Genomic DNA, 57671 nt, shown 5'->3' with positions numbered 1-57671 from the left:
TTTTTCCGACAAGGACGCGCTGCTTTCCGCCGTCGCCGCGGTCGGATTTGAGCGCTTGCGGGCCGATCTGGAGGCGGCGGACCGGGGGGCCTCTCCTCCCCCTTGCGGGGAGGAGGTAGGAGGTGGGGGTGGTGCCGGAGGAGGCTCGGTGGTGCCTTCTGCCCGACCCCCACCCCTAACCCCTCCCCGCAAGGGGGAGGGGACAGGCGCTCCGTCCGGTGTCCGAGCGGGAGATGGACAAGCCGCGCTGGTCGCCCAGGGCGTGGCCTATGTCGCCTTCGCAGCGGCCAATCCGGGGCTGTTCCGGCTGATGTTCCGCAGTTGCTCGGCCGCGCTGCCCGAGGCGCTGGCCAAAACCTCGGCCGACGCCTTCGGCGTGCTCGCCGCCCGCGTCGCGACGCTGGCGCCTGCGGAGCACGCCGCGGACGAGGCGCTGCGGTGCTGGGCACTGGTTCACGGCATGGCGGTGCTGTCGCTCGACGGGTTGTTCCGCGACGAGCTGCGCGGGGACCGTCAGGCCGTCGTCGCGCTGGCCGGACGGCTGCTCGCCCTCGACGCGCGTCGGCGGTGACGCCGATCAGTCCGCCTCGCGCTTGATGCCGAGATCGGCCAAAGCCTCGCGCCCGGAGAAAATCCGCGCCGGGTCGCCCCACTCGGCCCGCTCGGCGGCGGCCTCGTTGAGGCGGCGCTTGTAGACGTGGCGGGGCACCTCCTCGACGCCGAACTGGCTGAGATGATCGGTGAGGAACTGCGTGTCGGCGAGGCGAAAGCCGCCGCGGCGCAGGCGGGCGACGAGGTGGACCAGGGCGACCTTCGAGGCGTCGCGGGCCTCGTGGAACATGCTCTCGCCGAAGAACGCGGCGCCGAGGCAGACGCCGTAGAGCCCGCCCACCAGCCGGCCCGCCTGGTAGACCTCGACCGTGTGGCAGGCGCCGCGGTCGTAGAGCGCGCCGTAGAGGTCGCGGATGCGCCCGTTGATCCAGGTGCGGGCGGTGTCGCGGCGGGGCGCGGCGCAGCCGTCGATCACGGCGTCGAAATCGCGGTCGGTCATGACCTCGAACACGTCGGAGCGGACGGTGCGGGCGAGGCGCTTCGGGACATGGAAGCGGTCGAGGGGCAGGACGCCGCGGGCGCGCGGCTCGACCCAGTAGATCGTCGGGTCGTCGGCATCCTCCGCCATCGGGAAGATGCCCGCCGCGTAGGCCTTGAGCAGGATGTCGGGCGTGATGTCCACGGAAGTCCTGTCGTGCATCGGACTCGTTGTCGCTCCGGCGGGGCGGGAACGCCAGCCCCATCATCCTCCGTCGTCATTCCGGGGCGCCGCAGGCGAACCCGGAATCCACGACTGGCCGCAGCGGGTTGCAGGTCGTCGCATCACGGGTGGATTCCGGGTTCCGCTGCGCGGCCCCGGAATGACGGCGGAGGGCATGAAAAAGCCGGCCCTATGATGGGGCCGGCTCTCGTCTCGCAGGCTCGATCGCTCAGCGCTTCGGGTCGGTCTCCGACAGGCCCTCGCGCTCCAGAAAGCCTTCGAGCCAGTGGATGTCGTAATCGCCGTTCTGGACGTCGGCGTTACGCACCAGGGTGCGGAACAGCGGCAGCGTGGTGTCGATGCCGTCGACCACGAACTCGTCCAAGGCGCGACGCAGGCGCATCAGGCACTCGTTGCGGGTGCGCCCGTGCACGATCAGCTTGCCGATCAGCGAATCGTAGTTCGGCGGGATGCGGTAGCCCTGGAAGGCCGCCGAATCGACGCGCACGCCGAGGCCGCCGGGCGGGTGGAAGTAGGTGATGAGGCCCGGGGAGGGCCGGAAGGTCGCCGGGTGCTCGGCGTTGATCCGGCACTCGATGGCGTGGCCCTCGACCTTGATGTCCTCCTGCGCGACCGACAGCCCGCCGCCGGCCGCGACCCGGATCTGCTCGTTGACGAGGTCGATCCCGGTGATCATCTCGGTGACGGGGTGCTCCACCTGAATCCGGGTGTTCATCTCGATGAAGTAGAACCGCCCGTCCTCGTAGAGGAACTCGATGGTGCCCGCACCGATATAGCCGAGCTGGCGCATGGCGTTGGCGCAGATGCCGCCGATCTCGGCGCGCATCTCAGGGTTCAGCACGGGCGAACCGCCCTCTTCCCAGACCTTCTGGTGCCGGCGCTGGAGCGAGCAGTCGCGCTCGGCCAGATGCACGGCGCCGCCGCGGCCGTCGCCGAGGATCTGCACCTCGATGTGGCGCGGCTTGGTCAGGTACTTTTCGAGGTAGACCGCGTCGTCGCCGAAGGCCGCCTTGGCCTCGGTGCGGGCCATGGCGAGCGCCTGTTCGAGGTCGGCCTCGGTGCGGGCGACCTTCATGCCGCGTCCGCCGCCGCCGGAGGCCGCCTTGACCAGCACCGGATAACCGATCTCGGCGGCGACCCGTTTGGCCTCGTCCGTGTCGGTGATGCCGCCTTCCGAGCCCGGCACGCAGGGAATCCCGAGGGCCTTTGCCGTGCGCTTGGCCTCGATCTTGTCGCCCATGACGCGGATATGCTCGGCCTTGGGGCCGATGAAGCCGATGTTGTGGTGGGCCAGCACCTCGGCGAAGCGGGCGTTCTCCGACAGGAAGCCGTAGCCCGGATGCACCGCGTCCGCTCCCGTGATCTCGCAGGCCGCGATGATCGAGGGAATGTTGAGGTAGCTGTCGCGGGCGGTCGGCGGGCCGATGCAGACGCTCTCGTCGGCCAGTCGCACGTGCATGGCGTCGGCGTCGGCGGTGGAGTGGACCGCCACCGTCGCGATGCCGAGTTCCTTGGCCGCGCGCAGGATGCGCAGCGCGATCTCGCCGCGGTTGGCGATCAGGATCTTGTCGAACATCCGCCAGCCATCACTCGAGGACGAGGAGCGCTTCGCCGTACTCGACGGGCATGCCGTCCTCGACGAAGATCGCGGTGACGGTGCCGGCGCGGGGCGCCACGATGTCGTTGAAGGTCTTCATCGCCTCGATGAGCAGCAGCTTGTCGCCGGCCTGGACCCGCGCGCCGACCTCGATGAAGGGCTTCGCCTCGGGCGAGGGCCGCAGGTAGGCGGTGCCGACCATCGGCGAAGGCACGGCGCCAGGATGGCCCGCGCCGGCCTTGGCCGGGGCCGGGGCCAGAGCGGCGGGCACCGCCGTCGGCGCGGGCGCCGCCGCGGCCAGGGCGGGGGCGGGCGGGGCGACCTGGACCGCGACCGGCTCGATCCTGCGGACGACGCGGATGCGCAGGTCGCCCTTCTCGACCTCGATCTCGCTCAGATCGGTCTCGGCGACCATCTTGGCGAGTTCGCGCACCAGATCGGGATCGAAGGGTTCGTTCTTGGCCATCGGCTCTTGGTTCTGCAGTCAGGAGGCGGACGGGGTGCGGCCGCGCAGGAGATGGGCGAGGGCGTCGAGCCCCGCCAGGTAGCTGTAGGGACCGAAACCCGCGATCACGCCGGCACAGACCGGCGCGATCAGGGAGACATGGCGAAACGCCTCGCGGGCATGCACGTTCGAGAGGTGGATCTCGACCGCGGTCACGCCGGTGCCCGAGATGGCGTCGCGGAGCGCGATCGAGGTGTGCGTGTAGGCGGCGGCGTTGATGAGCACCCCGGCTCCGGCCCGGCCCGCCTCCTGCACGAACGACACGAGTTCGCCCTCGTGATTCGTCTGACGGAAGGTCAGGGCGATATCGAGGCGAGCCGCGCGCTCCTGCAGATCGCGCTCGATGTCGGCGAGCGTCGCCGCGCCGTAGATGCCCGGCTCGCGCGTGCCCAGCAGATTGAGGTTCGGCCCGTTGAGGCAGTGAATCGCGGTCATGCCAGCCGGATGTCTTTCGACGGGGGCTCGGAAGCCGCCCGGCGGGGAGGGCCGGTCTTAGACGAGGCGGCGCGCCCGCGACAAGGGCGGTCGTGATTTACGTGAGGTGGGCGCGTCCGCGGTCACGCTGTCCTTCGACCCGTGCCGTCATTCCGGGGCCGCGCAGCGGAACCCGGAATCCACCGGTGATGCACGGCCGTACGAGGCGCCTCGGCCAGTCGTGGATTCCGGGTTCTCGCCTTCGGCGAGCCCCGGAATGACTGTGGTGGGTGATCTGTCGACAGAGACCTCAGTAGGTCCAGCGCTGAGCCTTGTTCACCAGGAAGTCGCGGAACGCCTGGACGCGGGCCACGGTGCGCATCTCCTCGGCGTAGACGAGGTAGCTCTCCATGGTCGGCATTTCGACCTCGCGCATGACCTGGACGAGGTTCTCGTCGCCGTCGACCGCGTAGTCGGGCAGGATGCCGACACCGATGCCGGCCTCCATCGCCTTGTGCAGGGCGTTGATGTTGTTGACCGTGAAGTGGACCGGGCGACGGTCGTCGCCCTCGCGGCCGATGCTGGCAAGGTAGTGGGTGGCCAGCAGGTAGGACGGCTCGTTGCCGCCGAAGGAGACGAGGCGGTGCTCGTCGAGGTCGGCGATGGTCTTGGGCTCGCCGAAGCGCTTGACGTAATCGGGGCTGGCGAAGGCGTGGTAATGCACGGTGAACAGCCGCCGCTGGATCAGGTCCGGCTGGGCCGGGCGGCGCATGCGGATGGCGATGTCGGCCTCGCGCATGGCGAGGTCGAGTTCCTCGTTGGTCAGCACCAGCTCGACCCGCACGTCCGGGTAGAGGTCGAGGAATTCCGAGATCCGTCCCGCGAGCCAGGACGAGCCGAGCCCGACGGTGGTCGTCACGCGCAGGTCGCCCGAGGGGCGCTCGCTGGTCTCGACGAGGCGGGCGCGGGTGTTCTCCAGCCGCAGCTTCATGTCGCGGGCGGCGCGGAACAGCAGGTCGCCCTGCTCGGTCAGGATCAGGCCGCGGGCGTGGCGGTGGAACAGGGGCGCCTTCAGCTCGCGCTCCAGCGCGCTGATCTGGCGGCTCACCGCCGACTGGCTCAAGCCGATGTCGTCGCCCGCCCGCGTGAAGCTCCCGGCCTCCGCGACATTGAGGAAAATCCGGATCTTGTCCCAATCCAAGGCCGTCACTCCCGCCCGTCGAGGTCTGCCCGTCACGAGAGGCCGCGACCTTCGGGCGTTGCACGACGCAATCGCTGTACGCGCCCTCGCCATTCGCCGAGCGAAGAGCTTCCGGCGAAACCGTAGGGTTCCTGCATCGTCCAGGCTAGGACGGCAAGCTTGCGATTTGGTTGCGCGGCAATCTTCGTCAACAGGGAAGTGGGCGCCGGTCACCCGCGCCCACCCTTATCCCCATCGCAAAACTATTCGGCCGCGGCCTTGGCCGGGCTCTCGCCGACATCGAGGGCGGCGAGGTACTTCTCGGCCTCCAGGGCGGCCATGCAGCCCATGCCCGCGGCAGTGATCGCCTGACGGTAGACGTCGTCGGTGACGTCGCCCGCCGCGAACACGCCGGGCACGTCGGTCGCGGTCGTGCCCGGCGTCACGGTGATGTAGCCGCCGTGGCGCATCGGCAGCTGGCCCTCGAAGATGCCGGTCGCCGGCTGGTGGCCGATGGCGACGAACAGGCCGTCGGCGGGGTGCTCGACGATCTCGCCCGAGCGCAGGTCCTTCAGGCGCAGGTGGGTGACCGAGGGGGGCGTGGCCGAGCCGCAGATTTCTTCCACCGCGTGGTGCCACTTCACGCTGACGTTGGCGTGCTTGAACAGGCGCTCCTGCAGGATGCGCTCGGCCCGGAACTCGCCGCGGCGGTGGACCACCGTCACGGACTTGGCGAGGTTGGCGAGATACAGGGCCTCCTCGACGGCGGTGTTGCCGCCGCCCACCACGGTCACGTCCTTGCCGCGGAAGAAGAAGCCGTCGCAGGTGGCGCAGGCCGAGACGCCGAAGCCCTGGAACTTCGCTTCCGACGGCAGGCCGAGCCACTTCGCCTGGGCACCCGTGGCGATGATGAGCGCGTCGCAGGTGTAGGTCTCGCCGGAATCGGCCTCCAGCCGGAACGGGCGGGTCTTCAGATCGACGTTCGTGATGTACTCGGACACGATCTTGGTGCCGACATGCTCGGCTTGGGAGCGCATCTGCTCCATCAGCCACGGGCCCTGGATCGCTTCGGCGAAGCCCGGATAGTTCTCGACGTCGGTCGTGATCATGAGCTGGCCGCCGGGCTGGAAGCCGGAGATGAGCAGCGGCTCGACCATGGCGCGGGCGGCGTAGATCGCGGCGGTGTAGCCGGCCGGGCCTGAGCCGATGATCACGAGTCTCGCGTGGGTGTGGGCCATCTCTCGCCGTCTCCTCTTGCCGGCCTGTCCCGCTTGGCGGGGCCGGCCCGTCGTCCCGTCGATTCGCGCGTACTCTGCCACGGCACGCGTAAAATGATTTTTTCGGAGTTTCGGGCGCCTCGATGCGCTCGGCCTCCGGCGATCATGCTGCCAGAGCATCGTCCTGAATATCGGATCCAGGACGAAGCTCTGGATTCTCGTGTCGCATCGCCTTTTTCCGAAAGCCGGAAACCACCTTTCGGGACGATGCTCTAGAAAAGTCCCTTCCCGGACGCCTTCGGCTGCGTCGCCGGGGACGCCGTACCCCCGCCCGGCTCGAAGCGCCGCCGATGCGCTGCGTAGGCCTTCGCCATCGCCTCGGCGATCTCGGGCGTCGCGTCGATCGGTGCGTAGCGCAGGGCCTCCAGGCGGCCGATGAACGGTTTGAGCGCCCCCGCCATGGCGAGCCCGGCGAACATCCGCCGATGCCGGATATAGGTACGCGGGAGGTCGAACAGCAGGAGAGGCACACCGGTGCTCGCGGCCTCGCCGACCATGTTGGCCGAATCCGAGGTGACGACGACGTGGTCGGCCAGCGCCAGCATGCCGACGTAAGGGTTTTCGCCGGTGCCGTCCCAGAGGAACCCGCCCTTGCGGCGGATCAGGTCGGCCAAGGCCGCGCTGAGGTCGGGCGGGGTGCGCCGCGAGACCGTCATCATCAGCGAGCAGCCGCCGTCGGCGAGCTTGGTGAGGTCGCGCACGAGGCGCCGCGTGTCGGCCTTGCGGTAGCTCAGGTGCCGGCTGTCGCCGCCGATCAGCACGGCGATGCGCGGCCAGGGCAGGGCCGAGAGCCGCGGATCGGGCCGGGTGCGGGCGGCATCCAACCGGGCGCGGGAGACCGGGTGCGGGGCGGTCAGCGTCGTGAAGACGTTGGCTCCCCGCAGGTCGTCGTAATCCGGCACCCAGATGAAGTCGGCGGTGTCGTGCCCCGTGCGCGGGTCCTTGAGGAAGGCCGTGAAGGTGCGCCCCGTCGAGGCGCGCCGCACCGCCCGCAGGTAGGGCACGGCGCGCCGGCCCGAGGCGATCAGGATGTCGGGCAGCGGGCCTTCGAGCAGGCCCCCGGCCCTGCCCGGCGCGTCGCGGGGGTCGATCGGGCCCCAGGGGGCGGTCCAGGTCAGGGGGCGGCCGCGGGGGATGCGCCGCGTCTCGACGGCGAGGCCCAGGGCCTGGGCGATCCCGATGCACTGGTTCTCGTCGCCGGCCTTGCCGTCGGTCACGATCCAGGCGCGCGCACGCCCGATCTCGGGCGGCACGACGCCGTCACCCGCCCCCGGCCCGCTTCCGCTCACGCCACGCACGTCCCCGAAATGTGTCCCGCTCCCGGACCCTACCGGGTCGGGAGCTGGCGCCGCAGCCAGGCCGCGTAATGCTCGGCGAGCGCCCCGACCCGCCGCCGCTCGGAGGCCGGATCGTACCACGCGCCACCCGAACTCGCCGGCAGGGCCGAGAGCTGGGGATGACGGGCGAGGACCGTGCCGTCGCGGCCGACCAGAAGCGCCTCGCCCTCGAGATAGTCGGTCACCCCGCCGCCGCCGAGGCCGCTGCGGCCGGCGCCCTGAGCTCCGGTATAGGGGTTGAGCGAGAGGCCGCTCACCCGTACCACCAGGGTCGGGGCGCCGCGCACGATCCGGTCGCCGAAGGCTTGGCGCAACGCCGCGGTCAGGTCGGCCCGCAGGGCCTCCGCCTGCGGCCCGCGGCCGTAGGCGTCGAGCGTGCGCACGTCGACCGAGACGCCGCCGAGACGGCCGAAATCCTGCGCGGCGGCCGGCCCCGCGAGCAGGGTGAGGCCCAGAAGAGCGGCGAGGCCGGGGATGCGCCAGAGGACCTGCACTTGGTTCAGGCGCCCCACTCGACGGCGACGACCTCGTAGGACTTGCCGCCGCCCGGCGTCGTCACCTCGACGGAATCGCCGACGCCCTTGCCGATGAGCGCCCGGGCGATCGGCGAGGAGATCGAGACGCGGCCCTCGCGCACGTCCGCCTCCGGCTCGCCGACGATCTGGTAGGTCTTCTCCTCCTCGGTGTCCTCGTCGAGGAGTTTCACGCGCGCACCGAACTTGATCTTGGCACCCGAGAGCTTCGCGGTGTCGATGATCTCGGCCCGCGCGATCATGCTCTCCAGTTCGAGCACCCGGCCCTCGTTGTGGGACTGGGCCTCCTTGGCGGCATGGTACTCGGCGTTCTCGGACAGGTCGCCCAGCGCGCGCGCCTCGGAGATCGCCTGGATGATGCGCTGCCGCTCCACCTGCTGGCGATGCTTCAGCTCCTCTTCGAGGGCTGCGTAGCCGCGGATCGTGATCGGAACCTTGTCGATGCTCATGGTCTCGCGCCACAATGAAGAGGCCCGGCGGGAGCGTGAACTCCTTCCGGGCCGGAAATCGGCTGTCAGTTCAGGCCGCGAGGCGCCCTGTCCGCCGGGCCCCTCGCGCGCCGGAGGTATTTAGGCCGCGAAGTATTCCTGCAAGGCCCGCACCTGAAGATCGCCCTCGAGATAGGCTCTGATCCCCTCGGCCGCCGCCATCGCGCCGGCCAGAGTGGTGTAGTACGGCACTTTATGCAAGAGGGCCGCCCGCCGGAGCGAGCGGGAGTCGGACAGCGCGCCCGCGCCCTCGGTGGTGTTGATGACGAGGGCGATCTCGCCGTTCTTGATCGCGTCGACGATGTGGGGCCGGCCCTCCAGCACCTTGTTGATGCGGCCCGTGGGGATGCCCTCGTCGGCGAGATACCGCTGCGTGCCCCCCGTCGCCAGGATCGAGAAGCCGAGTTCCGACAGGAGCCGGATGGTGGGCAGCACGCGCGGCTTGTCGTCGTCGCGCACCGAGATGAACACCGTGCCGGTGCGCGGCACCGCGGTTCCCGAGCCGAGCTGGCTCTTGGCGAAGGCCACGCCGAAGCCGGCATCGAGCCCGATCACCTCGCCGGTCGAGCGCATCTCCGGCCCGAGCAGCACGTCGACGCCGGGGAAGCGGGCGAAGGGGAATACCGCTTCTTTCACCGCGATGTGGTCGAGCTTCTTCGGCTTGAGGCCGAACCCGTCGAGGGGCTCGCCCGCCATGATCCGCGCGGCGATCTTGGCGATGGGCTCGCCGATCACCTTGGCGACGAACGGCACGGTGCGCGAGGCGCGCGGGTTCACCTCCAGCACGTAGATGGTGCCGTCCTTGATCGCGTACTGCACGTTCATCAGGCCGCCGACCTTGAGGGCCAGCGCCATCGCCCTGGTCTGGCGCTCCAGCTCCGCGAGGGTCTCCGGCGAGAGCGTGCGCGGCGGCAGCGAGCAGGCCGAGTCGCCCGAATGGATGCCCGCCTCCTCGATGTGCTCCATGATGCCGGCGATGAACACGCTCGATCCGTCGCAGACCGCGTCCACGTCCACCTCGGTCGCGTCCGACAGGTAGCGGTCGAACAGGAGCGGGTTCTTGCCCAGCACCGTGTTGATCTGCCCCGTCTTGTCGTTGGGGTAGCGCGCCTTGATGTCGGAGGGGATCAGGCTCGGCAGCGTGCCGAGCAGGTACTCGGCGAACTGCGCCTCGTCGTGGATGATCGCCATGGCGCGCCCGCCCAGCACGTAGGAGGGGCGCACCACGAAGGGCAGGCCGAGTTCGGCCGCCACCAGCCGGCTCTGCTCCACCGAGTAGGCGATGCCGTTCTTGGGCTGCCTCAGCCCGAGCTTGTCGAGGAGCCGCTTGAACTGGTCGCGGTCCTCGGCGAGGTCGATGGCGTCGGGCGAGGTGCCGAGGATCGGCACGCCCGCGGCCTCCAGCGCACGGGCGAGCTTGAGCGGGGTCTGGCCGCCGAACTGCACGATCACGCCGTGCAGCGTGCCCGCCTGCCGCTCGGTCTCGATGATCTCCAGCACGTCCTCCGCCGTCAGCGGCTCGAAATAGAGCCGGTCGGAGGTGTCGTAGTCGGTCGAGACCGTCTCCGGGTTGCAGTTGACCATGATGGTCTCGTAGCCGGCCTCGGTGAGCGCGAAGCAGGCGTGGCAGCAGCAATAGTCGAACTCGATGCCCTGGCCGATCCGGTTCGGGCCGCCGCCGAGGATGATGACCTTCTTCTTGTCCGAAGGGTAGGCCTCGTCGGCCACGGTGCCGGCGAAGGGGGCGACGTAGGTCGAGTACATGTAGGCGGTCGGCGCCTTGAACTCGGCGGCGCAGGTGTCGATCCGCTTGAAGACCGGGCGCACGTCCAGGTCCCGGCGGGCGGCGCGCACCGCGTTCTCGTCGGTGTCGGCCAGAACCGCCAGCCGCGCGTCGGAGAAGCCGGCGGCCTTGAGCTGGCGGAAGGCGCCGGGCGTGGTCGGCAGGCCGTGGGCCTTCACCCGGTTCTCCAGATCGACGATGGCCTGAAGCTGCTCCAGGAACCACGGATCGATCTTGCAGGAGGCGTGGATCTCCTCGTGGCTGATCCCGAGCCGCATCGCCTGGGCGACCTTGAGCAGGCGGTCGGGCGTCGGCGTGCCGAGCGCGGCCTTGATGGCGTTGTGGTCGTCGCCCTTGCCCAGCCCCTCGATCTCGATCTCGTCGAGGCCGGTGAGACCCGTCTCCAGCGAGCGCAGCGCCTTCTGAAGCGACTCGGCGAAGCAGCGGCCGATCGCCATGGCCTCGCCGACCGATTTCATCGCGGTGGTCAGCGTCGGCTCGGCGCCGGGGAACTTCTCGAAGGCGAAGCGGGGGATCTTGGTGACGACGTAGTCGATCGTCGGCTCGAACGAGGCCGGGGTCGCCCCGCCGGTGATGTCGTTGGCGATCTCGTCCAGGGTGTAGCCGACGGCGAGCTTGGCCGCGACCTTGGCGATCGGGAAGCCGGTCGCCTTGGAGGCCAGCGCCGAGGAGCGCGAGACGCGCGGGTTCATCTCGATGACGATCATCCGGCCGGTGGCCGGGTCGATGGCGAACTGCACGTTCGAGCCGCCGGTCTCGACGCCGATCTCGCGCAGCACCGCGAGCGACGCGTCGCGCATCACCTGATATTCCTTGTCCGTCAGCGTCAGCGCGGGCGCCACCGTGATCGAATCGCCGGTGTGGACGCCCATCGGATCGATGTTCTCGATGGAGCAGACGATGATGCAGTTGTCCGCCTTGTCGCGGACGACCTCCATCTCGTACTCCTTCCAGCCGAGCACGCTCTCCTCGATCAGCACCTCGTTGGTCGGCGAGGCGTCGATGCCGCGCTCGACGATTTCGAGGAATTCCTCGCGGTTATAGGCGATGCCGCCGCCGGTGCCGCCCATGGTGAAGCTCGGCCGGATGATCGCCGGCAGGCCGACTTCGGCGAGTGCGATCAGGGCTTGGCCGAGCGCGTGCTCGATGTAGCGGCGGCGGCGGTCGCCCTCGCCGTTGGTCCAGGCCCTCTCGAATTCGGCGAGCGCCGCCGCACGGGCGGCGGGCTCCGCGTTGGCCGCCTCGATCCGCGCGGTCTCGGCGAGGTATCTTTCGCGGTCGGCCTTCTTGGCCGCCGACGCGTTGGCGAGTTCGGATTTCGGCGTTTCCAGGCCGATCTTGGTCATCGCATCGCGAAAAAGGTTGCGATCCTCGGCCTTGTCGATGGCCTCGGCGGTGGCGCCGATCATCTGCACGCCGAACTTCTCGAGCACGCCCATGCGCTTGAGCGAGAGCGCGCAGTTCAGCGCGGTCTGGCCGCCCATCGTGGGGAGGAGGGCGTCGGGCCGCTCCTTCTCGATGATCTTGGCGACGATCTCCGGGGTGATCGGCTCGACATAGGTGGCGTCGGCCATGTCCGGGTCGGTCATGATCGTCGCCGGGTTCGAGTTAACCAGGACGATCCGGTAGCCCTCCTCGCGCAACGCCTTGCAGGCCTGGGTGCCGGAATAGTCGAACTCGCAGGCCTGCCCGATGATGATCGGTCCCGCACCGATGATGAGGATGGAGTGGATGTCGGTGCGTTTCGGCATGGAGCGCCCTTAAGACCTTTCGCGCGCGCTCGCACCCCCGCGCGCCACCTCTTCAGGGCGGCGCCCGAGGGGATCGGGCGTCTTGGATGATCGTTAAGCTCCGCGTCTACACCCGGCCGACCGGGTTTGAAAGGGCGCCCCGGGAATGCCGCGGGCTTCGAACGCGGGGCGATGCGATCGGGTCGGCTTCGATCCAACACGCCGGTCGGTCCGGGGCCGCGCAGCGGAGCCCGGAATCCATCGGTAATGCGGGCCCCGCACACAGCGTCGCGGCCCGTCGTGGATTGCACGCCTCCGGTGTCCCGGAATGACAGGCGTCGAGAACGATGGGCGATCTGGTTTGTCTCAACTCACGTCGTGAATTTAAAGTATAATTATTCGACTTATCGATTGCGCATCCGCATTTGATGTTTCGGAAGCGACTCGATATCGAGAATTTGTCGACGAAATACGTCGATCATCATGAGAATAATTCCGAGGAAGCGAACGATGACGCTGAAGCATCTTCCGGCCGTGGCCGCCCTGGTCTCGGGTCTCGCCGCTACGCTGCCGGCCGCCGCCGACGAGGTGACGGTCAAGACCCTCAACAGCGGGCCGGGCGGGTCGATGGTGTTCGATCCGGCCTTCGTGCGGCTGAAGCCGGGCGACAGCATCAAGTTCGTGCCGACCGACAAGGGCCACAACGTCGAGACCATCAAGGGCATGGCGCCGGACGGGACGGAGTCCGTGAAGTCGACGGTCGGCCAGGAGGCGGTGATCAGGTTCGACAAGGAAGGCGTCTACGGCTTCAAGTGCTCGCCGCATTACCTGATGGGCATGGTCGCGCTCGTGGTCGTCCGCGACCAGCGCGACAACATGGAGGCCGCCAAGGCGGTCACCCACGGCAAGCTCGCGCAGAAGCGATTCGATCCGCTCTTCGCCCAGGCGCAGTAAGCCTGATCCGCCGACGAAGGCGGCCGCCGCTCAGTCGGCCGCCATCACCAGCGCCCAGAAGCGCTTGTAGCGGGTGTCCGGCGCATCGACGCGGGCGATGCCGACCCGGCGCAGCTGCGGCATCAGCATGTTGCGGTTGTGCTCGGGCGAGGCCTTCCAGCGCGCCAGCACCTGATCGAACGTCTCCGAGCCCGCGCTGAGGTTTTCCGACGCGTAGCGCTTGCCGAAGCCCGCGCCCGCCATGCGGCTGTCGAAGGACCCCGCGGCCTCGTGGCTGAGCCGCCCGGCCCGCGCATTGGCGACGGCCTGGAACGAGGCGGCGCGGATCAGCCGCGAATCGATCGTGACGGGCCCCAAACCGTGCTGCGCGCGGTAGCGCGAGATCGCCTCCGCCGCCGCCCCCTCGTCGAGGATCACCGGCACCGTCGGCAGGCTCGCCTCCAGCACCGGCGAGCTACCGCAGCCGGCAAGGGCGAGCGGAAGCGTCAGCGCGAGGAGGACGGTGGCAGAGGCGGGGCGCAGGATCGGCATCGGGCAGATTCGAGAGGTGTGCGGCGGACGGTCCGAGCGCTTCCCCGGCCGATGCGGCGAAACCGCGGCGGGGCCGGGGGCCGCGCCGAGGATCGACGGGAGCGTGGCACCGCGGCCACGCTGCCGCCTTGGCCGGAGCCGTCGGGCGGAGGCGGGGCCGCGGGTGCGCCGCTCTCGACGGAGCCCGGATTAGACGGTAAGCGGGGCCTCGGATGGGTCCGCCCCAACCTCTCCGGGAATCCTGCGGGACGGGGCCGTCGGGCCGTTGTTCCCGGCCATCTCCGAGCCCGGCAGATCGCCGCGTCGCGTGGCTCAGCGGGGCGATCCGTCCGGACGAGAGGCGGAACCGGACCCTCCGGGCTTCGTCGGCGGGCGGCGAGGGGTGAGTGCGGGCCGTGAGGCCGCGGGAGCGAGTGACGATGAAGCTTCATGTGTTCGGACGCCACCCGATCCCGCAGGGCGGCTTCAACGGCGTGATGAGCCTGTTCGAGTGCATCGAGTTCGCCCGGCTCGGCTACGAGGTGACGCTGCTCCTGCCGTTCGTGACGAGGGAGAGCTACGAGGAGTTCCTCCAGAAGCACAAGATCGGCTCGCTCGACGAGCTCGACCGCTACGGCGCGCGCTTCGACATCCGGCCCGTCTTCCCCGACGGGGATGGTTTTTCCGAGTGCGACATCTTGATCTACCAGTCCTACTTCGTCGAGGACTGGATCAAGTTCGGCGCGCTCTGCCGCCAATACGCAAAAGTCACCACCAAGAATTTTCCGAAGTTCGTCCCGAGCCCGGATCTCGTCCAGACCTCGGCGGTGCTGGGGCAGTTCGGTCAGTTCGATTTCGTGGCCTGCTCGCTGCAGGAGGACGTCGACCTGCTCCAAGCCGATCCGCGGGTGCGCGCGGAATACCCGGCCCGGTTCGCCTACGTGCCGCGGGGCGCCTCCCCGTCGATGCTGCATCCGGGCTACAAGTCCGGCCTGCCGCCGACGATCGGCCTCGACGTGCCGAACATGCCGGACATGCTGGCGATCCAGCATTACGTCCGCCCGATCGAGCGGCTGAAGGCCGAATTCCCTGACCTCAAGGTGATGAGCATCGGCCGCCCGGTGCCGATCGAGGGTGCGATCAAGGTGCCGTTCGGCCGGTTCGACCGGATCTACGAGCAGTTCTTCAACCGGGTGCACGTCTACTGCACCATCAATTACGAGCACAGCCCGCCGCACCTGCAGGCGGAGGTGCAGAAGAAGAACCCCCTGTGGAAGGCCAAGGCCATCTACGAGGTGCAGAACATCGAGGCCCAGATGAGCGGTGCGGCCCTGATCGGGCACCGCAGCAACATCATCGAGGAGCTGTACCGGCCCGGCGAGACCGGCTTCAACATCCTCGATTTCGGCGACGAGGAGCAGATCTATCAGGTGCTCCGCCGTGCCCTGCTCGACCGCGCGGTCAACGCCGTCGCCTGCCGCAACTATGCCATCGCGAACTACGATTGGCGGCACTGCGTACGGTTGTGGAGCGAGGGCCTCCAGGGCCTGATCCGCCACCGGTCCGGCGGCACGAGCCCGGCCGCCGGACAGCCTACGCCGCAGCCCGCCCCGGCGGCGCCCGCTGCCGCTGCGCCCGTCTCTCCCGCGCCTGTCGCGGCGCCGGCCGCGCCGATCCCCGCGACGCCGGAGCAGGAGATCGCCACGCTGATCAAGCTCGGCCAGAAGTACAAGTGGGCGACCGGCGAGGAGCGGCGCAAGCTCGAGGCCCACGGCGTCAGCCTGGGACGGACCGACTTCTATTCCGAGACGCCGAGCCTCGCCGAGATCGAGGCCTCGTTCGAGTACGAGGGCTACCAGAGCACGCGGGACTCGAAGCCCATCTTCGACGACGCGGACGTCTTCGACCTCGCGCGGATCGAGAGCTACGGGCGGTCCCTCGTCGAGTACACCGGCCAGTTCGCACCGCCGGTCGAGAAGACGGACGAAGGGTTCTACTGGAAGAACTCGCAGTTCAGCGGCACCGACGCGATGTCGCTCTACGGCACCATCCGCAAGCTGCGTCCGGCGAAGGTGGTGGAGATCGGCTGCGGCTTCAGCTCGCACGTCGTCAACGCGGCGCTGGAGGCCAACGGTTCGGGCTCGCTCACCTGCATCGATCCCGAGCCGCGCACCGACATCAAGAACCTGCCCAACATCCAGTTCCGGCAGGAGAAGATCCAGGGCGTGCCGGCCTCGTGGTTCCAGGAGAACCTGAGTGCGGGCGACGTGGTGTTCTTCGACGGCTCGCACACCGTGAAGACCGGCAGCGACACGATCTACTTCTACCTGCGCATCCTGCCCTACCTGCCCAAGGGCGTGATCGTGCATGCGCACGACGTACGGCTGCCGTTCCCGCGCAACCGGCAGGCCCTGCTCGAGGCCAAGCTTTACTGGGGCGAGCAATACCTGCTGCTGGCGCATCTCTATAATCAGGCGCGCTACCGGGTGCTGTTCGCCTCCGACCTCGTCGAGCGTCGCCTCAACGAGCTGTCGCGGCAACTGATGCACGGCCGGCACGGCAGCGGCGGCGTCAGCCTCTGGTACGAGATCGTCGGATAGGAACGCCCATGCCGACGGCGCCTGCGGGCGCCGTCGGAGCCCATGCGGGCTCGCGATCGAGCGAGCGGTCCGACAACGATCTGAAGAAAGCAGGGAAACGGCACCGACGCGCGTCGAGCGCAAAGTTCGATGATGCCGTTCCTGAAGGAGAGCGTGGCGCGGGCGACGGGGCTCGAACCCGCGACCTCCGGCGTGACAGGCCGGCACTCTAACCAACTGAGCTACGCCCGCGCTTTCGTGTCGCCGGAGGGGCTGGCCTCGCTGCCGGCGACGAGGCGGGGTTTAGGTGGGGTGCTCCGGGCTGTCAAGCAAAGGAATCGCAGTTTCGCGATTCCCTGCGCAGCCGGCTTCCGAGCCGCTCGGGAGAGGATCGACGCCCGCCGGCCCGGACGGTCCGCGGCGGGTCGAATCGCAGCCGATGGAAGCCCGAGGACGAGACCCGCACGGCCTCTCGATGACGGCGCCCCATGCGTCCCGGGAAGCCACCCCATGCGCTGGTATACCAGGGACGACATCTGTCACCGCATGGGGCGATTGTGCGACGCGCAACGCACTTGTCTCTCTCGGGGGGCTCGTCTAAGCCTCGCCCGGCGCCCAGTCTGGCATTGGAGGAATTCCATCGGGAGGATTCTTCTCCGCGGCCAGGCGTCGACGCGAGGGCACTCCATGATCCTCCCGCGCAACGGAACGAGGGGTTCGGCATGACCGGCCTGCTGGCGGACTATCTGCCGCTCATCGTGTTCATCGGCGTCTCGCTGTTCATCGCCGTGGCGCTCCTCGTCGCGCCGTTCATCGTGGCCTATTCGAGCCCCGATCCCGAAAAGCTCTCGGCCTACGAGTGCGGCTTCAACGCCTTCGACGACGCGCGCATGAAGTTCGACGTGCGCTTCTACCTCGTCGCGATCCTGTTCATCATCTTCGACCTCGAAGTCGCGTTCCTGTTCCCCTGGGCGATCACGTTCGGGGAGCTCGGCTGGTTCGGCTTCTGGTCGATGATGGTCTTCCTCGGCGTCCTCACCGTCGGCTTCGTCTACGAGTGGCGCAAGGGCGCCCTCGAGTGGGACTAGGCCGGACCCGCGCGCCACGCCGCCTTCACCGTTTCCTCGCTCAGAGGCACAGATGGCCCTGAACCCGACCCTGTCCCGCGCACCCGAGATCGCGCCGCAGCCGAAAGGGATCATCGATCCCTCGACCGGCCGGCCCATCGGCGCCACCGACCCGATGTTCCTCTCGATCAACGACGAGCTGGCCGACCGCGGCTTCCTCGTCACGAGCGCGGACGAGCTCATCAACTGGGCCCGCACCGGCTCGCTGATGTGGATGACCTTCGGGCTCGCCTGCTGCGCCGTCGAGATGATGCAGATGTCGATGCCGCGCTACGATTGCGAGCGCTTCGGCTTCGCCCCGCGCGGCTCGCCCCGGCAGTCCGACGTGATGATCGTCGCCGGCACGCTGACCAACAAGATGGCGCCTGCGCTGCGCAAGGTCTACGACCAAATGCCGGAGCCGCGCTACGTCATCTCGATGGGCTCCTGCGCCAACGGCGGCGGCTACTACCACTATTCTTATTCGGTGGTGCGCGGCTGCGACCGGGTCGTGCCGGTCGACATCTACGTGCCGGGCTGCCCGCCCTCGGCGGAAGCGCTGCTCTACGGCGTCCTGCTGCTGCAGCGGAAGATCCGCCGCATCGGCACGATCGAGCGCTGAGGGGCCGGCGATGAGCGAGACCATTCCCGCCGTCACCACCAACGGCATCGTCCTTCGCGGCACGGTCGCCGCAGCTCAGGGCGACGCGGCTCTGCGCGCCATGGGCGAGCGCATCGCTGGCGCGCTCGGCCCCGCGGTCACCCACTGGAGCATCGCCTTCGGCGAGCTGACGCTGACGGTCCAGGCCAGCGACATCGTCTACGCGCTGACCTATCTGCGCGACGAGCCGGCCTGCGCCTTCCGCTGCTTCATCGACATCTGCGGCGCCGACTATCCCCAGCGCGCCCGCCGGTTCGACGTCGTCTACCACCTCCTCTCCCTGCGCCATAACATGCGCGTCCGGGTGAAGGTGCAGACCGACGCGGCGACCCCGGTGCCGTCGGCGATCACGGTGTTCCCGGCGGCGAACTGGTTCGAGCGCGAGACCTACGACCTCTACGGCATCCTGTTCTCGGGCCATCCCGATCTTCGGCGGCTGCTGACCGATTACGGCTTTGAGGGGCATCCGCTGCGCAAGGATTTCCCGCTGACCGGCTTCGTCGAGGTGCGCTACGATCAGGACGAGGCGCGCGTCGTCTACGAGCCGGTGAAGCTGACGCAAGAGTTCCGGAACTTCGACTTCCTCTCGCCCTGGGAGGGCACCGACTACGTGCTCCCCGGCGACGAGAAGAAGTCGAGCTGAAGGCCGCGGGCATGTCCGAACACAACATCCGCAACTTCTCGATCAATTTCGGGCCGCAGCATCCGGCGGCGCACGGCGTGCTGCGCCTCGTGCTCGAACTCGACGGCGAGGTGGTCGAGCGGGTCGATCCGCATATCGGCCTGTTGCACCGCGGCACTGAGAAGCTGATCGAGCACAAGACCTACCTCCAGGCGACGCCCTATTTCGACCGGCTCGACTACGTCTCGCCGATGAATCAGGAGCACGCCTTCTGCCTCGCGATCGAGCGGCTCGCCGGCATCGAGGTGCCGCGTCGCGCGCAGCTCATCCGCACGCTGTTCTGCGAGATCGGGCGGCTCCTCTCCCACCTCCTCAACGTGACGACCCAGGCAATGGATGTCGGCGCGCTCACGCCCCCGCTCTGGGGCTTCGAGGAGCGCGAGAAGCTGATGATCTTCTACGAGCGCGCATCGGGTGCGAGGCTCCACGCCAACTACTTCCGCCCCGGCGGCGTCCATCAGGACCTGCCGCCCGCGCTGATCGACGACATCGAGGCGTTCTGCGACCCCTTTCTCCAGGTGGTGCAGGACCTCGACGACCTCGTCATGGCCAACCGCATCTTCAAGCAGCGCAACGTCGACATCGGCATCGTCACCCAGGACGAGGCGATGGCCTGGGGCTTTTCCGGCGTGATGGTGCGCGGCTCGGGCATCCCGTGGGACCTGCGCAAGTCGCAGCCCTACGAGTGCTACGAGGAAATGGATTTCGACATCCCCGTCGGCAAGAACGGCGACACCTACGACCGTCAGGTCATCCGCATGGAAGAGATGCGGGAATCGGTGAAGATCATGCGGCAGTGCTGCGCCAAGCTGCGCGAGCCTGCGGGCCAGGGGCCGATCGCCTCCACCGACGGTAAGTTCGCGCCCCCGCCGCGCCGGGAGATGAAGCGCTCGATGGAAGCGCTCATCCACCACTTCAAACTCTACACCGAGGGCTTCCACGTGCCCGAGGGCGAGGTCTATGCGGCCGTCGAGGCGCCGAAGGGCGAGTTCGGCGTCTATCTGGTCTCGGACGGCACCAACAAGCCGTACCGCTGCAAGATCCGCGCGCCGGGCTTCGCGCACTTGCAGGCGATGGATTGGATGTGCCGCGGCCACCTGCTGGCTGACGTTTCTTGTGTGTTGGGCACGCTGGACATCGTGTTCGGTGAGGTGGACCGGTGACAGCGCGGGTCGGCCTCGCGTTCGGCTTGGTCCTGTTGGCGTCCGCTGCCGGCAGCGATCCAGCGCGGGCTCAAGGTGTGTGGAACGAGTTGCAAGCCTGGGAACGAGCGGCGCCCGCGCGTGAGGCCGAGCAACAAGCGATGTCCGCACGCGCCCAAGCCGCATTCGCTCCCTGCAAAGGCGAGAAATCACCGTGCAGGACGCAGCTGGTCGAACAAGGCTGGCGGGTCACCTTCTCCAGCTTCGAACCACTGGGTATCGACATCGGTCTCGCGATCAACCTTCTTGAACTAGAAGGTCAGCAACAGATTTGCACGACTTTCATTGCTCATGACGACGCGGAACACGAACGGCCTTGCCGTGGCATGGCACCGTCGAGCGACATGGTAAAGAACTGACGATGGCCAACCGCAGACTCGCCCCCGCCGCCGAGCAGCCCCAGCACTTCGCGTTCTCCCCCGAGAACGCCGAGTGGGCCCGCGGCCAGATCGAAAAGTATCCGGAGGGGCGCCAGGCCTCCGCCGTGATCCCGTTGCTGTGGAAGGCGCAGGAGCAGAACGGCGGCTGGCTGCCTCGAGCCGCGATCGAGGCGGTCGCCGACCAGCTCGGCATGCCGCATATCCGCGTGCTGGAGGTCGCGACCTTCTACACGATGTTCGCGCTGGAGCCGGTCGGGCGCTTCTGGATCCAGCTCTGCGGCACCGTGCCGTGCGATTGCTGCGGGGCCAAGGAACTGAAGGCCGCGCTCCAGGCGCGCCTCGGGCCGCCCGGCCACGTCTCGGCCGACGGCAACTTCTCCTGGCTCGAAGTCGAGTGCCTCGGCGCCTGCTGCAACGCGCCGATGGTGCAGATCAATCAGGACTACTACGAGGACCTCAGCCCTGAGAGCCTCAACAAGCTCATGGACGACCTCGCCGCCGGGCGCCCGGTGAAGATCGGCTCGCAGGTCGGCCGGGTCTCGTCCGAGCCGAAGGACGCGGTCAACACGCTGACCGACCCGACCCTGTTCGACGGGTCCCGCGTCGGCGCATGGCGCAAGCGCTTCGAGGCGACCAAGGACGAGGAGGCGGTCAAGCAGGACGAAGCGAAGTCCACAGAGGCGCGCGCTGCCACGGAAGCCAAGCCCGCCCGTCCCGAGGCCGGCCGCCCCGTCGAGCAGGGCACCGCCGACGGCCCGGCCCAGCGCGCCGCCGCGGGTCAGGCACCCGTGCGCGAGTCCGACAAGGCGGACGCCGCCGAGCGCGGCACCTCCGAGGCCAAGACCGCCGCGGCCCGGCCCGGCGACAGTCCGGCGCTCGATTCGCCGGCCGAGCGCGCCGCCGCCGGTGAGCCCCCGGCCAAGACCGAGACGCCCGACGCCGAGACCCGCGCGCTCGCCGAGGACGCCGCACTCCGCACCGAGCCGCCGCAGCACCCGGCGGCCGCCGGCGCCGACGACGGCGTGCCCGAGGCGGAGAACCCGGAAGCGCGCGCCGACGCGGCGGGCGAGCGGCCGAAGGGCCTGCCGGCTGCCCGTGAGTACCGGCCGGACGATCTCACCAAGATCCGCGGCATCGGCCCGGTCAACCAGACCCGGCTGAACGCGCTCGGCATCTGGCACTACGATCAGATCGCCGCCTGGACCCCGCGAGAGGTTGCCTGGGTCGGCGCCTATCTCGCGTTCCCCGGTCGCATCGACCGGGAGAACTGGGTGAGGCAGGCTGCCGATCTCGCCGGAACGAAGGGCTGAGGACCGAAACATGCTCTCCGATCAGGATCGCATCTTCACCAACCTCTACGGCCTGCACTCGCCCGATCTCGAGGCGGCGAAGAAGCGCGGCGCGTGGGACGGCACCAAGTTCCTGCTCGACCAGGGCCGGGACTGGATCATCGACGAGATGAAGGGCTCGGGCCTGCGCGGTCGCGGCGGCGCCGGCTTCCCGACCGGGCTGAAATGGTCGTTCATGCCCAAGAAGTCCGACGGGCGCCCGCACTACCTCGTCGTCAACGCCGACGAGTCGGAGCCGGGCACCTGCAAGGACCGGGAGATCATGCGGCACGATCCGCATCTCCTGATCGAGGGCTGCATGCTGGCCTCCTTCGCCATGGGCGCGCATGCCTGCTACGTCTATCTGCGCGGCGAGTACGTGGCGGAGAAGTTCGCCCTACAACGCGCCGTGGACGAGGCCTACGCGGCCCGCCTCGTCGGCCAGTCGAACGTCCACGACTACCCGTTCGACATCTACGTCCACCACGGCGCGGGCGCCTATATCTGCGGCGAGGAGACGGCCCTCATCGAGAGCCTGGAAGGCAAGAAGGGGATGCCGCGGCTGAAGCCGCCGTTCCCGGCCAATATGGGCCTCTACGGCTGTCCCACGACGGTCAACAACGTCGAGTCGATCGCGGTGGCCGGCACGATCCTGCGCCGCGGCGGCGCGTGGTTCGCGGGGCTCGGGGGCAAGAACAACACCGGCACCAAGCTGTTCTGCGTCTCGGGCCACGTCAACAAGCCCTGCAACGTCGAGGAAGAGCTCGGCATCACCTTCCGCGAGTTGATCGACACGCATTGCGGCGGCATGCGCGGCGGCTGGGACAATCTCTTGTGCTCGATCCCCGGCGGCTCCTCGGTGCCGCTGGTGCCGGCCGAGCAGATCATCGACGCCAAGATGGACTTCGACACCCTGCGCAACCTCGGCTCGGGGCTGGGCACCGCCGCCGTGATCGTGCTCGACAAGTCGACCGACATCGTCGGGGCGATCGCCCGCATCTCGTACTTCTACAAGCACGAGTCCTGCGGCCAGTGCACGCCCTGCCGCGAGGGCACGGGCTGGATGTGGCGCGTGCTCACCCGCATGGCCGCGGGCCGGGCGCAGAAGCGCGAGATCGACATGCTCTTGGAGGTCACCAAGCAGGTCGAGGGCCACACCATCTGCGCGCTGGGCGACGCCGCCGCGTGGCCGATCCAGGGTCTCATCCGCCACTTTCGGCCGGAGATCGAGAAGCGGATCGACCAGTACAGCGCCAACCCGCATTCCGATGCCGTGCCGATGGCGGCGGAGTGACCGCCGCTCCGATGCTCAACGTCGAGATTCAACGATGACAAAAATCCTCGTCGACGGCACCGAGGTCGATGTTCCGGCCGACTACACCCTGCTCCAGGCCTGCGAGATCGCGGGCGCGGAGATTCCGCGCTTCTGCTTCCACGAGCGGCTGTCGATCGCCGGCAATTGCCGCATGTGCCTGGTGGAGCTCAAAGGCGCGCCGAAGCCCGTGGCCTCCTGCGCCTACGCGGTGAAGGATTGCCGGCCGGGTCCGAACGGCGAGCCGCCGGAAGTCGTCACTCGTTCGGGCCTTACGAAAAAGGCCCGCGAGGGGGTGATGGAGTTCCTCCTCATCAACCACCCGCTCGATTGCCCGATCTGCGACCAGGGCGGCCATTGCGATCTTCAGGATCAGGCGATGGCCTACGGCGTCGATTCGACCCGCTATCACGAGAACAAGCGCGCGGTCGAAGAGAAGTATATCGGCCCGCTGGTGCGCACGGCGATGAACCGCTGCATCCACTGCACCCGCTGCGTCCGCTTCCTGGCGGAGGTGGCTGGCGTGCCCGATCTCGGCGCCATCGGCCGCGGCGAGGACATGGAGATCACGAGCTACCTCGAACAGGCGATGGGCTCGGAGCTTCAGGGCAACGTCGCCGACCTCTGCCCGGTCGGCGCGCTGGTCCACAAGCCGCAGAGCTACAACGTGCGTCCGTGGGAGCTGCACAAGACCGAATCCGTCGATGTGATGGATGCGGTAGGCTCGGCGATCCGCGTCGATGCCCGCGGCCGCGAGGTGATGCAGATCGAGCCGCGCATCAGCGAGGAGATCAACGAGGAGTGGATTTCCGACAAGACCCGCCACGTGGTCGACGGCCTGCGCCTGCAGCGGCTCGACCGGCCTTTCTTACGCGAGAACGGGCGCCTGCGCCCGGCCTCCTGGGGCGAAGCCTTCTCCGCGATTGCCGGCAAGCTGAATGGCGCCGACCCCAAGCGCGTCGGCGCGCTGGTCGGTGACCTCGCGGGCGCGGAAGAGATTTTTGCGCTGAAGGCCCTGATGGGCTCGCTCGGCGTCACCAATCTCGACTGCCGCCAGACCGGCGAGGCGATCGATCCGGCCTGGGGCCGGGCCGCCTATACCTTTGGGACGACGATCCCCGGCATCGAGGCGGCGGACGCGATCCTCTTGGTCGGCACCAACCCGCGCACAGAGGCCTCGCTCCTCAACGTCCGCATCCGCAAGCGCTGGCGCATGGCCCCGCTCGCCGTCGGCCTGATCCTCGACGAGCAGCCCGACCTCACCTACCCCTACACCTATCTCGGCGCCGGCCCCGACACGCTGGGCTCATTGGCCAAGGGCGAGCACAGCTTCCTCGACATCCTCAAAAAGGCCGAGCGCCCGCTGATCCTCGTCGGCGAGGGCGGGCTCGGCGCGCTCGGCGCGGCGGCCGCGCTCGCCAAGAACCTCGGCGCGGTCACGGCCGAGTGGAACGGCCTCGGCGTGCTGCACACGGCCGCCGCCCGCGTCGGCGCGCTCGATCTCGGCTTCGTGCCGGGGGAGGGGGGCCTTGGCTTCTCGCAGATGCTGGAGCCGGGGGCGCTGGACGTGGTGTTCAACCTCGGCGCCGACGAGCGGGCGATCCCGCCGGGCGCCTTCTTGATCTACCAGGGCACTCACGGCGACGCGGGGGCCTCCCGCGCCGATGTGATCCTGCCGGGCGCCGCCTACACCGAGAAGAGCGCGACCTACGTGAATCTCGAAGGTCGGGTGCAGATGACCAATCGCGCCGGCTTCCCGCCGGGCGACGCCCGCGAGGATTGGGCGATCCTGCGCGCGCTGTCCGACGTACTCGGAAAGCGCCTGCCCTACGATTCGCTGGGCGCGCTGCGGAAGGCGATGTACGCTGAGCATCCGCATCTCGCCGCCGTCGGCGCGGTCGAGCCCTCCGACGCGGCGGCGACGCTCGATAAGCTCGCAGGGCTGCCGGGCAACTCCGAAAAAACGGCGTTCACCTCGCCGGTCGCCGACTTCTACCTCACCAACCCGATCGCCCGCGCCTCGCGGGTGCTCGCCGAGTGCTCCGGGCTCGCCCGGGGCCGCGCGCTCGAAGCCGCGGAATAAGGGGCGCCTCGATGACCTTCCTCGAGGTGCTCGGCACCGTCCTCCTCTTGGCTCTGAAGAGCTTCGTGCTGCTCGCGGCGCTGCTCGTCTTCATCGCCTACGCGCTGCTGGCCGACCGCAAGATCTGGGCGGCGGTGCAGCTGCGCCGGGGCCCCAACGTCGTCGGGCCCTGGGGCCTGTTCCAGTCGTTCGCCGACCTGCTGAAGTTCGTCCTGAAGGAGCCGGTGATCCCGGCAGGCGCCAACAAGGCGATCTATCTGCTGGCACCCCTCGTCTTCGCGATGCTGGCGCTGGCGTCCTGGGCGGTGATCCCGCTGGCCGACGGCTGGGCCATCGCCGACATCAATGTCGGCATCACCTACATCTTCGCGATCTCCTCGCTCGGCGTGTACGGCGTCATCATGGGCGGTTGGGCGTCGAACTCGAAATACGCCTTCCTCGGCGCGCTGCGCTCGGCGGCGCAGATGATCTCCTACGAAGTCTCGCTCGGCTTCGTCATCATCTGCGTGCTGCTGTGTGCCGGCTCGCTCAACCTCTCGCGCATCGTCATGGCGCAGGACACGGCGCTCGGCATCTTCGGCTGGTACTGGCTGTGGCTGTTTCCGATGTTCGGCGTGTTCTTCGTCTCGGCGCTCGCCGAGACCAACCGCCCGCCCTTCGACCTTCCTGAAGCCGAATCCGAACTCGTGGCCGGCTACATGGTCGAGTATTCCTCGACGCCGTACCTGCTGTTCATGCTCGGCGAGTACGTGGCGATCATGACCATGTGCGCGCTCGGCACGGTGCTGTTCCTCGGCGGCTGGCTGTCGCCGATCCCGTTCGCGCCCTTCACCTGGGTGCCCGGCGTGATCTGGTTCACGCTCAAGGCGAGCTTCCTGTTCTTCATGATCGCCATGGTGAAGGCCATGGTCCCGCGCTACCGCTACGACCAGCTCATGCGGCTCGGCTGGAAGGTGTTCCTTCCGCTCTCGCTGATCTCGGTCGTCGTCGTCGCCTTCGTCCTGAAACTCACCGGTCTCGCGCCGGGCGCTTGAGAAGGATCGCGCCGTGAAGCTCGATCAGGTCGCCAGAAGCCTTCTCCTGAAGGAGTTCGTGTCGGGGTTCGTCCTCGCCATGAAATACTTCTTCAAGCCGAAGGCCACGATCAACTACCCCTTCGAGATGGGCCACCGCGGACCCCGCTTCCGCGGCGAGCACGCGCTGCGCCGCTATCCCAACGGGGAAGAGCGCTGCATCGCCTGCAAGCTGTGCGAGGCGATCTGCCCGGCGCAGGCCATCACCATCGAGGCGGGCCCCCGCCGCAACGACGGCACGCGGCGCACCACGCGCTACGACATCGACATGGTGAAGTGCATCTATTGCGGCATGTGCCAGGAAGCCTGCCCTGTGGATGCCATCGTCGAGGGCCCGAACTTCGAGTTCTCGGTCGAGACCCGCGAGGAGCTGCTCTACGACAAAGAGAAGCTGCTCGCGAACGGCGACCGCTGGGAGCGCGAGATCGCCCGCAACATCGCCACCGACGCGCCCTACCGCTAAAGCCGGGGCGCCATTCCCGTTGTGCGCCGCAGGGCCGGGTTCTATAGACGGGCCGCCGCCTGCGGCCGAGGGTCCACCGAGGCAGAAGGGAGCCGCCCGAAAGGGCGGCCGATGCTGAACACCGCATGACCGCAGCCGCCGCCTTCTTCTATCTCTTCGCCGGTCTCGCCGTGGCCTCGGGCTTCATGGTGATCGCCGCCAGGAACCCCGTCACCTCGGTGCTGTTCCTGATCCTCGCCTTCGTGAACGCTGCGGGCCTCTTCGTCCTGATGGGCGCCGAGTTCCTGGCGATGATCCTGATCGTCGTCTATGTCGGCGCGGTGGCGGTGCTGTTTCTCTTCGTCGTGATGATGCTCGACGTGGACTTCGCGGCGCTGCGCCAGGGCTTCCAGCGCTACCTGCCGATCGGCGGGTTGATCGGCGCGGTGTTCCTGATCGAGCTGCTGCTGGTGGTGGGCACCTGGACCCTCGATCCGGGCCTCGTCCAGGCGCCGCTGGGGCGCGCCGCCCACGGCGAGAGCCTCACCAACACCCAGGCGCTCGGCCGGGTGCTCTACACGGACTACGTCTACTTCTTCCAGATCGCCGGCCTGATCCTGCTGGTGGCGATGATCGGCGCCATCGTCCTGACGCTGCGCGACCGCGCCGGCGTCAAGCGCCAGAACATCTCCGTGCAGAACGCCCGCACCCAGGCGATGGCCGTGGATACCATCAAGGTGCCCTCCCGACAGGGCGTGGAGGTGTGAACATGATCGGCCTGAGCCATTACCTGACGGTCGCCGCGATCCTGTTCACGCTCGGCGTGCTCGGCATCTTCATCAACCGCAAGAACGTCATCGTCATCCTGATGTCGGTCGAGCTGATCCTGCTCGCGGTCAACATCAACCTCGTGGCGTTCTCGACCCATCTCAACGACATCACCGGCCAGGTCTTCGCCCTGTTCGTGCTGACCGTGGCCGCCGCCGAGGCCGCCATCGGTCTGGCCATTCTGGTGGTGTTCTTCCGCAACCGCGGCTCCATCGCCGTCGAAGACGTGAGCATGATGAAGGGCTGACGGCTCGCAACCGGCGCCGCCCCTTCGTCCCGCCTGCTGCGAGGCACGATCTCCCATGTATCACGCCATCGTCTTCTTCCCGCTGATCGGCGCGCTGATCGCCGGCCTGTTCGGGCGCACCATCGGCGCGCGGATGAGCGAGCTCGTCACCACGGGCTGCCTCGCCTTCGCCTGCCTGCTCGCCTGGGGCGCCTTCTTCCTCGTCACCGGCGACGGCCGGGCCGAGACGGTGCACGTCGCCCAGTGGTTCACCGCGGGCGACCTCACCGTCGACTGGGCCTTCAAGGCCGACACGCTGACCGCGGTCATGCTCGTGGTCGTGACCTCGGTCTCGACCCTCGTGCACGTCTACTCCATCGGCTACATGCACGAGGACCCGCACCGGCCGCGCTTCTTCGCCTACCTGTCGCTGTTCACCTTCGCCATGCTGATGCTGGTGACGGCCGACAACCTCGTGCAGATGTTCTTCGGCTGGGAAGGCGTCGGCCTCGCGAGCTACCTGCTGATCGGCTTCTGGTACGAGAAGCCGTCCGCCAACGCCGCGGCGATGAAGGCCTTCATCGTCAACCGCGTCGGCGATTTCGGTTTCTCCCTCGGCATCTTCCTCGTGTTCGTGCTGACCGGCTCGGTCGGGTTCGATGCGATCTTCGCCAAGGCCCCGGAGCTGAAGGACGCGACCTTCCACTTCCTCGGCCATGACTGGCACGCCCTGACGCTCGCCTGCCTGCTGCTGTTCATGGGCGCCATGGGCAAGTCGGCGCAGTTCCTGCTGCACACGTGGCTGCCGGACGCGATGGAGGGCCCGACCCCGGTCTCGGCCCTCATCCACGCCGCCACCATGGTGACCGCCGGCGTGTTCATGGTCGCCCGCCTGTCGCCGCTGTTCGAGCTGGCGCCGACCGCGCTCACCGTCGTCACCGTCATGGGCGGCATCACCGCCTTCTTCGCCGCGACCGTCGGGCTCGTGCAGAACGACATCAAGCGGGTCATCGCCTACTCGACCTGCTCGCAGCTCGGCTACATGTTCGTCGGCCTGGGTGTGGGCGCCTACGCCACGGGCGTGTTCCACTTGTTCACCCACGCCTTCTTCAAGGCGCTGCTGTTCCTCGGCGCCGGCTCGGTCATCCACGCGATGCACCACGAGCAGGACATGCGGAACATGGGGGGCCTGCGCCAATACATCCCCTTCACGACCGCGATGATGACGATCGGCACCCTCGCGCTGATCGGCTTCCCCTTCACCGCCGGCTACTACTCCAAGGACGCGATCATCGAGGCGGCCTACATGTCCGACCGCCCCGGCCACGTGCTGGCGTTCCTCGCCACCGTGATCGCTGCGCTGATGACCTCGTTCTATTCCTGGCGCCTGTTCTTCCTCACCTTCGAGGGCCCGCAGCGCTGGGTCGCCCACGGGGCGCACGGTCACGACGACCATGCCCATGCCGACGCCCATGCGGCGCACGCCCAAGTCACCCATGCTCATGACGCCGACGGCAAGCCCGGCCATCACGAGGGCGTCGCCCACGATGACAAGGGCCACGATGTCGAGCCCGCCTCGCACAGCGCGATCGAGCACCACGACGATCACGGCGCCCACAAGCCACACGAGAGCCCGCTCGTGATGACGATCCCGCTGGCGGTGCTGGCCTTCGGCGCCCTGTTCGCCGGCCTGATCTTTAAGGAGCGGTTCATCGGGCACGACATGGACAAGTTCTGGGGCTCGGCGCTGCCGCACCACTCCGGCAACGACATCATGCACAAGATCCACGATGCGCCGGGCTGGGTCGCCGCCTCGCCGTTCGTGATGCTGGTGCTCGGCTTCGTCCTGGCGTTCTGGATGTATCTGCGCCGGCCTGATCTGCCGAACCGCCTCGCGACCTCGCAGCCGATCCTGTACCGCTTCCTGCTCAACAAGTGGTACATGGACGAGATCTACGACCGGCTATTCGTCCGCCCGGCCAAGAACTTCGGCCTGTTCCTGTGGAAGGAGGGCGACGGGCGCGTCATCGACGGCTTCGGCCCCGACGGCATCTCGGCCCGCGTGGTCGACGTGACCCGCGGCGTGGTCCGCCTCCAGACCGGCTACGTCTACCACTACGCCTTCGTGATGCTCGTCGGGGTCGCCGGCCTGATCACGTGGTACCTCGTCTCCGGCGTGCCGGCGGTCGGAGGAGCGCATTGATGTTCGGCCTCGGCATTCTCTCCGGGCTCCTGATCGTCCCGCTCGCGGGCGCCGCCTTCATCCTGACGCTGGGGGAGGAGACGGAAGCCGTGAAGCGCAACGCCCGCTGGGCCGCGCTGATCACCACCATCGTCACCTTCCTGCTCTCGCTCGCCGCCTGGGCCCGCTACGACATCGCGAGCCCCAGCTTCCAACTCGTGGAGAGCCACGCGTGGCTCGCCGAGAACATCCGGTTCAAGCTCGGCGTCGACGGCTTCTCGATGCCGCTGATCCTGCTGACCACGTTCCTGATGCCGTTCTGCATCGGCGCCTCGTGGCTCTCGGTCGAGAATCGCGTGAAGGAGTACTTCGTCGCCTTCCTCGTGCTCGAGACGACGATGATCGGCGTGTTCTGCGCGCTCGATCTCGTGCTGTTCTACCTGTTCTTCGAGGCCGGCCTGATCCCGATGTTCCTCATCATCGGCATCTGGGGCGGCAAGCGGCGCATCTACGCGAGCTTCAAGTTCTTCCTCTACACCCTGCTCGGCTCGGTGCTGATGCTGCTCGCCATCATGGCGATGTACTGGGAGGCCGGCACCACCGACATCCCGACGTTGCTGGCGCATCGCTTCCCCGTGGGCATGCAGTGGTGGCTGTGGCTCGCCTTCTTCGCCTCCTTCGCGGTGAAGATGCCGATGTGGCCGGTCCACACCTGGCTCCCTGACGCCCACGTCGAGGCGCCGACCGCGGGCTCGGTGATCCTGGCCGGCATCCTTCTGAAGATGGGCGGCTACGGCTTCATCCGCATCTCGCTGCCGATGCTGCCGGACGCCTCGGCCGAGTTCGCGCCCCTGGTTTTCGCCTTGTCGGTGATCGCGATCATCTTCACCTCGCTCACCGCGATGATGCAGACCGACATCAAGAAACTGATCGCCTATTCCTCGGTCGCCCATATGGGCTTCGTGACGCTGGGCCTGTTCACGCTGAACGAGCAGGGCATCCAGGGCGCGCTGTTCCTGATGATCTCGCACGGCATCGTCTCGGGCGCGCTCTTCCTCTGCGTCGGCGTCGTCTACGACCGGATGCACACCCGCGAGATCGCCGCCTATGGCGGCCTCGTGAAGCGGATGCCGCTCTACGCCGCCGCGATGATGGTGTTCACCATGGCCAATGTCGGCCTGCCCGGCACGTCTGGGTTCGTGGGCGAGTTCCTGGCGATGATGGGCGCCTTCAAGGCCAACCCCACGGTCGCGTTCTTCTCGGTCTTCGGCATCATCCTCTCGGCGGGCTACGCGCTCTGGCTCTACGCGCGGGTGATCTACGGGAAGCTGGAGAAGCCCAACCTCCAGGGCATCCTCGATCTCGACCTGCGGGAAAAGATCATCATCGCGCCGCTCGTCGCGCTGACGATCTGGTACGGCGTCCACCCTGCCCCCGTGCTCGACACCTTCGCGCCCTCGACCGAGGCGCTGATGCAGAACATGCGCACGGCGCTCGCCAACACGCAGAATGCGGAGGCCGCCGCCAAGGCTGCCAAGCTCGCGGCGGCGGAGAAGACCGCCCCCGAGACCTCCCAGAAAATCGAGGCCGCCGCGCGATGACCCCGATCCAGTCCGTCCTGCCGTCGATCACGCCGGTCCTGCCGGAGATCGTCCTGAGCGTCGGCGCGCTGCTGCTGGTGCTCTGGGGCGCGTGGCGCGGCGAGCGCTCGGCCGAGAGCACCAATCTCGGGGCGCTGGGGCTCCTGATCTTCACCTTCTTCCTCGTGATGTCGCAGACCGGCTCGGTGACGACGCTTAACGGCGCCTTCATCGCCGACCCGTTCGCCCGGGTGATGAAGGCCCTGATCCTGATCGGCTCGGCCGCCACGATCCTTCTGTCGCGCGACTACTTCCAGCGCGAGCGCATCGACCGGTTCGAGTACCCGATCCTGATCGTGCTCTGCACCATCGGCATGATGGTGATGGCGTCCGCCAACGACCTGATCTCGCTCTATCTCGGCCTGGAGCTGCAATCGCTCGCAGCCTACGTCATCGCCGCCTTCCACCGCGACGACGTGAAGTCGACGGAAGCCGGCCTCAAGTACTTCGTGCTCGGCGCGCTTTCGTCCGGCATGCTGCTCTACGGCGCCTCGCTGGTCTACGGCTTCACCGGCACGGTCTCGTTCCCCGGTATCGTCACGGCGCTCGACGATGGCCCGGCTAGCTTCGGCCTCGTGCTCGGCATCGTGTTCGTGGCGGCCGGCGTCGCCTTCAAGCTCGCGGCGGTGCCGTTCCACATGTGGACGCCCGACGTCTACGAGGGCTCGCCGACGCCGGTCACCGCCTTCTTCGCCTCCGCGCCGAAGATGGCCGCCATGGCGATGACGGTCCGCGTGTTCATCGGCGCCTTCCCGGACGTGACCGCGGTCTGGCAGCAGATCATCGTCTTCGTCTCGATCGCCTCGATGGCGCTCGGCTCCTTCGCGGCGATCGGCCAGCGCAACCTCAAGCGCCTAATGGCCTATTCCTCCATCGGCAATGTCGGCTACGCCCTGATCGGGCTGGCCGCCGGCTCCGAGGAGGGCATCCGCGGCGTCGTCATCTATATGATCGTCTATCTTGCGATGACGCTCGGGGCCTTCGCGGTGCTGCTCAGCCTGCGGCGCAAGGACAAGATGTTCGAGACCATCGACGACCTTTCGGGGCTCTCGCGCACCCATCCGTGGCTGGCCTTCAGCCTCGCCGCGATGATGTTCTCGTTGGCCGGCATCCCGCCGCTCGCCGGGTTCTTCGCCAAGTTCTACGTCTTCGCCGCCGCCATCAAGGCGGACCTCGTGGCGCTGGCGGTGATCGGCGTGGTGACCTCGGTGGTCGGCGCGTTCTACTACCTGCGCCTCGTCAAGGTGATGTATTTCGACGAGCCTCAAGCTGCCTATGAGCGCATCCCGCCGGGCTCGGCCATCGTGCTGGCGGCCTCCAGCGTCGTCGTGGTGCTGTTCTTCCTGATCCCGGCACCGCTGGTGGCGGCGGCGGGCAGCGCCGCGAAGTCCCTGTTCTGAGGGCATGAGCTTCCGGCTCAGCCCGGCGGCCCGCGCGGAGGGCCACCGCCTGCACAGCTACGACCGCCTCGGCTCGACCAACACCGAGGCGCTCGCCCGCGCCCGCGACGGCGAGACCGGCCCGCTCTGGGTCGCGACGCAGCTTCAGGAGGCGGGCCGGGGCCGGCGCGGCAATGTCTGGGAATCGCCCGAGGGCAATCTTTTCGCGACGTTGCTCTGGCCGGTTCAGGGCGTGGCGCCGGAAATGGTCGCGACCTTGGGGTTCGTGGCCGGCGTGGCGCTGGTCGATGCCATCCGGGATGTGTGCCGATTACAAGCCCCCTCTCCCCGCACGCGGGGAGAGGGCCGCGACGACCCTGTCGTCGTCGCGGCGAGCGGTAGCGAAGGTGAGGGGGCCTTTCGGGGTGAGCCTCTTCCTGATGCGCCCCCTCACCCCCGGCTGCCGCCTTGCTTCGGCGACGACGAGGTCGCCGAAGCCCTCTCCCCGCGCGCGGGGAGAGGGGATGCTGCTGCGGATTTCCGCCTGAAATGGCCCAATGACGTCCTCATGGACGGCGCAAAACTCGCCGGCATCCTCCTGGAAGCCGAGCAGCTCCCCGGCGGGCGCCGCGCGGTCGTCATCGGCTTCGGCGTCAACGTCGCCGCGGCTCCCGAAGATTTGCCCTATCCGGCCGCGGCCCTTCGCCCCGCGCATGCGGTCGATGCGCCCATTCTGCTCGAATCCTTGACGGAACGATTTGTCGAAGCGGCCCGGATCTGGAACAAGGGGCGCGGATTCCAAGACATCCGGCAGCTCTGGCTGGAGCGCGCGGCGGGGGTGGGTGCTCCCGTGTCGGTGCGAACCGCGGAGACGGTACTGTCGGGCACGTTTGACACGATCGACGAGGGGGGGCGGCTCGTGATCCTCGCCCCGGACGGAACACGACGAACCGTGACGGCGGGCGAGGTGCATTTCGGAAGAGCCGCGACGGCGGCCTGAGACTGGATAGACGACAAGATGACGACACGGCAGGACGAGCTCGTCTTCGTGCCGCTCGGCGGCGTGGGCGAGATCGGCATGAACGCGGGCCTCTACGGGATCGGTCCCGAGCGGCAACGCAAATGGATCATGGTCGATTGCGGGATGGGTTTCGCCGGTGAGGAGGGACTGCCGGGCGTCGACCTGATGTTCCCCGACCTCACCTTCATCGAGGAGCGCAAGAAAGACCTTCTGGGCATCTTCATCACCCACGCGCACGAGGACCATATCGGCGCGATCTCCGAGCTGTGGCCGCGCCTGAAGGTGCCGGTCTACGCCACGCGCTTCGCCAAGCAGCTCTTGGAAACCCGCCGCCTCTCGGAGCCCGGCGCGCCCAAGGTGGACCTGCGCGAGATCAAGCCGGGCAAGCGCGTCGTCGTCGGCCCGTTCGACATTGAGTTCGTGCCGGTCGCCCACTCGATCCCGGAATCGAACGCGGTGGCGATCCGCACCGAGTTCGGCCTCGTCGTCCACACCGGCGACTGGAAGCTCGACGACACGCCGGTGGCCGGCGACACCACCTCGCCGGAGGCCTTCAAGGCGCTCGGCGACGAGGGCATCCTGGCGCTGGTCTGCGATTCGACCAACGTGCTGCGCGAGGGCCGCTCCCCGAGCGAGTCCGAGGTCTCGGCCACGCTCCGGCGCATCATCCAGGAATCGCCCCACCGCGTCGCGGTGACGACCTTCGCCTCGAACGTCGCCCGCATCCGCGCGGTGGCGGAAGCCGCGCAGGCCTGCGGCCGCGAGGTGATCGCGGTCGGGCGCGCCATGGACCGGGTCATCGACGTCGCCCGCGAATGCGGCTACCTTGACGGCCTGCCGGAGTTCCGCGGCGCCGAATCCTACGGCCACATCCCGCGCGACAAGCTGGTCTGCCTGCTCACCGGCTCGCAGGGCGAGCCGCGGGCGGCGATGTCGCGGGTCTCCCGCGACGACCATCCGGCGATCTCGCTGACCGCGGGGGACCGCGTCATCTTCTCGTCGCGCGCGATTCCGGGCAACGAGCGCGATGTCGGCGCCATCATCAACGACCTGATCGAGTCCGGCGTCGAGGTCATCACCGACCGCACCGAACTCGTCCACGTTTCCGGCCATCCCCGGCGCGAGGAGATGGTGGCGATGTACGGCTGGACCCGGCCCAAGGCCGTGATCCCGGTCCACGGCGAGGCGCTGCATCTCGACGAGCATGCCCGCTTCGCCCGCGGCCAGGGCGTCGAGACGGTGGTGAAGGCCCGCAACGGCGCCGTCGTACGCCTCGCTCCGGGCAAGCCCGAGGTGATCGAGCACGTCCGCGCCGGGCGGCTCTACAAGGACGGCAACGTCCTGATCGACCACAAGGACCGGGCGATCCCCGAGCGGCGCAAGCTGTCTCAGACCGGCATCGTCTCGGTGGCGCTGGCCATCGACGACCGTGGCATGGTGGTCGGCGAGCCGGCGGTGGACATCATGGGCCTGCCCAACCGCGGGCGCAGCGGCGAGCCCCTGCTCGACACCGTGGTGGACACGGTGAACCGCACGCTCGGCAATTTGCCGCGCGGCAAGATGAAGGATTCGGAAGCCGTCGAGAACGCCGTCGACCGCGCCATCCGTTCCGCCGTCAACGAGGCCTGGGGCAAGAAGCCCGCCTGCCACGTGCAGGTGGTCGAGGTGTGAGCATTCCCTCCTCCCCCTTGCGGGGAGGAGCCGGAGGTGGGGGTAGTGCAGAATGGGGCGAAGCGGTGCCTCCTGCACCACCCCCACCCCTCACCCCTCCCCGCAAGGGGGAGGGGAACGCCAATGGCAGGGAGGATTCGAAAAAATGATCGGACGGCTCAATCACGTCGCCATCGCGGTGAAGGACCTCGACGCGGCGACCGCGGTCTACCGCGACACGCTCGGCGCCAAGGTGACGGAGCCGCTGCCGCAGCCGGAGCACGGCGTCACCGTCGTCTTCGTGGAACTGCCCAACAGCAAGGTCGAACTGATGTCGCCGCTCGGCGAGAACTCGACCATCCAGGGCTTCGTCGACAAGAACCCGGCCGGCGGCATCCATCACGTCTGCTACGAGGTGGACGACATCCTCGCCGCCCGCGACCAGATGAAGGCGGCCGGCGCGCGTGTGCTGGGCACGGGCGAGCCGAAGATCGGCGCGCATGGGAAGCCGGTGATCTTTCTGCATCCCAAGGATTTTCTCGGGACGCTGGTCGAACTGGAGCAAGTCTAAGAGCTCACTCCGAAACCCTCCCCCCTCTGCGGGGGAGGGTGCCCGCGGAGCGGGCGGGAGAGGGGAACCACGGCTCCGCTTGGCCGCCGTCGACCAGTCATCTCCGGCACCGTCGCTCCCCTCTCCCGACCCCCTTCGGGGGCCACCCTCCCCCGCAGAGGGGGGAGGGAGATACGCGGCGCGCGATCCGCAAAAACGGTAAGCCATGACCCCCCTCCGCACCATCGCCGCCTCGACGCCGCTGACCCTCCTCACGGTGGCCGCGCTCGTCGCCGTGCTGGTGGCGGTGGCGGTGAAGGGGTTCGCGCTGACGGTCTTCGGCGCGCTCGCCCTCTACTTCGTCCTGTGGTGGACCTTCCTGTTCGCGATCCTGCCGCTCGGCAACGCGGCGGAGGCCGATCCGCAGCGGCTGGTGCCGGGGCAGGACCCCGGCGCACCCGCCCTGCCGCGCCTGCGCGAGAAGGCGCTGCTGACGACGCTGCTCGCCGGCGGCGCCTTCATGGCCGCGATCCTGGTCTTCCCGCTCGCGAGGCTGTGAACGCACCGCCCATCGCGGTGTCGGGGACGGTCCACGCGCCGCGTTGACAGGCGCCGGAGCGCGCCCGCACCCTGTTCCGACGCAGCCGGCGAAGACCGGAAGCCGACAGGGAGAGGCGCCATGGCCGCGATGATGCCAGGGCCGCGCGCGTCCGCCGACGGCGAGGGCGGCGGCAACACGTGGCTCCTGCCGTTCATGCTGGCCCTGTTCTTCGCCTGGGGGCTCGCCACCGTCCTCGTCGACATCGTCACGCCGAAGCTCAAGAGCCTGTTCGACCTGAGCTACACCGAGGCGACGCTCACCCAGTTCTGTTTCTTCGCAGCCTACGCCCTGATCTCGCTGCCGGCGGGCGCGATGGTGACGCGGATCGGTGCCATGCGCGGCCTCGTCGTCGGCCTCGTGGTGATGGCCGCGGGCTGCCTGCTGTTCGCGCCGGCCGCGCGGAGCGGGCTTTTTCCGATGTTCCTGCTCGCCTTGTTCGTGATGGCGTCGGGCATTGCCGTGCTGCAGGTCGCGGCCAACCCCCTGGTGGCGCGGCTCGGCGATCCCGCCCAGGCGTCGAGCCGGCTGACGCTGGCCCAGACCTTCAACGCGCTCGGCACCACAATCGGCCCGGTGATCGGCGCCTGGACGATCCTGGCCCACACCGTCACGCCGACCGGCACCGATCCGGCGGCGCTCGCCGTCGCCCGGCAGGCCGAGGCCGACGTGGTGCGCACGCCCTTCCTCGTCATCGCCGCGGGCTTGGGCGCGTTGGCGATCCTGTTCTGGTTCCTGCGCCGCCGGGTGCGGGAGGAGCGCGCGGCGCACGATTCCGGCCCGGCCGGGCTCGGGCTCGATCTCCTGAAAGTCCCGCGCCTCGCGCTGGGGGCGGCGGCGATCTTCCTCTATGTCGGCGCCGAGGTCGCCATCGGCACGCTGATGGTGAGCTGGCTGGAGCAGCCGCGGGTGCTCGGCGCCAGCCCGGAGCAGGCGGGCCACCTGCTGAGCTTCTACTGGGGCGGAGCGCTGGCCGGGCGGATCGTCGGCTCGTTCGTGCTGCGGGTGGTCCGGCCGGGGGCGGCGCTCTGCGCCGTCGCGCTCGTGGCGGCCGGGCTCGCGGTGCTGGCGGCCTCCAGCACCGGCACGCTCGCGGGCTGGGCACTGATCGCGGTGGGGCTCGCCAACGCGATCCAGTTCCCGACGATCTTCGCGCTGGCGATCGAGGGCCTGGGCGAGCGCACGGCGCAGGGGGCCGGCATCGTCTGCGTGGCGATCGTCGGCGGCGCCATCGTGCCAGTCGCCACAGGTGCGCTGGCCGACGGGTTCGGCCTCGCCGTGGCGTTGGCGCTGCCCGCCCTGTGCTACCTCTGCATCGCCGGGTTCGCCCTGGCCCACGCCCGCGACGCCCTGGGCCGCCCGGCCGCGCTCCCCGCCGAATAGCGAAATCCTACGGCAGGGCCCGAAAAACAAAAAGCAAGGCACGAGGCCTTGCTTTGAAACAATCGAGTGTTTTGCAACCTAGCTTTATCTCGCGCATTTCTTGCGGCGCGGCGGCTGCTTGTTCCTCCCGAGACTCGGACCGTGCGCTGCCTCGTCGGGCGGCGACCATCGCGGGGTGCTTATAGGAACAAGATTTCCCTTTGTCATCAGCCCGGAGACGGTTCGCAGCGCTTTTTTGCCGACCTTGCGGCAAACTGCCCTCCGGTGGGCCGAAAAGGGCTGCGCGCACGTTGTTTGCCACCTCCACGGTCGTCATTCCGGGGCCGCGCAGCGGAGCCCGGAATCCACCCACGACGCGGCGCTAGAACGATGCCGCGCGGCCAGTCGTGGATTCCGGGTTCGCTTCGCGCCCCGGAATGACGGTCTGCTGAAGGAAGCCATCCCCCGCCTGGCCTGTGGTCCGTCACCGCTTGTGTTTTGCGGGCGCAATGTGTTGTGTGCCTCGCGCGCCGGCCCGTCTCCTGCCGCCGGCCGCGCTTATCCGTTCAAGGTCGAAAGATGCGTCTCTCCCGCTACTTCCTGCCGATCCTGCGCGAGACGCCCAAGGAAGCCGAGATCGTCTCGCACCGGCTGATGCTGCGCGCCGGCATGATCCGCCAGGAGGCCGCGGGCATCTATGCGTGGCTGCCGCTGGGGCTGCGCGTGCTCGACAAGGTCTGCAAGGTCATCCGCACCGAGCAGGACCGCGCGGGCGCCGTCGAGATCCTGATGCCGACGATCCAGGCCGCCGACCTGTGGCGCGAGTCCGGGCGCTACGAGGCCTACGGCAAGGAGATGCTGCGCCTGAAGGACCGCCACGAGCGCGACCTGCTCTACGGGCCGACCGCCGAAGAGGTTGTCACCGAAATCTTCCGCGCCAGCGCCCGCTCCTACAAGGACGTGCCCAAGAACCTCTACCAGATCTCGTGGAAGTTTCGCGACGAGGTGCGCCCGCGCTTCGGCACCATGCGCTCGCGCGAGTTCCTGATGAAGGACGGCTACTCGTTCGACCTCGATCAGGCGACCGCACGCCACTCCTACAACAAGGTGTTCGTCTCGTACCTGCGCACCTTCGAGACGCTGGGCCTGCGCGCGATCCCGATGCGCGCCGACACCGGCCCGATCGGCGGCGATCTCAGCCACGAATTCATCATCCTGGCCAACACCGGCGAGAGCGAGGTTTTTTGCGACCGCGCCTATCTCGACATGCCGGTGCCGCCGCCCTCCGTCGATTTCGACGACGTGGCCGGTCTTCAGGGCGTGGTCGATGCCTGGACCTCGCATTACGCGGCCACCGACGAGATGCACGATAAGGCGGCCTTCGCCGAGGTGCCGGAGGCCTCGCGATTGTCCGCCCGCGGCATCGAGGTCGGCCACATCTTCTATTTCGGCACCAAGTACTCGACGCCGATGAAGGCCGTCGTCACCGGCCCCGACGGGCAGGAGCGGCCGGTGCATATGGGCTCCTACGGCATCGGCCCGAGCCGGCTGGTGGCCGCCACCATCGAGGCGAGCCACGACGAGGCCGGCATCATCTGGCCGGACGCCATCGCCCCGTTCGACGTGGCGCTGATCAACCTCAAGGTGGGCGACAATTCCTGCGACACCGCCTGCGCCGAGATCCAGGCCGCGCTGGAGACCGCCGGGATGTCGGTGCTCTACGACGACCGCGACGACCGGCCCGGCGCCAAGTTCGCCACCGCCGACCTGATCGGCCTGCCCTGGCAGGTCATCGTCGGCCCGAAGGGTCTGGCGGACGGCAGGATCGAGCTGAAGCGCCGCGCCACGGGCGAGCGCGAGACGCTCGACCCGGTCGATCTGCCCGCCCGGCTGCGGCGCGTCTGAGGCGGACGCGGATGGCGCTCGCGCTTAGCGACTGGAAGGGCGCTTTGAAGGGCACTTGGGCCCGATTGCGCAAGGCGCGGGCGAGCGCCTCGACGCGGCCCTTCGCGGGCTTCGAATGGTTGATCGCCGGCCGCTATCTCCGCGCCCGGCGCCGGGGCGGCGGCGTCTCGGTGGTGGCCCTGTTCTCGGTGCTCGGCATCGCGGTGGGGGTGGCCACCCTCATCATCGTGCTCTCGGTGATGAACGGCTTCCGCACCGAATTGCGCTCGAAGATCATCGGGCTGAACGGCCACGTCTTCGCCGCGCCGATCGACAAGCTGTTCACCGACTACGTCGATCTGTCCGAGCGGCTGGAGAAGGTCGCGGGCGTGCGGGCCGTGGTGCCGATGGTGCAGGGGCAGGCCTTCGCCTCCTCGCCCTATGGCGGCTCCGGCGTGCTGGTGCGCGGCGTGCGCGAGGCCGACCTCGCGAAGATTCCGGCCGTCTCCACCGCCATCAAGAGCGGTACGCTGGAGGGCTTCGACGACGGCACCGGGCTGGCGCTCGGCCGGCGGCTCGCCGATTCCCTCGGGCTCCAGGCGGGCGATCAGGTCACGCTGCAGACGCCCAAGGGCGCGAGCACGCCGTTCGGCACCGCCCCGCGCTCGAAGAGCTACACCGTGAAGGCGATCTTCGAGATCGGCGTCACCGATTTCGACACCACCATGGCCTTCATGCCGCTCACCGAGGCGCAGGCCTTCTTCAACCGCGACGGCGACGTCAGCCTGATCGAGATCTATCTCGACGACGCCGACACGGTGGCCGAGATGCGCGAGCCGCTGGAACTCGCCGCCGAGCGCCCGATCCTGCTGACCGACTGGCGCCAGACCAACCGCACCTTCTTCGGCGCGCTGGAGGTGGAGCGGAACGTGATGTTTCTCATCCTCAACCTCATCGTCATCGTGGCGACGCTCAACATCATCTCCGGCCTGATCCTGCTCGTGCGCGACAAGTCCTCCGACATCGCGATCCTGCGCACCATGGGGGCGACGCCCGGCACGATCATGCGGGTGTTCCTCATCAACGGCGCGCTGATCGGCCTCGTCGGCACGGTGATCGGGCTCATCGGCGGGGTGCTGTTCACCCTCAACATCAAGCCGATCCAGCGCACGCTGTTTCCCGGCGCCTGGGACCCGACCGTGCGCTTCCTCGCCGAGATCCCGGCCGAGATGAACACCACCGAGGTCACGATCATCGTCGTCACCTCGATCCTGCTGTCGCTCGCCGCGACCCTCTATCCCTCCTGGCGCGCCGCCCGGCTCGATCCGGTGCAGGCCCTGCGCTACGGCTGACGGAATCTCCATGGCACAGACGCAAGCCGACGCCGCGCAGCCGGTGCCGGCCCTGTTCTTCTCGGGCGTCGAGCGCCGCTACCCGCAACGGGACGGGGCGCTGGAGATCCTGCGCGGCACCGATCTGGCCATCTGGCCGGGCGAACTCGTCGCGCTGGTGGCGCCCTCGGGCGCCGGCAAGTCGACGCTGCTCCACCTCGCCGGCCTCTTGGAGCGGCCCGACGGCGGCGAGGTCTATATCGGCGGCCAGCCGACGGCTTCGATGTCCGACGGCGAGCGCACCCGGCTGCGGCGCGAGGAGATGGGCTTCGTCTACCAGTTCCACCATCTGCTGCCGGAGTTCTCGGCGCTGGAGAACGTCGTGCTGCCCCAGCTCATCCGCGGCCTCGGCCGCAAGGAGGCGGAGGCCCGCGCCGCCGAACTGTTGGGCTTCCTCGGCCTCAAGGAGCGCCTGCCGCACCGCCCGGCCGAACTGTCGGGCGGCGAGCAGCAACGTGTCGCCATCGCCCGCGCCGTCGCCAACGGGCCCCGCCTGCTGCTCGCCGACGAGCCCACCGGCAACCTCGACCCGCAGACCTCGGGCCGGGTGTTCAGCATCCTGCTCCAGCTCGTGCGCGCTTCGGGGCTCGCGGCGCTGATCGCCACCCACAACATGGAGCTCGCCGCCCGCATGGACCGGCGCGTGACGATCCGCGACGGGATGATCGAGCAGGTGGCGTGAGGCCGGCCGGCTGCTGCGACCGTGGCTCCGGCAACACATTCTTCACCATCCCGCCACGACCTGACATTTCCCCGCTTTACAAAGAACAAAACAGGAACAAAACTCGCTCCATCACCAGAGAGCGAGCAGATGACCAAGCGCGGGTTCCTCACCAACCTCGTCGAGTTCACCGCCTTCGGCATGCTGTTCGGCGCGGTCGCGCTGTGGGCGGTAGCCTTGGCGCCGATTCACTAACCGTTCGCGTCCGAGCGCTATTTGTTCCTGCGCCGGAGCGGTTGCACACAGGAAAGCGATCGTGGAAGGGCGATCGGCGGCATGCCGCCTTGGAAGTGGTGCCAAGGGGCGACGGTCGGTGGATATCGCGATCAATGGACCCTCGCCCGGTCGACTCTTTAAGCCCGAGCCCGGATCCTGCCGGGCTTCGAGTCAGGCCGCTCTTAAAGGGCGGCTCAAAAAGAGTTCGCCGTTGCGCACCCTCAAAGAAGTCGGCTTCGTCCACCTCCACGTCCATTCGTCCTACTCGCTGCTCGAAGGCGGCGTGAAGGTCGCCGACATCGTCAAGGCGGCCGCCGCCGACCGACAGCCGGCGCTGGCGCTCACCGACACCAACAACCTGTTCGGCGCGCTCGAATTCTCGGAGAAGGCCGCGGGCACCGGCATCCAGCCGATCGCGGGCCTCCAGCTCACCGTCTGCTTCGAGGCACCCGATCCGATGGCGCGCATGCCGCAGGCGGCGTGCGCCAACATCGTGCTGCTCGCACAGGACGAGACCGGCTACGGCAACCTGCTGCGGCTGGCGAGCCGCGCCTATTTCGACGGGCCGCTGGGCGCGGCGCCCAACGTCGCGGTCTCCGCTTTGGAGGGCAACGTCGAGGGCCTGATCGGCCTGACCGGCGGCCTCACCGGGCCGCTCGACACCTGCCTTCGGGCGGGTCGCGTCGATCAGGCGGCGCGGCGCCTGGAGGTGCTGAAGGGGGCGTTCGGCGAGGAGCGGCTCTATGTCGAGGTCCAGCGCCACGGCCTCGACGACGAGCGGGCGGTCGAGCGCGAGCTGCTGCGGCTCGCCGACCGCCACGGGCTCGGACTCGTGGCGACGAACGAGCCGTTCTTCGCCAAGCCCGACGATTACGGCGCCCACGACGCGCTGCTCGCCATCGCGGACGGCCGCCTCGTCTCGGACGAACGCCGCCGGAGGCTGACCCCGCGCCACGCCTTCACCACCCGCGCACAGATGTTGGAGCTGTTTCGCGATCTGCCGGACGCACTCGCCGCGACGGTCGAGATCGCCATGCGCTGCGCCGTTCGAGTGCGCACCCGCAAACCCATCCTGCCGAATTTCGGGGCCGTGGCGGCGGGCGAGGCCGCGCCCATGGCCGAGGTGCTGGCCGAAGCCGCCGACGCGCCGGTCGAGGCGGTCGCCGCCGACGAGCCGACCGAACTGTGCCGCCAAGCCGAGGCCGGGCTGGAGCTGCGCCTGCAACAGCACGGCACCGCGCCGGGTTTCACTGAAGACGATTACCGGGCGCGCCTGAAGTTCGAACTCGACGTCATCGTCAAGATGAAGTTCCCGGGCTACTTCCTCATCGTCTCGGACTTCATCAAGTGGGCCAAGGACCACGATATCCCGGTCGGGCCGGGCCGCGGCTCGGGCGCGGGCTCGCTGGTGGCGTGGTCGCTCCTCATCACCGATCTCGACCCGCTCCGGTTCGGCCTGCTGTTCGAGCGCTTCCTCAACCCCGAGCGCGTCTCGATGCCGGATTTCGACATCGACTTCTGCGTCGAGGGCCGCGAGCGGGTGATCCGCTACGTGCAGCAGCGCTACGGCGAGCGGCAGGTCGGGCAGATCATCACCTTCGGTACCCTGCTCGCCCGTGGCGTGCTGCGCGACGTCGGCCGCGTCCTGGAGATGCCCTACGGGCAGGTCGACAAGCTGACCAAGCTCGTGCCGCAGAACCCGGCGAACCCCGTCACGCTCGTGCAGGCGATCGAGGGCGAGCCGAAGCTCCAGCAGGCGATCGAGGAAGAACCCATCGTCGCCCGATTGATGGAAATCTCGAAGAAGCTGGAGGGCCTCCACCGCCACGCCTCGACCCACGCCGCCGGCGTGGTGATCGGCGACCGCCCGCTGGAAGAGCTGGTGCCGCTCTACCGAGACCCGAAGACGGGCATGCGGGTGACCCAGTTCAACATGAAGTGGGTCGAGCAGGCCGGCCTCGTGAAGTTCGACTTCCTGGGCCTCAAGACCCTCACCATGCTTCGGTGCTGCACCGACTTGTTGAAGCAGCGCGGCATCGAGGTCGATCTCGCCCAAATTCCGCTGGACGACAAGCAAACATACATCCCCATGGGCCGCGGCGAGACGGTCGGCGTGTTCCAGGTGGAATCCGCCGGCATGCGCAAGGCGCTGTGCGAGATGCAGGCCGACCGGCTGGAGGACATCATCGCGCTCGTGGCGCTCTACCGGCCGGGCCCGATGGCCAACATCCCGGTCTATTGCGAGCGCAAGCTCGGGCGCGACGCGGGCAACGAGGCGAGCTGGTACCCGCACCCGATGCTCGAGCCGATCCTGCGGGAGACCTTCGGCATCATCGTCTACCAAGAGCAGGTGATGGAGGTCGCGAAAGTCCTGGCCGGCTACTCGCTCGGCGAGGCCGACATGCTCCGGCGCGCCATGGGCAAGAAGATCAAGGCGGAGATGGACGCCCAGCGCGACCGCTTCGTGAAAGGCTGCGAGGCGAGCGGCATCCCGGAAGGGAAAGCCAACGAGATCTTCGACCTCCTGGCCAAGTTCGCCGATTACGGCTTCAACAAGTCCCACGCGGCGGCCTACGCGCTGGTGACCTACCAGACCGCCTACCTCAAGGCGAACCATCCGGTCGAGTTCCTGGCCGCGGCCATGACGCTCGACATCGACAACACCGACAAGCTCGCCGAATTCCGCCAGGACGCGCAGCGGCTCAAGATCACGGTCGAGCCGCCGTCCGTGAACACCTCGGGCGTCGTCTTCGACGTGAAGCAGGGGCGCATCCTCTACGCGCTCGCCGCCATCAAGGGCGTCGGCCGCGCGGCGGTGGAGTCGATCGTGGCCGCACGCGGGGATAAGCCGTTCAAGGATTTGGCCTGCTTCGCCCGCCGCCTGAACCCGCGCCACGTCAACAAGCGCACGCTGGAGAACCTGATCGCGGCCGGCGCCCTCGACTGCATCGAGCCGGACCGGGCACGCGCCTGGGCCGCGGTCGAGCCGATGATGAAGATGGCGCAGGGCGCGGCCGAGGCCGAGACCTCGGGCATCGTCGACATGTTCGGCGGCGTCGCTTCCGCCGACGTTTCCCTGCGCATCCCGCCGCACGAGTTCTGGACGCTCACCGACAAGCTGAAGCGCGAGTGCGACGCCATCGGCTTCTTCCTCTCGGGCCATCCCCTCGACGAGTACGGCCAGATCCTCGACAAGCTGCGCGTCCAGTCCTGGGCGGATTTCGGCCGGGCGGTGCGGGCGGGCTCGGCCAACGTGGGCCGCGTGGCGGCCTCGGTGCTCGACCGCTCGGAGCGGCGCACCAAGAGCGGCAACAAGCTCGGCATCGTCACGCTCTCGGACCAGACCGGCCATTTCGAGGCGATCATCTTCTCCGAGGGGCTCAACCAGTACCGCGACATCCTCGAGCCGGGCCGCCCGCTGGTGCTCACCCTTCAGGCGAATCTGGAGGGCGAGGACGTGCGCGCCCGCATCACCACCGCCGAGCCGCTGGACCAAGCCGCCGCCCGTCATCAGAAGGGCATGCGCATCTACCTGCGCGACGACCGCCCGATTGGTTCCGTCCACAAGCAGCTGTCGCTGCGCGGCGAGGGCGAGGTCTCGCTGATCCTCATCCTCGACGGCGGCGAGCGCGAGGTCGAGGTCAAGCTGCCGGGCCGGTATCAGGCGACGCCCCAGGTCGCGGGCGCGCTGCGGGCGGTGCCCGGCGTGGTCCAAGTGGAGATGAACTGAAGACTTCGTGGATTCCAAAGGGATCATCCCTTTGGCGGGGCGCCGGGGCAGAGCCCCGGCATCCCTTCAAACCAGGGCTCTGCCCTGGACCCGCGAAAGGACTCGTCCTTTCGAAACCCGGACTTCAGGCGGGTTGGCTTTGGTCTTCGGCGAGCTTGTCTCGGAAAAGCGTTGGTGATCCCTGTTGGGCCGGATCAGCCCTGGTTCGCAGGGGCCGACGGAGGTTCGGCCTTGCGGGAGCCGCCCTCGGCATAGAAGCGGGCCGTCGCCCGCAGACGTTCCGTCAGATCGTAGATGTGGTCGAGGCTGTCGATCCGGACGCGTTCCTCCTTCTCGCCGTCGAACAACCCCACATACTTGATCGCCCGGTTGAAATGCAGCCGGGCGAGCGGCTTGCGATTGTTGTTGTCGATCAGGATGCCGCAATAGCTCTTCTGATCGCGCATGATGACGCGATCGGCCTTGATAACCTCCCGCACGATGGCGCGGACGATCATGAAGCCTTCGCGCTCCTCTTCCGTCGTGACGATCTCTTCCTCATCGACGTCGGTGAGCGGTTCGGCAACTTGAAGGCGATTGGTCGTATCGAGTGCGTTCGACAGCATCGATTTCACCGAGTCGCGAATGATTTCGCGAAACGCCGATTTGACCATCGGCGTGAACTGCTCACGAACGGCTTGCGTGAACTTTCCAAGTTGAAGGTTGGCCGTCAGCAGCCGCACCAGATCGTCGCTCGGCGCTTCCATCTGCGCGAGAACCTCCTTTTTTATGGCGGAGGTGTACTTTAGGCGGTGCGCAGATTGTAGGATTGCTTCGACATTGAACTCGCCCTTCGAAAACTTCCGCAACTCCGCAACAATCTGAGGATGGTCGTCGGTCAGGTCGAAGGCGAAGAACGGCCGTTCGTCGAGCTTGTTCGGAGCCTCGAGATCGGTGTGGAAGTGAAAACTCCTGCCGTTGGTCAGAATCGCGAATTTGGCGGAGGTGACCGAGAAGTAACGATAAAGCTGTGACAGATGCGTCTTGTCGAGGTTGGCCGTAATCGGCTTGCACTCGATGAGGATGCGAATGTCACCATCGACCTTGATTGCGTAATCGACCTTCTCGCCCTTCTTGCCGACAGCATCCGCCGTGAATTCCGGTATGACTTCGTTGGGGTTGAAGACGTCGTAGTCCAGGCCAGCCAGGAACGGCAGCACAACCGCGGTCTTCACGGCTTCCTCCGTGAGCATCGCGCTTGAATGCGATTTAATGCGCTCCGACAATGTGCGCAGGCTGTCCTCAATTGCCATTTCAGTATCCCCATTAGAAACGATGCATTTCAGCATAGCTTTTTGAAGCGCACAACGCATTGTTGTGAAAGGGCGGTGGTGCCGGCAGGATGTCCACGCCTCATGCCGGTTCTCAGGGCGTCGGCCCGTGTCGGGGGAAAATCGTCGGATGTCGCTCACCCTGTGCGCAAAATCGGTCTCGTCCGGCTCTTTCATGCCTCACGAGCGCCACAGCTAAGTGATCCTCCGGTATCCGGTTCTCGGGAAACCGTGGGATGAAGGGCTGACCTCGACCGATGAGGCGGCCGCTCCCGCCACGGGGCGCCCGAAGCGCGACGATGAAGGCTGCGGCGCTGGGACACCCAGCGCCCGAAGGAGTGTGGGATGACCAGACGCGGGTTCAGGATGCTCGTGGCCGCCGCCGGCTTTACGGCGATGGCGGGCGGCGCGCAGGCCGCGCAATGCGGCAACACCGCCGCCGGGTTCGAAGCTTGGAAGGACGAATTCGCCGCCGAGGCCCGCGGCCGGGCGAGCGCGGCGAGCCTGCAGGCGCTCCAGGGCACGTCCTATTCCACGGCGACGATCTCGGCCGACCGCGGCCAGAAGAGCTTCAAGCTCTCCCTCGACCAGTTCCTGGCCAAGCGCGGCGGCAACACCATCGTCTCCCGCGGGCGCGCCCTCAAGGCGCAGAACGCGGCGCTCTTCGCCTCGATCGAGCAGCGCTACGGCGTGCCGCCGGGCCCGCTCCTGGCGATCTGGGGCATGGAGACGGGCTTCGGGGCCGTGAAGGGCAACGTCAACACGCTCTCGGCGGTGGCGACGCTGGCCTACGATTGCCGCCGCTCGGCCTTCTTCACAGACCAGCTCTACGCCGCGCTCAAGCTCGTCGATGCCGGCGTCCTCACCCCGGCGACCCGCGGTGCCGCCCACGGCGAGGTCGGCCACACCCAGTTCCTGCCGAAGAACGTCCTGACCTACGGCGTCGGCGGCAGCCTCGACAGCGCCCCCGTCGCCCTGAACTCGACGGCGAACTTCCTGAAAGGTCACGGTTGGCAGCGCGGCGCGGGCTACCAGCCCGGCGAGCCCAACTTCGCCGCGATCCAGGGCTGGAACGCGGCCGGCGTCTACCAGCGCGCCATCGCGCTGCTCGGCGACAAGATCGACGGGCCGTGATCACTTCGGCGGGCCGTCCGCGGCCCGCCGCTCCAGCCGCTCGGCGACGAGTTTTTGCAAGGCCCTCAGGTGCCGGTCGCGGATGCCGAGCGCCGTGCAGGCCTCCGCGGTACGAAACAGATATTCGGCGCTCGGTCCGAGATGCCCGCAGGCCGTCGCGATCTTGTCGGCAACCGCCTCGTCCGACAGCCGGCCGGTGTAGCGCTCGCTCATCCGGTTCGCCACGAAGGTGAGCGCCGGCAGCGGGCCTTCCGCCGTCGCGACCATGACCCAGCGGGCCTCGTAGCCCTTGCCCTTCATCTCCCGGCGCCAGACCGGCATCAGCGTCGCGTGCGGGTCTGCGTCGTCGAGCCGGAACGCGACGCCCCGGCACAGCCCGCCGCGCTCCAGCGCCAGCACGAGCCCCGGCCGCTCCGGCGTGCCGCGGAACCGGTGCTGCAACAGGCAGAACCGCCGGTGCCAGCCCCGCACCGTGCCGACGCGTGTTTCGCTGTACGCGAATTCCGGGCTCCATAAGAGCGAGCCGTAGGCGAACACCCACAGCCCACCCTCGGGCGCGAGGCGCCGCGCCAGCATCCCCGCGAGGTCGGGCGCCATGTCCGCGTCGGTGAGGAGGGCCAGCGCCGATGGGTCGTCCGCGATCTTCTGGGGGTGCGCGCGGGCGATGAGGTCGAGGGAGAGGGCAGGGGAGGGGGGACGGGAAGGCATGGGCCGGGAGCGGACCATTCCGGGCGGCGCGGCGCAACCCGTGGCGGCTCAAGGCCGCCATGAGATTGGCCTATCCGACCGCCACCGCACATCCCTCCCCCCTCTGCGGGGGAGGGTGGGCCTCGCGTAGGCGAGGGTCGGGAGAGGGGAGCGACGCTTCCGGAGAATTCACCGTCGAACGCGGCCAGGCGCCGCCGTCGCTCCCCTCTCCCGTCCGCTCCGCGGACACCCTCCCCCGCAGAGGGGGGAGGGTTCAGGCCGGCGCGCCCGCCGCCGTATCCAGCTCCGGAAACGGCTCACTCCGGTGCCCCTCGCACACATCGTCCTCGTCGCGCAGCACGCTGAGCGCGCCGCCTTCGTCGCGCACCACGATCTTGGGCCGCTCCGGCTTCCCGAAGGTCCGCCCGTACATCCGCGTCTTGACGCAGTAGAGCCGCCGCCCGCCATCCTCGAACGGGCCGGCCAGCCGGCTGTGCTCCAGCCGCACCGGCAAGAGCGAGACCGAGCCGAACTCGACCTGCCCCAGCGCCAGCGCGGCGATGCGTTCGCGTAGGGTACCAGCCGCCGCACCGGGCGGAGGCAGCGGCGACGTCGCGGTGCAGGCGCCGAGCCACACGGCGAGCCAAGTCGCGAGCACTGCCGCGCCCCACACCCCGCCGCCGCTGCGCATCGCCGAATCTCCCGCCCCGGAAGAAGCGTAGCCGTTTCGCGCAGGGCGTGAAACAGGCCCGGTGGCGCAATCGAAGCGCAGGAATCGGATGAGGAACCTCCAAGGCTTCTCACAGACGCTCCGCCGTCATTCCGGGGCTCGCCGAAGGCGAGAACCCAGAATCCACGACTGGCCGCGACACTGAGCTTCCACCGCGCATCGCGGGTGGGTCCCGGGTTCCGCTTCGCGGCCCCGGGATGACGGCGCGGGGTCCGTCCCGAACATCCAAAAAAAGACTATCTTCCCCCCATGCAATGGATCGACGAGGGCCTCGTGCTGGGCCTGCGCAGGCACGGCGAGACGTCGGTCGTGCTCGAACTGATGACGCCGGAGCGCGGGCGCCATCTCGGGCTCGTCCATGGCGGGCGCTCGCGGCGGATGCAGCCGGTGCTCCAGCCGGGCAACCTCGTCCGCGCGACGTGGCGGGCGCGGCTCGATGCGTCGCTCGGTGCCTACACGGTCGAGCCCCTGCGCTCGGAGGTGTCGCGGCTGATGGGCTCGGGGCTGGCGCTTTACGGGATCGGCCATCTCTGCGCCCTGCTGCGGCTGCTGCCGGAGCGGGACCCCCATCCCGATCTCTACGAGGCCGCCCGCATCCTGATCGAGCATCTCGATTCCCCCGAGATCGCCCCGGCCCTGATGGTGCGGTTCGAACTCGCGGTGCTGGCCGGCCTTGGCTTCGGGCTCGACCTCGCGCAATGCGCGGCGACGGGCGCCAACGATGCCCTGATCTACGTCTCCCCCAAGAGCGGGCGCGCGGTCAGCGCCTCGGCGGGCGAGCCGTACCGCGACCGGCTGCTGGCGCTCCCGCCGTTCCTGCGCGACCGCGCGCAGCCGGGCAGCGGCTGGCGCACGCCCGACGCCCACGACGTTCGGGAGGGGTTTACCTTGACGGGGTATTTCCTCGATCAGCACGTCTGGCGCCCCCGCGCGCTGGCGCCGCCGGAGGAGCGGGCACGATTCGTCGCACACGGCACTGGCCAGGGGTGACGATGTTCGTGCTATGTTCTTCGTGGTGCTTTTGTGCAGCGCGGACGGCCGAGGCCGCCCGCGCTGCGTCCGGCAAACGATCGCCGCCTCGCATTCGCGGGGGCGGACGACGAAGAGTCGTCGTCCGGTCTGATGAGCCTTGGAGTGAACGATGGGCCAGCCCGTCCCGCCGCCGCCGGGCGACGGCATCGAGAGCGTCGAACTGAAGACGGCGCTGGAGGAGCGCTACTACGCCTACGCGCTCTCCACGATCATGCAGCGCGCGCTCCCCGACGCCCGCGACGGCCTCAAACCCGTGCATCGGCGCATCCTGCACGGCATGAACCTGCTGCGGCTGAACCCGACCGCCGCGTTCAAGAAATGCGCAAAGATCGTCGGCGACGTGATGGGCGATTTCCACCCCCACGGCGATCAGGCGATCTACGACGCGCTGGTGCGCCTCAGCCAGGATTTCGCCCAGCGCTATCCGCTGGTCGATGGCCAGGGCAATTTCGGCAACATCGACGGCGACGGCCCCGCCGCCTACCGCTACACCGAGGCGCGGCTCACCGAGGTCGCCCGCCTGCTGCTCGACGGGATCGACGAGGACACGGTCGATTTCCGCCCCTCCTACAACGGCGAGAAGGACGAGCCGGTCGTCCTGCCGGCGGCCTTCCCGAACCTGCTGGCCAACGGCTCGCAGGGCATCGCGGTCGGCATGGCGACCTCGATCCCGCCGCACAACGCCGCCGAGCTCTGCGACGCCGCGCTCTACCTGATCCAGAACCGCGAGGCGTCCTCCGAACAGCTCTGCACCTTCGTGCAGGGGCCGGACTTCCCCACCGGCGGCATCCTGATCGATAGCCCCGAGACCATCCGCGAGGCCTACCGCACCGGCCGCGGCGGTTTTCGCGTGCGCGCCCGTTGGGCCAAGGAGGATCTGGGCCGCGGCACCTGGAACATCGTCGTCACCGAGATTCCCTACGGCGTGCCGAAGGCCCGCCTCATCGAGAAGCTCGCCGACCGTCTGCAAGAGAAGAAGCTGCCTCTGCTCGCCGACGTGCGCGACGAATCGGCCGAAGACGTGCGCGTCGTGCTGGAGCCGCGCTCGCGCTCGGTCGATCCGGTGATGCTGATGGAATCGCTGTTCCGGCTCTCGGAGCTGGAGGCGCGGGTCCCGCTCAACCTCAACGTGCTGGTGGGCGGGCTCGTCCCCCGCGTGATCGGGCTGGCCGAATGCCTGCGCGAGTGGGTCGACCACCGCCGGGTCGTGCTGCAGCGGCGCTCGACCTATCGCCTCGGCCAGATCGACCGGCGCCTCGAAATCCTCGGCGGCCTGCTCATCGTCTATCTCGACCTCGACGAAGTGATCCGCATCATCCGCGAGGAGGACGAGCCGAAGGCCGCGCTGATGGCCCGGTTCGAACTCACCGAAATCCAGGCCAACGCCATCCTCGACACGCGGCTGCGCTCGCTCCGCAAGCTCGAAGAGATGGAGCTGAAGCGCGAATTCGAGGCGCTGAGCGCCGAGAAGGAGGGCATCGAGGCCCTGCTGGCGTCCGAGAAGCTGCAATGGACGGAGATCACCAAGCAGATCCGCGCGGTGAAGAAGACCTTCGGGCCCGACACCAAGCTGGGCAAGCGACGCACCACGCTGGAGAACCCACCGGACACCGCCGGCATCGACTTCACTGCCGCCATGGTCGAGCGCGAGCCCATCACGGTCATTCTCTCAGAAAAGGGCTGGATCCGTGCGCTGAAGGGCCACGTCGCCGACCTGTCGGGCGTCGCCTTCAAGGGCGACGACACGCTGAAGGTGTCGTTCCCCAGCGAGACGACGCAAAAGCTGCTGCTGCTCGCCTCGAACGGCAAGGTGTTCACCATCGAGGCGGCGAAGCTGCCGGGCGGGCGCGGCTTCGGCGACCCGGTGCGGCTGATGGTCGATCTCGACGACGGCACCGAGATCGTCGCCGCGCTCCCCTACAAGCCGGACGGCAAGCTGCTGATCGCGGGCTCCGACGGGCGCGGCTTCATCGCCCCCTCCGACGCGCTGGTGGCCAACACCCGCAAGGGCAAGGCGATCCTCGGCCTCGACGAGGGCGCCAAGGCCATCCTCCTCGTGCCGGCGGAGGGCGACCACGTCGCGGTCTGCTCCTCGGACAAGCTGATGCTGGTCTTCCCGGCCTCGGAACTCACCGAACTCGCCCGCGGCAAGGGCGTGCGGCTGCAACGCTGCCGCCTGAGCCATCTCGCCGACGCCTGCGTCTTCACGCTCGCCGAGGGCCTTCCCTGGCGCGACGGCTCGGGCCAGACGCGGCTCGCCAACGCCGCCATGCTGGAAAAGTGGATCGGCCACCGCGCCGAGGCCGGCACGCTGATGAGCCGGAGCTTCCCGAAGTTCGAGCGGTTCGGGAAGTGAGGAGATCCCGCTTCCCTTTCCAAACCCCCTCATCCTGAGATGCGCAGCGAAGCGGAGCCTCGAAGGAGGCCTCCAGGGATCGCGCGAGACACTTGAGCCCTCCTTCGAGGCTGCCTCGCAGCACCTCAGAGCCTGTTTGACTGGGCGGCACAGTTGCGCGTTGGCTTCGTGAGGAGAAGCAGATGTGGACGGACGCAGATCGTAAGACGTGTCGGGATCGAGGCGGTCGCTACCTGAGCGACCTGACGGATGCGCAATGGGCGACGGTCGCGCCGCTTCTGACCGGCTACGATCCGCTGACGGCGGACCTGCGGGAGATGGTCAACGCCGGCCTGGATCTGGAGAAGACGGGCTGCCCGTGGCGCTACCTGCCGACCGACTTCGGTCCGTGGGAGACCGTGCGCACGTGGCACGACCGTTTCCAGGCCGAAGGGCTCTGGTCTGAGATCGCCGCTCTGCTGACGCGGGGCCCAAGACTGTCAGGCATCGTCAAACAGCCTCTCATTCCGGAACGGCACCGAGCCGGCATGATGACCTGTACGAGACTTGCACGACATCTTTTGGTGCGGCGCATCCTGGAGCCGCGCGGCGGTCTCGTCCGGATACCCCGCGACATGCGTAAGCTCCTTCGCAAGACCGCGAAATCGCTCAAGCTCGCGAAACCTCGGTCCGAGCCAAACGACAGGACGTCGCTTTGCCAAGATCACGACAAGTCGCTCTCGGCGGTCGACGATTTTGGGTTTTGGGTGGCTGATCGAACTTAACGATCGTCCGCTTCGATTGCCGATCCGTCGTTGGCTATGTGCTCGCCCAACCGCCACTGTTTCACCCACCGTGGCCCTCCGACCGTTCGCTTGCCGACAATCCAGTTGACCGCAAACGTCCGAGCGGAGACAGCGGTGGGGATGAACCCGTCCGTCGTTGCCGATCCGGCGCGCCTCGCGGCACTCGATGCCCTCGCCATCCTCGCTACCCCCGCCGAGGAGGGGTTCGATGATCTCGTGCGCCTCGCCACGCGCCTCTGCGCCGTGCCGGTCGCCCTGGTGAGCCTCGTGGCCGTCGATCGGCAATGGTTCAAGGCCCGCATCGGCTTCCCCTCCTGCGAGACCGACCTCGACCGCTCGGTCTGCAAGCTCGCCCTCGCCCAGCCCGACCTCCTCGTCATCCCCGACCTGACCGCCGACCCGCGCACCCGCGACAACCCCCTGGTCACGGGCGAGCCCGGCATCCGCTTCTACGCCGGCGCGCCGCTGCGGCTGGCGGACGGGAATGTCGTGGGCTCGCTGTGCGTCATCGACACGGTCCCCCGGCCCGGCGGGCTGACGCCCGATCAGGCCGACGACCTGCGCGCGCTCGGGCGGCAGGCCTCGGCCCTGCTGGAGGCACGCCGCAGCGAGGAGCGCTACCGGACCCTGTTCGAGAACATCGATGCCGGCTTCTGCGTCTGCGAGGTGAAGTTCGACGAGGACGGTCGCGCGGTCGATCACCGCGTGCTCGCGGCCAACCCGGCCTTCGAGCGTCACACCGGGCTGTCGGACGCCGTGGGACGCTGGGCCAACGCGATCGCCCCCGGCATCGAGCAGCACTGGCACGACGCCTACGGGCAGGTCGCCAGGACGGGGAAGCCGCTGCGGTTCGAGGGCGAGGCGGCCCCGCTCGGGCGCTGGTACGACGCCCACCTGTTCCCGGCCGGCGGCGGTCGCGTCGCCATGCTCATCGCCGACACGACGGCGCGGCGTCGCTCCGAGACCGCGTTGCGCGAGAGCGAGGCCCTGGCCCGCGCGAACATCCAGCGCGTGCAGCTCGCCCTGGCGGCCGGCGCGATCATCGGCACGTGGCACTGGGACATCCCCTCGGACCGCTTCACGACGGACGAGGCCTTCGCCGACGCCTTCGGCCTCGACCTCGCGCTCGGCCGCGACGGCGTCCCGCTCGCCGAAATCGTCGCCACCGTCCACCCCGACGACCGGTCCGGGCTGGCGGCGGCCATCGCCGAGGCCGTCGCCCGCGGCGGGGCCTACGCGCATCAGTACCGGGTGCGGCGCGCCGACGGGCGCTATTATTGGATCGAGGCGAACGGGCGGGTCGAGCACGGTCCGGACGGCACGCCGCTGAGCTTTCCCGGCGTGGTCCTCGACATCGAGGGGCGACACGCGGCGGAGCAGGCGCTGCGCCTCACCGAGGAGCGCCTTCAACTGGCGCTGACCGCCTCCGGCGTGGTCGGGCTGTGGGACTGGATGGTCGACACCGACCTCCTGCACGGCGACGCCCGCTTCGCGCGCCTGTACGGGCTCGACGTCGCGCGCACCGCCGCCGGCCTCACCATGGAGCAGTTCCAGGCGTTCGTGGTCCCCGAGGACGTCGAACCGCTGCGCGCCCGCATCCGCGACACCTTCGAGCGGGGGGCTCCGTTCGGGGTCGAGTACCGCCTGGCCATCCCCGGCGAGGCGTTGCGCTGGGTCGAGTGCAAGGGGCAGCTGACCCACGACGCGGCGGGCGCGGCCGTGCGCTTCTCCGGCACCGCCGTCGACATCACCGACCGGAAGACGGCCGAGGCGCGCCTCGCCGAGAGCGAAGCGCATTGGCGCGGCCTGTTCGAGCGGCTGAGCGAGGGCTTCCTCGTCGGCGAAGTCGTGCGCGATCACGCGGGCCGGATCACCGACTGGCGCTACGTCGACGTCAACGCGGCCTGGGGGCCCCTCGTCGGGCTCGACCCCGCGTGCATCGTCGGCCGCACCCTGCGCGAGGTCCTGCCCGGCGTCGAGGACGAGTGGGTCGACGAGTTCGCCGGCGTGGTCGAGAGCGGGCAACCGGTGACGTTCACGCGCCGGGTCAGCACCTTGCGGCGCTGGTACGAGGGCCGCGCCTTCCCGCTCGGGTCCGAGCGGTTCGGCATGATCTTCCTGGACGTCACCGCCCGCGTCGAAGCGGACACGCGGCGCGACGCGCTGCTCGAACTCGGCGAGCGCCTGCGCGACCTCGACACCGTGCCCGCGCTCGTCGGAACCGCCGCCGGCATCCTGGCCCGCGTCAACGACGCCACCCGCGCCGGCTACGGCCTCGTCGACGCCGCGCGCGAGACGGTCGAGGTGCTCACCGACTGGCACGCGCCGGACACCGTGTCGGTCGCCGGCCGGCACGGCTTCCGCACCTACGGCTCCTACATCGAAGACCTCAAGCGCGGCGAGGTCGTCGCCATCGACGACGTGACGCGCGACCCGCGCACCCGGGACAATGCGGCGGCGCTGCTGGCCATCGGCGTGCGGGTGCTGCTCAACGTGCCGATCCTGGAGCGCGGCCGCCTCGTCGGCATCGCCTTCGTCAACTGGGCCGACCATCACCCCTTCACCGGGGACGACCTCGCCTTCGTGCGCACCGTCGCCGACCGCGTGCAGAGCGCGGTGGCCCGCCTCCAGGCGGAAGCCGACCAGCGCGTGCTCAACGAGGAACTCTCGCACCGCCTCAAGAACACCTTCGCGATGGTGATCTCCATCGCCACCCAGACGCTGCGCACGGTGCCCGAGCGCGCGCCCGTCGAGGCGTTCGAGCGCCGCATCCACGCGCCTTCGTCGGCCCACGACGTGCTGCTGCGCCAGAGCTGGGCGGCGGCGCCGGCCAGGGAGGTGATGCGGGCCGTGCTGGCCAATGCCGGACACGGCGACCGCGTCGACCTCGCCGGTCCCGAACTCGATCTGGGGCCGCGCGCGACGCTCTCGCTGTCGCTCCTCCTTCACGAACTCGCGACGAACGCGGCCAAGTACGGCGCGCTGTCGGTGCCCGACGGACGGGTCGCGGTCGAGTGGCAGCTGGCGGGCGAGGGCGAGGCGCGCGAGGTGTCGCTCGACTGGACCGAGCGGGGCGGGCCGCCGCCGACGCCGCCCGTCAACAGCGGGCGCAAGGGCTTCGGCTCGCGGCTGATCCACCTCGGGCTCGTGGGAACGGGCGGGGTGGACCTTCGTTACCCGCCGTCCGGCTTCCAGGCGACGATGCGCGCGCCCCTCGTCCAGTTGCAGCATTCTTGAAGGAGGTCCGGTTGGGTCAGGGAACGCCGCCGATGCGGCCCGTCGTGCTCGTGGTCGAGGACGAACCGCTCCAGCGCCTGATGGCGGTGGATCTGGTCGAGGACGCGGGCTTCGACGTGGTCGACGTCGCGGGCGCGGTCGAGGCGGTTCGCGTGCTGGAGAGCCGACCCGACATCCGCGTCGTGTTCACGGACATCGACATGCCCGGCGGCCTTAGCGGGATGCAGTTCGCCGCGACCGTCCGGGACCGCTGGCCGCCCATCGAACTCATCATCGTCTCGGGCAAACGGCTGCTCCGGAGCGACGAGTTGCCGGCCCGCGGCGTGTTCTTCACCAAGCCCTACAAGAAGCACGAGATCACCGCCGTCATGCGGCGGATGGTGGGGTGAGCGCGCCGACGGCGGCAGAGCTGTGGGATCCGCTTCGCGCATGACCGACCGCCTCTTGCACAGGGTCGGCTTCGTCCGTCTCATGCTCAGAGCCTGTTTGAGGACGAAAGCTTAGGCTGGATTGTTGAGGGCGTTGGCGGCCATGAGGCAGGCGACGCAGGCAAGACGGCCGGTCGCGACATC

The 57671-nt window shown here is 68.6% G+C and carries 46 protein-coding genes, 1 tRNA gene and 1 pseudogene (1 of these 48 running past the window's edge); 33 read left to right on the top strand and 15 right to left on the bottom strand.

Annotated elements, in window-relative coordinates; genetic code table 11:
- Nucleotides 1-571 carry the 3' portion of a TetR/AcrR family transcriptional regulator gene (locus HNR00_RS25530; RefSeq protein WP_312886062.1) on the top strand. The gene continues 167 nt to the left of window position 1, outside the view, so the window shows 571 of its 738 coding nt (coding positions 168-738); its start codon lies beyond the left edge, outside the window; its stop codon occupies nucleotides 569-571.
- A gap of 6 nt (nucleotides 572-577) precedes the next feature.
- Here HNR00_RS25530 and aat read toward each other — a convergent pair whose 3' ends face one another.
- The 10 genes from aat to carB all read right to left on the bottom strand — a co-directional run bounded on the left by aat (nucleotide 578) and on the right by carB (nucleotide 12159).
- Nucleotides 578-1252 carry a leucyl/phenylalanyl-tRNA--protein transferase gene (gene aat / locus HNR00_RS14585; protein ID WP_183570511.1) on the bottom strand — a complete coding sequence of 225 codons (675 nt, stop codon included), beginning with the start codon at nucleotides 1250-1252 and terminating at the stop codon, nucleotides 578-580.
- A 229-nt stretch (nucleotides 1253-1481) separates the two neighbouring features.
- Nucleotides 1482-2849 carry an acetyl-CoA carboxylase biotin carboxylase subunit gene (accC, locus tag HNR00_RS14580; protein WP_183570509.1) on the bottom strand — a complete coding sequence of 456 codons (1368 nt, stop codon included), beginning with the start codon at nucleotides 2847-2849 and terminating at the stop codon, nucleotides 1482-1484.
- A 10-nt stretch (nucleotides 2850-2859) separates the two neighbouring features.
- Nucleotides 2860-3336 (bottom strand): acetyl-CoA carboxylase biotin carboxyl carrier protein, encoded by a 477-nt coding sequence (gene accB / locus HNR00_RS14575; protein WP_183570507.1) that lies wholly within the window; start codon nucleotides 3334-3336, stop codon nucleotides 2860-2862.
- A gap of 18 nt (nucleotides 3337-3354) precedes the next feature.
- Nucleotides 3355-3810, bottom strand: a complete 456-nt coding sequence (gene aroQ / locus HNR00_RS14570; protein ID WP_183570505.1) for a type II 3-dehydroquinate dehydratase — start codon at nucleotides 3808-3810, stop codon at nucleotides 3355-3357.
- A 289-nt stretch (nucleotides 3811-4099) separates the two neighbouring features.
- Complete coding sequence (locus HNR00_RS14565) at nucleotides 4100-4990, bottom strand: LysR family transcriptional regulator (protein ID WP_183570502.1); 891 nt, start codon at nucleotides 4988-4990, stop codon at nucleotides 4100-4102.
- A 242-nt stretch (nucleotides 4991-5232) separates the two neighbouring features.
- On the bottom strand, nucleotides 5233-6207 hold the full coding sequence (trxB, locus tag HNR00_RS14560; RefSeq protein ID WP_183570500.1) for a thioredoxin-disulfide reductase: 975 nt from the start codon (nucleotides 6205-6207) through the stop codon (nucleotides 5233-5235).
- Between the two features lie 251 nt (nucleotides 6208-6458).
- Nucleotides 6459-7535 (bottom strand): mitochondrial fission ELM1 family protein, encoded by a 1077-nt coding sequence (locus HNR00_RS14555; protein WP_183570498.1) that lies wholly within the window; start codon nucleotides 7533-7535, stop codon nucleotides 6459-6461.
- 38 nt (nucleotides 7536-7573) lie between these two features.
- Nucleotides 7574-8095, bottom strand: coding sequence for a hypothetical protein (locus tag HNR00_RS14550; RefSeq protein WP_312886061.1), 522 nt, complete (start codon nucleotides 8093-8095; stop codon nucleotides 7574-7576).
- Nucleotides 8083-8559 carry a transcription elongation factor GreA gene (gene greA / locus HNR00_RS14545; RefSeq protein ID WP_183570647.1) on the bottom strand — a complete coding sequence of 159 codons (477 nt, stop codon included), beginning with the start codon at nucleotides 8557-8559 and terminating at the stop codon, nucleotides 8083-8085. The genes HNR00_RS14550 and greA overlap by 13 nt, the downstream gene beginning before the upstream one ends.
- Nucleotides 8560-8685: 126 nt before the next feature.
- Entirely contained in the window at nucleotides 8686-12159 is a 3474-nt protein-coding gene (carB, locus tag HNR00_RS14540; RefSeq protein WP_183570496.1) for a carbamoyl-phosphate synthase large subunit, read from the bottom strand.
- Nucleotides 12160-12648: 489 nt separating this feature from the next.
- Here carB and HNR00_RS14535 point away from each other — a divergent pair, with 489 nt between their 5' ends.
- On the top strand, nucleotides 12649-13092 hold the full coding sequence (locus tag HNR00_RS14535) for a pseudoazurin (RefSeq protein WP_183570494.1): 444 nt from the start codon (nucleotides 12649-12651) through the stop codon (nucleotides 13090-13092).
- A gap of 30 nt (nucleotides 13093-13122) precedes the next feature.
- Here HNR00_RS14535 and HNR00_RS14530 read toward each other — a convergent pair whose 3' ends face one another.
- Nucleotides 13123-13623: a CAP domain-containing protein gene (locus HNR00_RS14530; protein ID WP_183570492.1), complete on the bottom strand. Its 501-nt coding sequence runs from the start codon at nucleotides 13621-13623 to the stop codon at nucleotides 13123-13125.
- A 419-nt stretch (nucleotides 13624-14042) separates the two neighbouring features.
- Between HNR00_RS14530 and HNR00_RS14525 the strand changes: the two genes are divergently transcribed.
- On the top strand, nucleotides 14043-16202 hold the full coding sequence (locus tag HNR00_RS14525) for a class I SAM-dependent methyltransferase (protein WP_183570490.1): 2160 nt from the start codon (nucleotides 14043-14045) through the stop codon (nucleotides 16200-16202).
- Between the two features lie 154 nt (nucleotides 16203-16356).
- Here the strand turns inward: HNR00_RS14525 and HNR00_RS14520 are convergent.
- Nucleotides 16357-16433, bottom strand: a tRNA-Asp gene (locus tag HNR00_RS14520).
- A 470-nt stretch (nucleotides 16434-16903) separates the two neighbouring features.
- Between HNR00_RS14520 and HNR00_RS14515 the strand changes: the two genes are divergently transcribed.
- From HNR00_RS14515 to dnaE, 24 genes are all read left to right on the top strand, one after another.
- Nucleotides 16904-17269, top strand: coding sequence for an NADH-quinone oxidoreductase subunit A (locus HNR00_RS14515; RefSeq protein WP_091942006.1), 366 nt, complete (start codon nucleotides 16904-16906; stop codon nucleotides 17267-17269).
- 52 nt (nucleotides 17270-17321) lie between these two features.
- Complete coding sequence (locus HNR00_RS14510) at nucleotides 17322-17909, top strand: NuoB/complex I 20 kDa subunit family protein (RefSeq protein WP_183570488.1); 588 nt, start codon at nucleotides 17322-17324, stop codon at nucleotides 17907-17909.
- 10 nt (nucleotides 17910-17919) lie between these two features.
- A complete protein-coding gene (locus HNR00_RS14505) occupies nucleotides 17920-18591 on the top strand; it encodes an NADH-quinone oxidoreductase subunit C (RefSeq protein ID WP_210306491.1) in 672 nt (223 codons plus the stop codon).
- 11 nt (nucleotides 18592-18602) lie between these two features.
- On the top strand, nucleotides 18603-19793 hold the full coding sequence (locus HNR00_RS14500) for an NADH-quinone oxidoreductase subunit D (RefSeq protein ID WP_183570486.1): 1191 nt from the start codon (nucleotides 18603-18605) through the stop codon (nucleotides 19791-19793).
- Nucleotides 19790-20191: a hypothetical protein gene (locus tag HNR00_RS14495; protein WP_183570484.1), complete on the top strand. Its 402-nt coding sequence runs from the start codon at nucleotides 19790-19792 to the stop codon at nucleotides 20189-20191. The genes HNR00_RS14500 and HNR00_RS14495 overlap by 4 nt, the downstream gene beginning before the upstream one ends.
- A 2-nt stretch (nucleotides 20192-20193) precedes the next feature.
- Nucleotides 20194-21522, top strand: a complete 1329-nt coding sequence (gene nuoE / locus HNR00_RS14490; protein ID WP_183570482.1) for an NADH-quinone oxidoreductase subunit NuoE — start codon at nucleotides 20194-20196, stop codon at nucleotides 21520-21522.
- A 10-nt stretch (nucleotides 21523-21532) separates the two neighbouring features.
- Entirely contained in the window at nucleotides 21533-22834 is a 1302-nt protein-coding gene (gene nuoF / locus HNR00_RS14485; RefSeq protein WP_183570480.1) for an NADH-quinone oxidoreductase subunit NuoF, read from the top strand.
- Between the two features lie 34 nt (nucleotides 22835-22868).
- Nucleotides 22869-24935, top strand: a complete 2067-nt coding sequence (nuoG, locus tag HNR00_RS14480; protein ID WP_183570478.1) for an NADH-quinone oxidoreductase subunit NuoG — start codon at nucleotides 22869-22871, stop codon at nucleotides 24933-24935.
- Between the two features lie 11 nt (nucleotides 24936-24946).
- Entirely contained in the window at nucleotides 24947-25969 is a 1023-nt protein-coding gene (nuoH, locus tag HNR00_RS14475) for an NADH-quinone oxidoreductase subunit NuoH (RefSeq protein ID WP_091942020.1), read from the top strand.
- 13 nt (nucleotides 25970-25982) lie between these two features.
- Nucleotides 25983-26471: an NADH-quinone oxidoreductase subunit NuoI gene (nuoI, locus tag HNR00_RS14470; RefSeq protein WP_091942023.1), complete on the top strand. Its 489-nt coding sequence runs from the start codon at nucleotides 25983-25985 to the stop codon at nucleotides 26469-26471.
- Nucleotides 26472-26596: 125 nt separating this feature from the next.
- A complete protein-coding gene (locus HNR00_RS14465; RefSeq protein WP_183570476.1) occupies nucleotides 26597-27217 on the top strand; it encodes an NADH-quinone oxidoreductase subunit J in 621 nt (206 codons plus the stop codon).
- A gap of 2 nt (nucleotides 27218-27219) precedes the next feature.
- Nucleotides 27220-27525, top strand: coding sequence for an NADH-quinone oxidoreductase subunit NuoK (gene nuoK / locus HNR00_RS14460; RefSeq protein WP_003598182.1), 306 nt, complete (start codon nucleotides 27220-27222; stop codon nucleotides 27523-27525).
- A gap of 55 nt (nucleotides 27526-27580) precedes the next feature.
- Nucleotides 27581-29707 carry an NADH-quinone oxidoreductase subunit L gene (gene nuoL, locus HNR00_RS14455; protein WP_183570474.1) on the top strand — a complete coding sequence of 709 codons (2127 nt, stop codon included), beginning with the start codon at nucleotides 27581-27583 and terminating at the stop codon, nucleotides 29705-29707.
- Nucleotides 29707-31287: an NADH-quinone oxidoreductase subunit M gene (locus tag HNR00_RS14450; RefSeq protein ID WP_183570472.1), complete on the top strand. Its 1581-nt coding sequence runs from the start codon at nucleotides 29707-29709 to the stop codon at nucleotides 31285-31287. Before nuoL ends, HNR00_RS14450 begins: the two co-directional genes overlap by 1 nt.
- Nucleotides 31284-32726 (top strand): NADH-quinone oxidoreductase subunit NuoN, encoded by a 1443-nt coding sequence (nuoN, locus tag HNR00_RS14445; protein WP_183570470.1) that lies wholly within the window; start codon nucleotides 31284-31286, stop codon nucleotides 32724-32726. The genes HNR00_RS14450 and nuoN overlap by 4 nt, the downstream gene beginning before the upstream one ends.
- Before the next feature lie 4 nt (nucleotides 32727-32730).
- Nucleotides 32731-33705: a biotin--[acetyl-CoA-carboxylase] ligase gene (locus HNR00_RS14440; RefSeq protein ID WP_183570468.1), complete on the top strand. Its 975-nt coding sequence runs from the start codon at nucleotides 32731-32733 to the stop codon at nucleotides 33703-33705.
- Between the two features lie 18 nt (nucleotides 33706-33723).
- Nucleotides 33724-35397 (top strand): ribonuclease J, encoded by a 1674-nt coding sequence (locus HNR00_RS14435; RefSeq protein ID WP_183570466.1) that lies wholly within the window; start codon nucleotides 33724-33726, stop codon nucleotides 35395-35397.
- Between the two features lie 145 nt (nucleotides 35398-35542).
- Nucleotides 35543-35947 carry a methylmalonyl-CoA epimerase gene (gene mce / locus HNR00_RS14430; protein ID WP_183570464.1) on the top strand — a complete coding sequence of 135 codons (405 nt, stop codon included), beginning with the start codon at nucleotides 35543-35545 and terminating at the stop codon, nucleotides 35945-35947.
- A gap of 205 nt (nucleotides 35948-36152) precedes the next feature.
- Nucleotides 36153-36485 (top strand): DUF1467 family protein, encoded by a 333-nt coding sequence (locus HNR00_RS14425; protein WP_183570462.1) that lies wholly within the window; start codon nucleotides 36153-36155, stop codon nucleotides 36483-36485.
- A 120-nt stretch (nucleotides 36486-36605) separates the two neighbouring features.
- On the top strand, nucleotides 36606-37907 hold the full coding sequence (locus HNR00_RS14420) for a sugar MFS transporter (RefSeq protein WP_183570460.1): 1302 nt from the start codon (nucleotides 36606-36608) through the stop codon (nucleotides 37905-37907).
- A 558-nt stretch (nucleotides 37908-38465) separates the two neighbouring features.
- Nucleotides 38466-39791, top strand: a complete 1326-nt coding sequence (gene proS, locus HNR00_RS14415; RefSeq protein ID WP_183570458.1) for a proline--tRNA ligase — start codon at nucleotides 38466-38468, stop codon at nucleotides 39789-39791.
- An 11-nt stretch (nucleotides 39792-39802) separates the two neighbouring features.
- Nucleotides 39803-41122: a lipoprotein-releasing ABC transporter permease subunit gene (locus HNR00_RS14410; RefSeq protein WP_183570456.1), complete on the top strand. Its 1320-nt coding sequence runs from the start codon at nucleotides 39803-39805 to the stop codon at nucleotides 41120-41122.
- A gap of 10 nt (nucleotides 41123-41132) precedes the next feature.
- Nucleotides 41133-41843, top strand: coding sequence for an ABC transporter ATP-binding protein (locus HNR00_RS14405; RefSeq protein WP_183570454.1), 711 nt, complete (start codon nucleotides 41133-41135; stop codon nucleotides 41841-41843).
- 466 nt (nucleotides 41844-42309) lie between these two features.
- Nucleotides 42310-45828 carry a DNA polymerase III subunit alpha gene (gene dnaE, locus HNR00_RS14400; RefSeq protein WP_183570452.1) on the top strand — a complete coding sequence of 1173 codons (3519 nt, stop codon included), beginning with the start codon at nucleotides 42310-42312 and terminating at the stop codon, nucleotides 45826-45828.
- Between the two features lie 194 nt (nucleotides 45829-46022).
- On the opposite strand, the gene HNR00_RS14395 is transcribed toward dnaE, so the two are convergent.
- Nucleotides 46023-47120: a type I restriction endonuclease gene (locus HNR00_RS14395; protein WP_183570450.1), complete on the bottom strand. Its 1098-nt coding sequence runs from the start codon at nucleotides 47118-47120 to the stop codon at nucleotides 46023-46025.
- Nucleotides 47121-47483: 363 nt separating this feature from the next.
- Here HNR00_RS14395 and HNR00_RS14390 point away from each other — a divergent pair, with 363 nt between their 5' ends.
- On the top strand, nucleotides 47484-48272 hold the full coding sequence (locus HNR00_RS14390) for a lytic murein transglycosylase (protein ID WP_183570448.1): 789 nt from the start codon (nucleotides 47484-47486) through the stop codon (nucleotides 48270-48272).
- On the opposite strand, the gene HNR00_RS14385 is transcribed toward HNR00_RS14390, so the two are convergent.
- Nucleotides 48273-48980: a gamma-glutamylcyclotransferase gene (locus HNR00_RS14385; RefSeq protein WP_183570446.1), complete on the bottom strand. Its 708-nt coding sequence runs from the start codon at nucleotides 48978-48980 to the stop codon at nucleotides 48273-48275.
- A 253-nt stretch (nucleotides 48981-49233) separates the two neighbouring features.
- Nucleotides 49234-49650 (bottom strand): hypothetical protein, encoded by a 417-nt coding sequence (locus tag HNR00_RS14380; protein ID WP_183570444.1) that lies wholly within the window; start codon nucleotides 49648-49650, stop codon nucleotides 49234-49236.
- A gap of 288 nt (nucleotides 49651-49938) precedes the next feature.
- Between HNR00_RS14380 and recO the strand changes: the two genes are divergently transcribed.
- The 5 genes and pseudogenes from recO (at nucleotide 49939) to HNR00_RS14355 (ending at nucleotide 57488) form a co-directional block, all read left to right on the top strand.
- Nucleotides 49939-50679, top strand: coding sequence for a DNA repair protein RecO (gene recO, locus HNR00_RS14375; protein WP_183570442.1), 741 nt, complete (start codon nucleotides 49939-49941; stop codon nucleotides 50677-50679).
- Between the two features lie 151 nt (nucleotides 50680-50830).
- Nucleotides 50831-53077 (top strand): DNA topoisomerase IV subunit A, encoded by a 2247-nt coding sequence (parC, locus tag HNR00_RS14370; RefSeq protein ID WP_183570439.1) that lies wholly within the window; start codon nucleotides 50831-50833, stop codon nucleotides 53075-53077.
- Between the two features lie 182 nt (nucleotides 53078-53259).
- A pseudogene (locus HNR00_RS14365) lies at nucleotides 53260-53553 on the top strand (transposase); the annotation flags it as partial.
- A 429-nt stretch (nucleotides 53554-53982) separates the two neighbouring features.
- Nucleotides 53983-57099, top strand: coding sequence for a PAS domain-containing protein (locus HNR00_RS14360; protein ID WP_183570437.1), 3117 nt, complete (start codon nucleotides 53983-53985; stop codon nucleotides 57097-57099).
- 32 nt (nucleotides 57100-57131) lie between these two features.
- A complete protein-coding gene (locus HNR00_RS14355) occupies nucleotides 57132-57488 on the top strand; it encodes a response regulator (protein ID WP_183570435.1) in 357 nt (118 codons plus the stop codon).
- Nucleotides 57489-57671 lie beyond the last annotated feature (183 nt).

This window comes from Methylorubrum rhodinum (assembly GCF_014199935.1).
GTDB lineage: Bacteria > Pseudomonadota > Alphaproteobacteria > Rhizobiales > Beijerinckiaceae > Methylobacterium > Methylobacterium rhodinum.
The sequence above is the reverse complement of the archived record's forward strand: the minus strand, read 5'-3'. Positions and strand labels throughout refer to the sequence as shown.

What these genes read in the sequence shown, in the direction of transcription:
- HNR00_RS14465 (WP_183570476.1), top strand. Translation starts at nt 26,597, where the DNA reads ATGACCGCAGCCGCCGCCTTCTTCTATCTCTTCGCCGGTCTCGCCGTG.
- HNR00_RS14505 (WP_210306491.1), top strand. Translation starts at nt 17,920, where the DNA reads ATGAGCGAGACCATTCCCGCCGTCACCACCAACGGCATCGTCCTTCGC.
- proS (WP_183570458.1), top strand. Translation starts at nt 38,466, where the DNA reads ATGCGTCTCTCCCGCTACTTCCTGCCGATCCTGCGCGAGACGCCCAAG.
- HNR00_RS14360 (WP_183570437.1), top strand. Translation starts at nt 53,983, where the DNA reads ATGAACCCGTCCGTCGTTGCCGATCCGGCGCGCCTCGCGGCACTCGAT.
- HNR00_RS14440 (WP_183570468.1), top strand. Translation starts at nt 32,731, where the DNA reads ATGAGCTTCCGGCTCAGCCCGGCGGCCCGCGCGGAGGGCCACCGCCTG.
- HNR00_RS14525 (WP_183570490.1), top strand. Translation starts at nt 14,043, where the DNA reads ATGAAGCTTCATGTGTTCGGACGCCACCCGATCCCGCAGGGCGGCTTC.
- HNR00_RS14515 (WP_091942006.1), top strand. Translation starts at nt 16,904, where the DNA reads ATGACCGGCCTGCTGGCGGACTATCTGCCGCTCATCGTGTTCATCGGC.
- carB (WP_183570496.1), bottom strand. Translation starts at nt 12,159, where the DNA reads ATGCCGAAACGCACCGACATCCACTCCATCCTCATCATCGGTGCGGGA.
- mce (WP_183570464.1), top strand. Translation starts at nt 35,543, where the DNA reads ATGATCGGACGGCTCAATCACGTCGCCATCGCGGTGAAGGACCTCGAC.
- HNR00_RS14385 (WP_183570446.1), bottom strand. Translation starts at nt 48,980, where the DNA reads ATGCCTTCCCGTCCCCCCTCCCCTGCCCTCTCCCTCGACCTCATCGCC.
- nuoE (WP_183570482.1), top strand. Translation starts at nt 20,194, where the DNA reads ATGGCCAACCGCAGACTCGCCCCCGCCGCCGAGCAGCCCCAGCACTTC.
- HNR00_RS14390 (WP_183570448.1), top strand. Translation starts at nt 47,484, where the DNA reads ATGACCAGACGCGGGTTCAGGATGCTCGTGGCCGCCGCCGGCTTTACG.
- HNR00_RS14500 (WP_183570486.1), top strand. Translation starts at nt 18,603, where the DNA reads ATGTCCGAACACAACATCCGCAACTTCTCGATCAATTTCGGGCCGCAG.
- recO (WP_183570442.1), top strand. Translation starts at nt 49,939, where the DNA reads ATGCAATGGATCGACGAGGGCCTCGTGCTGGGCCTGCGCAGGCACGGC.
- accB (WP_183570507.1), bottom strand. Translation starts at nt 3,336, where the DNA reads ATGGCCAAGAACGAACCCTTCGATCCCGATCTGGTGCGCGAACTCGCC.
- HNR00_RS14420 (WP_183570460.1), top strand. Translation starts at nt 36,606, where the DNA reads ATGGCCGCGATGATGCCAGGGCCGCGCGCGTCCGCCGACGGCGAGGGC.
- nuoF (WP_183570480.1), top strand. Translation starts at nt 21,533, where the DNA reads ATGCTCTCCGATCAGGATCGCATCTTCACCAACCTCTACGGCCTGCAC.
- nuoN (WP_183570470.1), top strand. Translation starts at nt 31,284, where the DNA reads ATGACCCCGATCCAGTCCGTCCTGCCGTCGATCACGCCGGTCCTGCCG.
- accC (WP_183570509.1), bottom strand. Translation starts at nt 2,849, where the DNA reads ATGTTCGACAAGATCCTGATCGCCAACCGCGGCGAGATCGCGCTGCGC.
- HNR00_RS14450 (WP_183570472.1), top strand. Translation starts at nt 29,707, where the DNA reads ATGTTCGGCCTCGGCATTCTCTCCGGGCTCCTGATCGTCCCGCTCGCG.
- HNR00_RS14535 (WP_183570494.1), top strand. Translation starts at nt 12,649, where the DNA reads ATGACGCTGAAGCATCTTCCGGCCGTGGCCGCCCTGGTCTCGGGTCTC.
- aroQ (WP_183570505.1), bottom strand. Translation starts at nt 3,810, where the DNA reads ATGACCGCGATTCACTGCCTCAACGGGCCGAACCTCAATCTGCTGGGC.
- nuoH (WP_091942020.1), top strand. Translation starts at nt 24,947, where the DNA reads ATGACCTTCCTCGAGGTGCTCGGCACCGTCCTCCTCTTGGCTCTGAAG.
- HNR00_RS14395 (WP_183570450.1), bottom strand. Translation starts at nt 47,120, where the DNA reads ATGGCAATTGAGGACAGCCTGCGCACATTGTCGGAGCGCATTAAATCG.
- nuoL (WP_183570474.1), top strand. Translation starts at nt 27,581, where the DNA reads ATGTATCACGCCATCGTCTTCTTCCCGCTGATCGGCGCGCTGATCGCC.
- HNR00_RS14530 (WP_183570492.1), bottom strand. Translation starts at nt 13,623, where the DNA reads ATGCCGATCCTGCGCCCCGCCTCTGCCACCGTCCTCCTCGCGCTGACG.
- HNR00_RS14510 (WP_183570488.1), top strand. Translation starts at nt 17,322, where the DNA reads ATGGCCCTGAACCCGACCCTGTCCCGCGCACCCGAGATCGCGCCGCAG.
- HNR00_RS14435 (WP_183570466.1), top strand. Translation starts at nt 33,724, where the DNA reads ATGACGACACGGCAGGACGAGCTCGTCTTCGTGCCGCTCGGCGGCGTG.
- trxB (WP_183570500.1), bottom strand. Translation starts at nt 6,207, where the DNA reads ATGGCCCACACCCACGCGAGACTCGTGATCATCGGCTCAGGCCCGGCC.
- HNR00_RS14405 (WP_183570454.1), top strand. Translation starts at nt 41,133, where the DNA reads ATGGCACAGACGCAAGCCGACGCCGCGCAGCCGGTGCCGGCCCTGTTC.
- HNR00_RS14410 (WP_183570456.1), top strand. Translation starts at nt 39,803, where the DNA reads ATGGCGCTCGCGCTTAGCGACTGGAAGGGCGCTTTGAAGGGCACTTGG.
- aat (WP_183570511.1), bottom strand. Translation starts at nt 1,252, where the DNA reads ATGCACGACAGGACTTCCGTGGACATCACGCCCGACATCCTGCTCAAG.
- HNR00_RS14355 (WP_183570435.1), top strand. Translation starts at nt 57,132, where the DNA reads ATGCGGCCCGTCGTGCTCGTGGTCGAGGACGAACCGCTCCAGCGCCTG.
- HNR00_RS14380 (WP_183570444.1), bottom strand. Translation starts at nt 49,650, where the DNA reads ATGCGCAGCGGCGGCGGGGTGTGGGGCGCGGCAGTGCTCGCGACTTGG.
- nuoK (WP_003598182.1), top strand. Translation starts at nt 27,220, where the DNA reads ATGATCGGCCTGAGCCATTACCTGACGGTCGCCGCGATCCTGTTCACG.
- nuoG (WP_183570478.1), top strand. Translation starts at nt 22,869, where the DNA reads ATGACAAAAATCCTCGTCGACGGCACCGAGGTCGATGTTCCGGCCGAC.
- HNR00_RS14425 (WP_183570462.1), top strand. Translation starts at nt 36,153, where the DNA reads ATGACCCCCCTCCGCACCATCGCCGCCTCGACGCCGCTGACCCTCCTC.
- parC (WP_183570439.1), top strand. Translation starts at nt 50,831, where the DNA reads ATGGGCCAGCCCGTCCCGCCGCCGCCGGGCGACGGCATCGAGAGCGTC.